The sequence below is a fragment of the Pseudomonas sp. NPDC087346 genome, from assembly GCF_044744235.1.
Lineage (GTDB): Bacteria > Pseudomonadota > Gammaproteobacteria > Pseudomonadales > Pseudomonadaceae > Aquipseudomonas.
Map to the genome: position 1 here is coordinate 1 of NZ_JBIUXX010000038.1, position 57,039 is coordinate 57,039.

Sequence of the window (57,039 nt, forward strand, 5' to 3'; positions counted from 1 at the left end):
GCTCCCAGGCTCGTGCAGACGAAGCTTACCGTAAAGCTGATGAAGCTCTGGCTGCTGCTCAAAAAGCACAACAGACTGCTGACGAAGCTAACGAGCGCGCTCTGCGTATGCTGGACAAAGCTAGCCGCAAGTAATAATCCCTCGGGATTGTTATCAAGCCGACCCATTTTTTGGGTCGGCTTTTTTATTGCCCGCACTTTTGTCCGGGCAATAAAAAACCCGTCGACGCATCACGCATCGACGGGTTCTGGATCTGACCTTACTGTTGCATATCGATCGGCGCGCTCGAAACAATCGGCGCCGACGTGTTCGGCGTAGCGATTTCGGTTGGCAGACCATCTTCGGCCGCCACCACATCACGCACCACATCCCAGTTCATCCGCAGATTATTGGTGATGTCTTCACGCTTGAGCATCGCGTTGATCACAGCGGTGTGCTTGTCGACCACCGAAGGGTTGCCCTTGTCGTCGATCGGCGTGTGCGCTTCCAGATAGATCTTGCCGCCACTGCGACCGAACTTGTACGCATCGTTGAGGATGCGTACCGAGGTACCGACCGGGACCATTCCGGCCATTTCCAGGACGTTGTTGTTGAACATACGGAAGCAGCCGTGGCTGGTACGCATGCCGATGCCGAACTTCTTGTTCGAACCGTGGATCAGGTAACCCGGCGTGCCCAAGGTGAACTTGAACGGCCCCAGCGGGTTATCCGGACCGGCCGGCACCACGTTCGGCAACGGATCGCCATCAGCGGCGTGCTCGGCCTTGATCGAAGCCGGCGGCGTCCAGGTTGGATTCGGCGTCTTCGCGGTGATCGAAGTGTGCGCGATTGGCGAGCCCCAACCCTCACGACCGATACCCAGCGGGAAGGTGTAAACCACGTTCCGGCCTTTCGGGTAATAGTAGAGACGGTATTCGGCGAGGTTGATCACGATGCCTTCGCGCGGGCCCGGCGGCAGAATGAAACGCGTCGGCAGGACGATTTCAGTACCGGCGCCCGGCAGCCAGGCATCGACGCCCGGGTTGGCCGCGACCATTTCCGAATAACCCAGATCGTAGGCAGTGCCCAGATCGGCGAAGGTATCTTCGTATTTGGCTTTGATCACCTGCACCTGACCGATGATGTCTTCACCGGGTGGTGGCAGGGGAAACTCCAATGCAGCAACGGGACCGGCCACACACAGGGCGGCAAGTGACAGGCAGCGGGTGACGGCAGGAAAGCGCGGCAACATCCGGAAAATCCTTCGCGTGATCAACAAGGGTATAAGAGCGCGATTGTACACCGCACCTTGAGCATTCGGGGAGACACGCCGATAGACCGTGCCTTTGGCAAAAGATCGCAGCGTGCCGCAGCTCCTACAGAGAAATGCATTCCAATTGTAGGAGCTGCCGAAGGCTGCGACCTTTTGATTTTAGAGCTCGAAGCGCAACTCAGGCCAGATCGGTGACGTGCCGCGTTTTTGCGACTCCAGAATCGCCCGGCACAACGAGCACAGGCGCTGATCCTGGAACACCCGCCGATCCACGCTCGACCAGCGTGGCTGCGCCGGCAGCAGACTGCCACACAGCGTGCGATCCGCCGAGCCGCCGAGTTCGAGCTGACGCGTCACCAGATGCACCCGCACTTCCTGGCAGGCGAACAGATCCAGCTGTTCGTCAGGCTCGATCAGTTGGTAGGCAAACAGGGACCAGGCAGAACGCGGCATTGGGGGCTCCAAATAAGGGGGCGCCACATTAGCCGAAAGCCTGCCTGTAGAAAAGCCTTACAACAGCGGTTTTAGCGTCGGCCAGACATTTTCCAGCAACTTGCCCTGAGCCCCGACTGCCGGGTGCAAGCCATCGGCCTGCATCAAGTCTGCGTGGCCGCCGATTCCATCGAGGAAAAACGGCACCAGCGGGATTTTTTTCTCGTCGGCGAGTTTGCCGTAGACCTCGGCGAAAGCGTCGGTGTAGCGCTTGCCGTAGTTAGGCGGCAATTGCATGCCGAGCAGCAGCACTTTTGCGCCAGTGGCTCGGGAGCTGTCGATCATCGCTGCAAGGTTTTGTTGCAATTGAGCGGGCGGCATTCCGCGCAGGCCATCGTTGCCCCCCAGTTCGAGGATCACCAGTTCGGGTTTGTGCTCTGCAAGCAGCGTCGGCAGGCGTGCCTGGCCTCCGGCACTGGTGTCGCCACTGATGGAGGCATTGACCACTTTGTCGTCGAAACCCTCCTGTTTGAGCCGTTGTTCGAGCAACGACACCCACCCCAAGCGGGTATCCAGTCCGAAACCGGCGCTGATACTATCGCCAACGATCAGGACTGTACCCGCCGCTGCGTTCTGGGCCATGCACATCAAGGCCAGGCCAGCACTCAAAAACCAAACACTCATCGGAATCTCCATGGGCGCAAGCATACTCACAGCGAAGAACCTCAGCAAAGTGGTTCCCAGCGCGGAAGGTGAACTGACTATCCTGCACGAACTCAGCCTGGAACTGAACAAGGGCGACAGCCTGGCCATCGTCGGCGCGTCCGGTTCCGGCAAATCCACCCTGCTCGGCTTGCTTGCCGGCCTCGACCTGCCGAGCAGCGGCGAAGTCATCCTCGCCGGGCAATCCTTGAGCAACCTCGATGAAGACCAGCGCGCGCGGATACGTGCCGAGCACGTCGGTTTCGTCTTTCAGTCCTTCCAGTTGCTCGACAGCCTCAATGCGCTGGAAAACGTCATGCTGCCGCTCGAACTCGATGGCCGCAAAGACGCCCGCGAGCGCGCCACCGAATTGTTACAGCGTGTTGGCCTCGGCCAGCGCCTGACTCATTCGCCGCGTCAGCTCTCCGGTGGTGAACAGCAACGCGTGGCGATTGCCCGGGCGTTTGCCGCCGAACCCGACGTGCTGTTTGCCGACGAACCGACCGGTAACCTCGACAGCCACACCGGCGAGCGCATCAGCGATTTGCTGTTCGAGTTGAACAAGGAGCGCGGCACCACGCTGGTGCTGGTGACCCACGACGAACGCCTGGCGCATCGCTGCCGGCGCCTGATCCGACTTGAAGCCGGGCTGATGGTCGCCCCTCTGGAGCCTTGATGGCACGTTTGCCGCTGTTGCGCCTGATCAGTCTTGCCCTGCGCCAACTCATGCGCGATGCCCGCGCAGGCGAGTTGCGGGTGCTGTTCTTCGCCTTGGTCGTCGCGGTGGCGGCGAGTACCGCCATTGGCTACTTCGGCGCCCGCCTGAACGGCGCGATGATGCTGCGCGCCACCGAGTTTCTCGGCGCTGATCTGGTACTCGAAGGCAGCTCGCCGGCCCGCGAAGAGCAAATCCGCAGCGGCACCGATTTACACCTGACTCACGCTCAAGTGGTGGAGTTCTCCAGCGTCATTGCCACCGACAACGGCATTCAGTTGTCGAGCATCAAAGCCGTCGACCGCGCCTACCCCTTGCGCGGCGAATTGAAAAGCGCACCCGCACCATTCGCTGAAGAAACCGCTGGCGGTGAACCACAACCCGGCGAAGCATGGGTCGAGTCACGCCTGCTGACGGCGCTGGATCTTAAGATCGGCGACAACATCGACGTCGGCATGAAAACCCTCAAGCTGACCCGGGTGCTGACTTACGAGCCGGATCGCGCCGGCAACTTCTACAGCCTGACGCCACGGGTGATGATCAACCTCGACGACCTCACGGCGACCGGCGTGGTCCAGCCCGGCAGTCGCGTCAGTTATCGCGAACTGTGGCGCGGCGAGCCGCAAGCGCTGGAAACCTATCGCCAACTGATCAAACCGGGACTCGCACCGAACCAGCGAATTCAGGATGCCCGCGACGGCAACCGGCAGATTGGCGGCGCGCTGGGCAAGGCCGAGCGCTATCTGAACATGGCCAGTCTGGTTGCGGTGCTGTTGGCCGGCGTGGCGGTGGCACTTTCCGCCAACCGTTTTGCCAGCCGACGTTTCGACGCCAGCGCCCTGCTCCGCTGTCTCGGCTTGTCACGTCGGGAAACCATGCTGTTGTTCAGTGTGCAACTGGCCGTGCTCGGCCTGCTTGCCGCCCTCAGCGGTGCGATTCTCGGCTGGCTGGCGCAATTGGGCCTGTTCGCGATGCTGCATGATTTATTGCCGAGCGACGTGCCTGCGGGCGGACTGTTTCCGGCCATCGCCGGGATCGGCACCGGCCTGGTGGCGTTGGCGGGTTTCGCTCTGCCACCGTTGGCTGCTTTGGGTCGGGTACCGCCATTGCGCGTATTGCGCCGGGACATGCTGCCGATTCCGTCGAGCACCTGGATGGTCTACGGCGCAGCACTCGGTGCGCTCGGCCTGATCATGTGGCGCCTGAGCCTCGACCTGTTGCTGACCTTCGCCCTGCTCGGCGGTGGTGTGGTGGCTGCGCTGATACTCGGCGGTTTGCTGCTGTTGCTGCTCAATAGTCTGCGGCGGATGCTCGCCCGCGCCTCCCTTCCTTGGCGGCTCGGTCTGGGCCAATTGCTGCGCCATCCACTGGCTGCGGCGGGTCAGTCGTTGGCCTTCGGCTTGATTCTGTTGTCGATGGCGCTGATCGCCCTGTTGCGCGGCGAACTGCTCGACACCTGGCAAAACCAGTTACCGAAAAACGCGCCCAATTATTTTGCCCTGAACATTCTGCCAGCAGACAAACAGGCGTTCACCGATCATCTGGTCAACGTCTCGGCCCAAGCCGCGCCGCTGTATCCGGTAGTCCCGGGGCGACTGGTGAGCATCAACGGCGAAGCAGTGCAGCAAATCGTCAGCAAGGATTCGGCCGGCGACCGGGCGATCCAGCGTGACCTGAGCCTGACCTGGGCCGCCGACCTGCCGGCCGGCAACAAACTCACCGCCGGTTCATGGTGGACCGAACAGCCGACGGACGATGTTCCCGGGGTATCGGTGGAAGGCAAAGTCGCCGAGAGTCTCAAGCTGAAACTTGGCGATCATCTGATCTTCAATGTCGGTGGGGTCAATCGCGAGGCCAAGGTCACCAGCCTGCGGGACATCAACTGGGACAACTTCCAGCCGAACTTCTTCATGATCTTCCAGCCCGGCACCTTGAAGGATCTGCCTGCGACCTACCTGACCAGTTTCTATCTGGCCCCCGGTCACGATCAGCAGATTGTCGAACTGTCGCGAGCCTTCCCGGCGGTGACCATTCTTCAGGTCGAAGCCCTGCTCGAACAGCTGCGCAGCATCCTCGCTCAGGTCACGCTGGCGGTGGAGTATGTGCTGTTGTTTGTGTTGGCGGCAGGCATGGCGGTGCTGTTTTCCGGGTTGCAGGCAACGCTGGATGAACGCATTCGCCAAGGTGCGCTGTTGCGCGCATTGGGGGCCGAGCGCAAGTTGCTGGTCAAGGCGCGGCGCATCGAGTTCGGCCTGCTGGGCGCGGTCAGCGGTTTGCTCGCAGCCATCGGTTCGGAAGTGGTGAGTCTGGTGCTGTATCGCTACGCGTTCGATCTGCCGTGGCATCCGCATCCGTGGCTGCTGGTGCTGCCATTGATTGGCGCAGTGCTGATCGGTGGCGCGGGGGTGTTTGGTACGCGGCGGGCGTTGAATGCGAGTCCACTGACAGTGTTGCGCGAGGGTTGATAGACTCCAGCCGACTTAACCACAAGAAGTTGCCATGAGCCGTTATCGTCCTCCCCGCCCTGCTGGCACCGCGCTGATCACCCCTGAAGGTGAAGCGCGGATGCGTGCTGAATTCCATGAGCTGTGGCATGTGCGTCGCCCGCAGGTGACGCAATCGGTCAGCGAGGCGGCGGCGCAAGGTGATCGCTCGGAAAATGCCGAGTACACCTACGGCAAGAAAATGCTGCGCGAGATCGACAGCCGTGTGCGTTTTCTCACCAAGCGTCTGGAAGCGCTGAAAGTCGTCAGCGAAAAACCCAGTGATCCGAACAAGGTCTACTTCGGCGCCTGGGTCACCATCGAAGACGAAGACGGCAAGCAATCGCGCTACCGCATCGTCGGTCCGGATGAACTGGATTTGAAGCTGGGCCTGATCAGCATCGACTCGCCGCTGGCCCGCGCCTTGATCGGCAAGGCGCTGGACGCCGAAGTTCGGGTACAGACGCCAACCGGTGAGCAGTTTGTCTATATCGTAGCGATCGATTACCCGTAACGCTTAGCGCCGTGCAATCAAACCCTGTCGCGCCACACGAGTCAGTTGCTTGATCATTTCCGGCGCGTCTTCAAGGCTCGGCGACTGAATTACCGCCAGATCGAAACTGTCATTGGCAAAACGCGCCAATGACTCGCCGTCTTCGACAAACTGGATCAGGAACGCGGCAGGACCGCCGCTGCGACGTGGCCAGCCATCGAGATAACGCAACAGCGTTGGCTGATGTCTGCCGCCAAGCAGGATTTTCGGGTTGCGCTGGGTGATATGTGCCGTGATCGGCGCGGGACGTGCTGGAGGGCGTAGTGCATTCATTGGGTCGTGTCTCTGCCTCAAAAGTCTGCATGGCAGGTGAGAGGCAACACCGAACCAGCGCTTTAGCGGTATTTCGAAGCCCTGTTCCGGCTTCTGACGGCAACTGATTGAGTCACCTGGCGCCCCGCAAGTAGCTGTTTAAATCGGCGCATGAGCAACATCCTAGAGAACGTGACCGATGAGTGTCAAGAATCAGCAACAACAAAAAAGGCCCGCGCAATGCGGGCCTTTTGCTTGAGCCAGAGCGGTCAACCAGCGATGGCGCGATCCGCCGAGAGCTTGCCGGCGCCTTCGATCATTACCGCGATGCTGCCACCGAGCAGGGCCAGGGCAAATTCATAACCGTTGTTGGCCATGAACAGACCGTTGCCGATGTGTACGGTGAAGATCGCGACCAGCGACAGGAAGGTCAGACCCAGTGCCGCCGGGCGTACCAGCAGGCCGATGATCAGTGCCAGACCGGCGAAGAACTCGGTGCCGCCAGCCAGCGTCGCCATCAGGTAACCCGGGGTCAGGCCGAGGCTTTCCATGTACTGCGCGGTGCCGGCCAGACCGTAGCCGCCGAACAGGCCGAAGAGTTTCTGCGAGCCGTGGGCGGCGAAGATCACGCCGACGGCAATGCGCAGAACAGTCAGGCCATAACCGGCGCGGGTGAACAGTACCTTGTTGATCAGAGAGCTCATGTTGGTCATTCCTTGTTATGCAAAGTGTGTGTTGGTTGGCCGCTATATTAATCAGTTATTTTCATGTTAAAAGCGTAAATATTCCGCCATAACAATCAAATTATTCGATCATTTGCGCGAGGCGACTTTCTGTCCCTTGGGCTCCAACGACTCCCGTTCCCGGTCGAATGCCAGGTAGTACTTGTTCACACTATTAACATAGCTGACCGGCCCCATTCCCACCTGCTCCATGGCGATCCGCTCGACCTGGAAGAACCACTGGTTGGGATTCAAGCCACGGCGCCGCGCTTCGGCGCGCATGCCTTGCACCCGCTCCGGGCCGATATTGTAGGCCGCCAGAGTGAAGGCCATGCGCTCGCGCTCGTTGAGCTTGGGGCTGTTGAAAAACTTGCGGCGAATCATCGCCAGGTACTTGGCCCCGGCCTGCACATTGGCATCGAGATTCTGGATATTGTTGACGCCGACCCGTTGCGCGGCGGACGGGGTGATCTGCATCAGCCCGGTCGGGCCGCTGCCACTGCGGGCATTGGGTTGCAGGGCCGATTCCTTGAACGCCAGCGCCGCCAGATTGAGCCAGTCCATGTTCTGCGCATCGGCATGCTTTTGCAGGACCGGGCGCAGGTTTTCCAGACGCTGACGGTCAGCCTTGGCCAGTGGATAGTGGACTTGGTAGAGACGGCGATAGATGCGCAGAAACGCCGCATCCTCGTTCGCCGGCTTCTTGTAGCCGCCGAGGAAACGATCGATGCTCGCCCGCAGCATCGATGCATCACGGCGCACGAACCAGTACTCCTCGCCCGGCTCGCTGATCATCATCTGACGATCAAAACGCAGCTTCGGCAGGATCTTGCCCCAGCGCTCGGCAATCGGTTGCTCGACGATGGTCAGGTGAAAAATCCCGCCCTGCACCATTTCCAGCACGTCTTCGACGGCCAGCGTCGGATCGACCCATTCGATCTTGATCGGTGCCAGTTTGCGCAGTACGAGTTTTTGATTGAGCTGGCTGACTGCCTCGCCCGCCGCACTACCGGCGGGCAAGGCCAGCGTCTTGCCGGAAAGCTGTTCGACCTTGGTGTAGCGCCGCTCGCCTTTGATGCCGACCAGCACCAACGGCACGTTGCTGGCGATCGGTTCGCTGCTGGCGACCGCATGGCCCGGTTGCAGATCCAACAATTCTCCCGGCGCCATCAGATCTCCCTCGCCGCGCTGCAATGCGCCGAGCAGTTGATCCTTGGCTTTGGGAATGATTTTGAGGGTGACTTCCTGACCATCGCGGGCATGGCCATTGAGGTATTGCTCGAAGGCGCGCAGGCGATGGTATTCAACGCCGATGGCCTGGCCTTGCACTTCACCGGAGCTGTTGCGGCTCTGGTTGACCAGCACCCGCAACACACGGCTGCTGCGAATCTCCGACAGGTCGCGCACCTTGGCGGCCGGCACGGCTTGCAGTGGCCCGGGCAGGCGCGCAACCGCCGTCATCGGCAGCAGCAACGAACCACACAACAGGAGCAAAACCGAGGGACGAACCATCCACTCTCCGGAAAGATTACGGGGCGATTTTTACCGCTGAACGGTCGAAATCACCGACGAAAACAGAGCGCCATGAGCGCTGGCAAAGTGCGAGAGACTGGCACAGTGATGGCATTCACGCCAACACCGACTGCGTCGCGGCATCAAGAGACAGCTATAACTCGTTGTAGTTCTTGGCTTTTCTTATGAATCTACAGCTCTGGTATGCTTTCCGGCCTTCGGCCCGAGGTAGCAACCATGCAACTCATCGATATCGGCGTCAACCTGACCAACCCAAGTTTCGCCGACAAACATCAGGCCGTACTCGACCGCGCCTACGCTGCCGGGGTCTGCCAACTGGTATTGACCGGCACCAGCGTCGAAGGCAGCGAACAGGCACTGGAACTGTGCCAACAGCTGGATCAAAGCGGCCAGCGACTGTTCGCCACCGCCGGTATTCATCCGCACTCGGCCAGTGACTGGAACGCCGACAGCGCTCGTCGTCTGCGCAGTCTGTTGCAGGAATCGAACGTGGTGGCGGTCGGTGAATGCGGGCTGGATTTCAACCGCGATTTCTCGCCGCGTCCGCAGCAGGAAAAAGTCCTCGAAGAACATTTGGCAATGGCGGTAGAGCTGCAATTGCCGGTGTTCCTGCATGAGCGTGACGCCAGTCAGCGCCTGCTGGAAATCCTCAAGGACTACCGCGATCAACTCCCCGCCGCCGTGGTGCATTGCTTCACCGGCGAGCAAAAGGCGTTGTTCAGTTATCTGGATATGGATCTGCACATCGGCATTACTGGCTGGATCTGCGATGAACGTCGTGGCACGCATCTGCATCCGCTGGTCAAGGAGATCAAGCGCGGACGGCTGATGCTGGAAAGCGATGCGCCGTATCTGCTGCCACGCACCTTGCGGCCGAAACCGAAGAACGGCCGTAATGAGCCGGCTTATCTGACTGAAGTGCTGCGTGAAGTCGCGCTGCATCGCGGTGAAACCGAGGACGATCTGGCTGCGCATACCACCGCGTGTGCCCGGGCATTTTTCGGCCTTCCCACCCTCCCCTGACACACCCTTTTTCTCCTGTGGGAGCTAGCCTGCTGGCGATTGCAATCATCCATTCAACACTGCACTGACTGACATGCCGCTATCGCGAGCAGGCTCACTCCTACAAGAACAGGACCGTATTGCCTGTTGATGTATATCAAGTTCTGAAGGCCTGCATAGCGGCACAATACTGGCACCTTGCCAATGCTGTTTCCGCTATCAGAGAAAACCTACATGGGTGCCTGGCTTAGCAATATCTCGCTGAAGTACAAATTCTGGGCGGTCAATGCCGTCGCCTTCGTCACCACCCTGCTGCTGGTGTTGTACGCCGTGCAACTTGAGCAACAGGCGCGCAGTCATGCGTCCATGGTGTCCGCGCAGGCTCAGGCGCAACTGCTCAAGGCGTGGCCGGCGGGACAGCCGCTGCCCCAAGCCGAGCAGATCCTCACCTTCAAACGCGGTGAAGCGCCGCGTCTCCACGATCAACCGCTGCTGGAAATCACCGACAGCACCGGCTGGATCGAGATCAATCACCTGCCGCTGTTCGGCACTGATCCGCTGATGGGCGCCGAAGTGTTCAGCCGCGCTGATGGCCGACAGGTCGCCGTGATGGCCTATGGCCCGAGCCTGAGTCAGGTGTTCAGCGAACGTTTCGCCAATTACGCCGTGGCGGTGTTCATCCTGATGTTCGCCATGCTCTGTGCCTCGCAACTGCTGATCCGTTTCCTGCTCGCGCAACTCAATACCTTGAAAGACGTGATGCTGCATGTGGAAAAAAGCGGCGATCTGTCGGCCCGTGTGCCGCTGGCCTGCAAGGATGAGGTCGGGCAGATGGCCAATGCGTTCAACGCAATGCAGGCCGGTTATCAGCGCGTGGTCGGCACCGTCGCCGATACCGCACGACAACTGGATGTCGGCGCGGCACGGCTGGCGGCGAGCATGAATGAAGTGCGTCACGGCATGCTCGGCCAGCAAAGCGAAACCGATCAGGCCGCCACCGCGATCAATGAAATGACCGCCACGGTTTACCACATCGCCCAGCATGCCGGCGCCACTCGCGATTTGTCGCAGACTGCCGACAGCCTCGCTGGCAGTGGCCAGCAAGTGGTCGCGCGGGTGCAGCATTCGATTGCCGGACTTTCCAGCGGCGTGCAGCAGACCGCCGAGATGATTCAGCGACTGGCCGAGGACAGTCAGAAGATCAACGGCGTGGTCAGCGTGATCCACAGCATCGCCGAGCAAACCAATCTGCTGGCGCTCAACGCCGCCATCGAAGCGGCCCGGGCCGGTGAAATGGGCCGGGGCTTTGCAGTGGTCGCCGACGAGGTACGCAACCTGGCCAAACGGGTGCAGGCGTCGACCGATGAAATCACCACCATGGTGTCGGCGTTGCAGGCCGGCACTCGCGATGCGGTGGATTTCATGCAAGAGAGTTCATACAAGGCTGACGACTGCGTGCAGCAGGCGCAGGAGGCCGGTGAAGCGCTGGCGGAAATCACTGGCGCGGTGGCGCAGATGCGCGAGAGCAACACGCAGATTGCGGTGGCCGCCGAGCAGCAGAGTCAGGTTGCCGAGGAGATGAATCGGGCGGTGGTGAGTATTCGTGATGTGACGGAAAACACCGTGCAGCAGACGGTGGATTCGGCGACGACCAGTAATGAGTTGGCGACGTTGGCCGGGGAATTGAGCAAGGCTATCGGTCAGTTGAAACTCTGAGAACTAATCGCTAGCAGGCTAGCTCCCACAGGGGATTTGAAGTTCACACAGACTCCTTGTGGGGGCTAGTCTGCTGGCGATGGCTGCAGCCAAAACGACATCGAATTTGACCATTGTCGCTATCACTTCAATAGCCAACCTTGATTCGCCGCCCTCCTCGCTCGCGCCTATTCTTCAACCATTGAGTCCAAATGGAATGAGGAGTAGCAACATGGGCAAACGTCACCCCAATCTTCCCGCGTGGCAATGGCACGCGTACCCGAACAATCATCAGCATCCGACCAATCTGGTGTTGCACCTGATTGCCGTGCCGTTGTTCATTGTCGCGTTTTTGCTGATCGTGTCCGGCGTGTTCAGCCTGAGTCTGGCCAGCGTCGCCATTGGCGTGATTGGTATCGTCGCGGCGCTCGGTTTGCAGCGCCACGGTCGGCATTGATTCAGGCAAAGATCGTTACCGTCTGACGGCTCATGGCGATCAATTCGCCTTGCGCGCTCCACAGCTTGGCGGCGGCATGCCCGTAACCGTCGGCGGCGTAGTCGGTTTGCACCAGATACTTGCACCAGTCCAGCGTGCTCACATCCTTTAGCGGCTGAACGAATTCGATGGTCCAGGTCAGCGTGCTGCCGGGCGCCACGTGCTTGAGGTGCGGCAACAGCGACGGCGGCCACGCATCCACCAGCGCGAGAATGTAGGACTCGTTGATCGGCTCCTCCTTCACATCGCCACGCAGGCGCACCCAACCGCCCATGTCCCGCGATTTGTTGCCGGTGAACGGCAAGCCGCCGACGCTCCAGCGCATCGCCAGATGGCGCATGAACTCCGGGGTCACGCCTTTGATGTAAGGCAACTCCTGACACTCGTCCCAGTGTTTCATCTCCGGGGCGGGATGCGCCGGCACCGCCACTTCCGAGACTCGCGACGCGCCAAAACTGCCCTGCACCAGCGTCACAACCTGACCGTTCTGCACTGCTCGACCGAGCACCTGACTGACGGCTTTGCCTTCACGCAGGACTTCGACATCGAAGCTCACTGGTACACCCGGTTCGACCGGCCCGACGAAGGTGATCGCCAACGAGCGCACCGGGCGATCTGCCGGAACCCTGGCACGCATGACTTCGTATTGCAGCGCGGCGATCAAGCCGCCGAAACTCGCGCGGCCCTGTGCCCACTCTGCCGGGATCGACAACTCCGGATGACGGCGAACAGCGTCCAGCAGATCGGAAAATTGCATGACAACCTCAGAAAACGCAAAGGGAATGCCCTGATCTTAACCAGCATGGCAGAGCGCCGCAGCGTCTATTCCGGTCAAATAGACTGACAGAAAGGCCGCGCACGAACCTGAGAACAATGATTTCCCTGTGGGAGCCAGCCTGCTGGCGATGATGGTTGAGCATCCAACATTCATGTCGGCTGACATACAGCTATCGCCAGCAGGCTGGCTCCCACTGGAGTTTCGGGGGATTACAGGATTATTTGAAGCAGCTTGAGCTGAGTTTTTCGAGGACCCGATCAGCCTTGATTTCAGCCTTGATCATGGTCGACTGCCAGGTCGCTACGCAGGGTTGCAGATCCGGCTCCAGTTCAGCCCGCGCCAGCCATTGCCAGCAATCGTGCCAGTCGCCCAAGGCGCCTTGTGCAGACTTCAAGCGCGGCAGCGCCGCTTCGGGCAGCCGATCCAGTTCGGGATAGGCCTCGATGCCATAGCGCACACGCTTGATCAGCAAACGCAGACGATGACGGTCATGTGCTGGATCGTGCAGCGCTTGATCGAGTTTCTGCCACTGCTTGTCGAGGCGTTTTTCGATGCGTTTACCCAGACCTTTGAGCAGGCCCTGACGCTGCGATGCGCGCAAGAACCGTGGAAAGGCATCAAGAATGATCAACAACGACGCCACTTCGGCACTCGCCGCCAGCGCCGGATAGGCCTCGGCCATTTGCATCATGCGTCGCTGCGCGGCTGCGGGCTGATCGTGCTTGAGCAGGTACGCCGCCAGCACCTCGCGATCCCGCCACGGCGTGGTCAGTTGCCCGACACTCGCCGCCGCGCTTTCCAGCTGTTCGACACCGGGCAACCCGCGCAACGGCCGCAGCAGACTGCGCAAGCGCCGTACGGTGGTGCGCAGATCATGCAACGCCTCGGGGTCGGTGCGCGCGGTCAAACGCGCCTGACACGCCAACACCCGCACTTCCAGACTCAGGATATGAGCCACCAAGCGGTCAACCAACGCAGACATCACTTGCTCCTTGGTTCAATGACTTTGCGGATGAGTGTGGCGTTTCGCGAACGCAGCATCCTTGCTTCACGTCAGCAGCTTAACGTCCGGCGCGGGATTCGCGAATGTAAAAACGCGCTTTTTCGGCCTTGCTGGAGCAACCTTGGAAGCCTTCGAATTGCTGTTGAGTCTTGGCTGCCGTCAGCAACGACAGGGCTTTGGAGTAACTCACGGTGCCGGCAAAGCCTTCGGCCTTGGCCAGATCCAGTTCGTGCCATGCCGCGTCGAGCTGGCTGCCGCAGCTGTCGCGGTAAGCGGTTTTACCGGCGCAACCGGCCAATGCCAGAGCAATCAACGGTACACAGATCCAGGCTTTCATCACTCACACCTCAAAGATAGGTCAACAGTCGTGCAGGTAAGACGATGCGGCGGCGAAAAAGTGCCTTGTCCGCCCTGCAAAGACTCGTGGCGACAAGGATAGCGTCGAGCCGTCAACCAGTATCGAAAAAACGACGCCATGGCGCTATCAATCGTTCCTGACGATTGAGCCGACCGTTCGATGGGTGCATTGTGCAACCTTGACCGGAGGAAGTCTGATGAAAAAACGAGTCGCACTGGTGCTGGGTTCCGGCGGCGCCCGGGGCTATGCCCACATCGGGGTCATTGAAGAAATCGAAAAACGCGGCTACGACATCGCCTGCATTGCCGGTTGTTCGATGGGCGCGGTGGTCGGCGGGATCTACGCCGCCGGCAAGCTGGACGAGTATCGCAACTGGATCGAAAGCCTCGACTATCTCGACGTTCTGCGCCTGGTGGACGTGAGTTTCCGGCTCGGCGCGATTCGTGGTGAAAAGGTTTTCGGGCAGATCCGCAAGATCGTCGGCGAAATGAACATCGAAGACCTGCGCATCCCCTATACCGCTGTCGCCACAGACCTCACCAACCAACAGGAAATCTGGTTTCAGGAAGGCTGCCTGCATCAGGCAATGCGCGCCTCAGCAGCGATTCCCAGCCTGTTCACCCCGGTGATGCAAGGCAACCGGATGCTGGTCGACGGCGGCATTCTCAATCCGCTGCCGATCGTGCCAGTGGTGTCCAGCCACTGTGATCTGATCATCGCGGTCAACCTCAACTCGACTAACCAACGCCATTACAAACTGCCGGTAATCGAGCGCCCCGCCGCATTTCGCTCGCGCTTCGACAGCCTGATCAGTTCGCTGGGTTCGAAGATGCCGTTCCGCCGCACACAGGCCGAACAACTGCTCAAGCTCGAACAGGAGGCGTTGCGCGCCGAGGCCGCGGAAATCAATCCATGGCTCGAAGGCGCCGAGCCGGAAAGTCAGCAACCGGCCGCCGCCCCCGAGCGCGCAGGTGCGCCGAAGTCCGCGACCGGTTCGTTCATCATCGATAATGTCGGGCCGGCGTCGTTGCTGGATTTGATCAACCAGAGTTTCGAGGTGATGCAGACCTCGCTGGCGCAGTACAAGATTGCCGGGTATCCGCCGGATATTCTGATCAACGTACCGAAGCGGGTTTGCAGGTTTTTCGAGTTCTACAAGGCACCGGAATTGATCGCACTGGGACGCGAAATTGCCCGGGATACGCTGGATCGATACGAAAGTGAACAACAGCAATAAAGATCAAAAGATCGCAGCGTGCCGCAGCTCCTACCCTGGAATGCGTCCTCTGTAGGAGCTGCGGCACGCTGCGATCTTTTAGCGGTAGACGTCTATCCCAAGGATTCCAGCAACCGATATCCAACCCCCGCCTCAGTCACGATAAACCGTGGCCGGGTCGGATCGTCCGCCAGTTTCTGACGCAAGTGCCCGACCACAATCCGCAGGTAATGGCTGTCCTCGGTATGGGTCGGCCCCCAGATATCCTTGAGTAACTGCTGCTGCGTGATGACCCGCCCCGGGTGCCGCGCCAGTTGCGCCAGCACGGCATATTCCTTGCGGGTCAGCGCCACTTCGACGCCATCGAGCAGCACCCGCCGATAAGCCAGATCCACCGTCAACGGGCCGAAACTCAGCGCCGCTGGCTGCGCTTCCCCGGCCGGTGCCTGACGCAGCAATGCGCGCACCCGAGCGAGGAACTCCTGAATGCCGAACGGCTTGGTCACGTAATCATTGGCGCCGCCATCCAGAGCCTGGACCTTCTGCCCTTCGCTGGCGCGCACCGACAGCACCAGCACCGGCGTCGTGGCCCATTCGCGAAACTCGCGCAGCACTTGTTGGCCGTCCATGTCCGGCAGGCCGAGGTCGAGCACCAGCAAGTCCGGCTTGTTCAACGCGGCTTGAGCGAGGCCCTCGGCACCGGTGCCGGCCTCGAGCACTTTGTAGCCCTGCGAGGCGAGGCTGATACGCAGAAACTTGCGAATTTGCGGTTCGTCATCAATGACCAAAATGGTCGCGGTCTGGCTCATGAATTCACATCGACACAAAAGATTGGCAAGAGAGTAGCGCAGCCGGGATCAGGCTTCATTGTCCATCCCCGGTTGCGTCTGCAACGGCAGGTGCAAGGTGATGCAGGTGCCGCGCCCGTCGATGCCGTCGGCGACACTGATACGCCCGCCATGCGCACCGACCATGCCCTGACAGATCGCCAGCCCGAGGCCTGTGCCCTGGCCTCCGCGATCACCGCGTGCGGCGGTGTAGAACATGTCGAAAATCTTCGCCCGTTCGTCCTCGGGAATCCCCGGCCCTTCATCGCTGACCGAGAAGAAAATCTCTTCTTTATTGGCCCCGGCACTCAGTTGCAAGCGGCCATGGGTGGGTGAGAATCGTGCAGCGTTTTCCATCACATTGACCAGCGCCTGCTCGATCAACGCCGCATGCACGAACAGCAGCGGCAGTTCGGCGGGCACATCAGTGCTGACCTGCAACGGCGCCAGCACCGCACGCAGACGATTGAGCGAACTGCCGAAGATGTCCGCCGGCGACACCCAATCCCGTGCCAGCTTCAATGCACCGTGACCGAGACGGGTCATGTCCAGCAGATTCTGGATGTAGCGGTCGAGGCGCTCGGCTTCATCGCGAGTGCCTTCCAGCAGTTCGCGACGATCTTCCAGCGGGATCGCTTCGCCGAGCGCCAACAGGCTGTCGATGCTGCCGCGCATGGCGGTCAGCGGCGTGCGCAGATCGTGGGACACCGACGCCAGCAACGCGCTGCGCAGTTGCTCGGTTTCGCCATGTAGCCGTGCAGCTTCCAGATCATCCGCCAGTTGCGCACGAGCCAATGCCTGCGCCAGTGGCTGACTCAACGCCGTGAGCAAACGCCGACGCTGACCGCTCAAGGTCTGGCCTTCTTTGGCGCAAACACCGAGCAATGCCAGCGGCCCGTCTTCCACCGACAGCGGCCACCACCACCAACGACCGAGCGGCAAGGTGCCGGTGCCCATGCCGGCCGGTTGATCGTGTTGCCAGGCCCAATCGGCGGCGGCGCGCTCGGATTCAGAGAACTGCAGCGGTCCGCCAGTCTCGACTTTCCAGCCGCCCTGCCCGTCACGATTGAGCAGGCACAGTTGCAGATCGCTCCAGCCATTGAGGTGCTGGGCGGCAGCACTGACCACCGCTTGACGGTCGGTGGCGGCAGTCAGTTTGCGCGACAGATCGAGCAGTTCGGTGGTCTCTTCCTGGGTGTCGCGCAGCGCCTGCAATTGTCGACGCTGACGTGCCGCGAGATTGCCGGTGAGCGCCGCCATCAGCAGGAAAAAACACAGGGTCAGAACGTCTTCTTCACGCTGAATGGCGAAGGAAAAATTCGGCGGAATAAACAAAAAATCGTAAGTCAAAAACGATAGCGCCGCACAGGCCAGTGCCGGCCCCAGACTGCTGCGCACCGCCACCAGCAACACCGCTGCGAGGAACACCAGCGAGATGTTCGGCAGCGGCAATACGCTGGAAACAGCCCACGCCAATGCGCTGGCCAGCACCGTCGCGACCAGCGCCAACGCGTAGTCAAACCAGACCAGCGTCGGTGTGGTGCGCAGGCGTGGCTGATGGTGTTCCTGATCGCTGTCGAGGACGTTGATTTCCAGCCCATGGGCCTGACGCAGCAACCGCGCCGCCAGACCACCGCCAAACAAACGGCGGCGCAAACCTGGTCGAGACTGGCCGACCAGCACCAGACTTGCCCGACGTTCGGCGGCATGCTGAATCAGGGTTTTCGCCACTTCGCCGGCACGCAGCAGCACCACTTCGCCGCCGAGTCGCTCGGCCAGTTGCTGGGCATTTTGCAAGCGCAGGCGCGATTGCTCGTCGCGCACAGTGCCGTTGTCGACATGCACCAGACTCCACGGCAAATGCCGACGCTGGGCAACGCGGCTGGCATGACGAACCAGACGTTCGGCATGCGCATCGCCATCAACACCGACCAGCAAACGACCACGCACTGCCGGCGCGGCCTGACCGAGTTGTCGATAGCCTTGGGCGAGATCGTTATCGACCTGCGCCGCCGCCGTTTGCATCGCCAGTTCGCGCAACGCGGTGAGGTTGGTCTGGGTAAAAAACGCATCGATGGCCGCCCGCGCCTGCTCTGGCACGTAGACCTTGCCTTCACGCAGACGCTCGAGCAATTCGCGCGGCGGCAGGTCGATCAGCAACAGCTCAAAGGCTTCTTGCAGGACCCAGTCCGGCAGGGTTTCGCGCACCTGCACGCCGGTGATGCCGCGCACCTGATCGTTGAGACTTTCCAGATGCTGGACGTTGACCGTGGTGTACACGTCGATGCCGGCGGCGAGCAGTTCCTGAATGTCTTGCCAGCGTTTCGCGTGGCGACTGCCGGGGGCATTGCTGTGAGCCAGTTCATCGACCAACACCAGTTTCGGCCTGGCCGCGAGCAGGCCGTCGAGGTCCATTTCTTCGAGCATCACGCCACGGTATTCCGAGCGCACCAGCGGCTGCTGGGGCAAGCCGCCGAGCAGTGCTTCGGTTTCGGCGCGGCCGTGAGTTTCGACGACCCCGGCGATGACCTTCACGCCCTGGCGCAATTGGGTGTGGGCAGCCTGAAGCATGGAATAGGTCTTGCCTACACCGGGCGCGGCACCGAGGAATACTTTCAGCCGGCCACGGCCATCGCGGGGCAGGTCTGCTAACAGCGCATCGGCGCGGCCGGAATCGCTCATGCTTGAAATTCTCTTCCTGAAGTTTGTGTATTGCATGGAATGCCGCCATCGCCAGCAGGCTGGCTCCCACAGGAGCTCACATTTCCTTGTGGGAGCCAGCCTGCTGGCGATTCGACGCCACGCCGAATCAGAGCTTTTCCAGCGCGATGTTCAGCTCAAGCACGTTGACCACTGGCGGCCCCACCAGCGGCTGTTCGATATGCGCATCGAGCAGTTGCTGAAGAGTCGACACCGGCAGATTCCGCGCCGCCGCAACTCGCGCCAGTTGATAGGCAATTGCTGCCGGTGGCAAGTGCGGATCAAGGCCACTGCCGGAGGTGGTCAACAGCGCCAATGGCACCGGGCCCTGGCCGGGAACCTGCAACTTGTTGGCGTCGTCGATCACGCGAGTGGCCAGTGCCGGGTTGCTCGGCGCCAGGTTGCTTGCGCTGCTCGAAACAGTAGCGAAAGCACCAGCCGATGGCCGTGGGTGGAACCACGCATCACCGACGAAATCCTGGGCGATCAGCGATGAGCCACGGACTTTGCCGTCGGCGTCATGCACCAGGCTGCCATTGGCCTGATCGGGGAACGCGACTTGCGCGACACCGGTGACGACCAGTGGATAGGCGACGCCGGTGATCAGGGTCATCAGCACCAGCAGGCTCAGGGCCGGACGTATCATTGTGGACATTTCAAAATCCTCGAATTCAGAGAACAAGTACTGCGTTGATTCAGGAGAACCAGCGGTGCATTCATCGCGAGCAGGCTCGCTCCCACAGGGGAATGCATTTCAAAGTGGGAGCGAGCCTGCTCGCGAATGGGTTAAACCAGATGCAACGCCGTCAACAGCATGTCGATCGCCTTGATCCCCACAAACGGCACCAGAATCCCGCCCAAGCCATAAATCAGCAGATTGCGTCGCAGCAATGCCGCCGCACTCGCCGCCTGCACCCGCACGCCACGCAGCGCCAGCGGAATCAGCGCAACGATGATCAGCGCGTTGAAGACGATGGCCGAGAGGATCGCGCTCTGCGGACTGGTCAGATGCATGATGTTCAGCACCCCCAGTTGCGGATAAATCGAGGCGAACAGCGCCGGCAGAATCGCGAAGTATTTGGCCACGTCGTTGGCGATGGAAAAGGTCGTCAGGGCGCCACGAGTCACCAGCAATTCCTTGCCGATCTGCACCACGTCCAGCAGCTTGGTCGGATCGCTGTCGAGATCGACCATGTTCGCCGCTTCGCGTGCGGCTTGCGTGCCGTCGTTCATTGCCATGCCGACGTCAGCCTGGGCCAGCGCCGGAGCATCGTTGGCGCCGTCGCCGCACATGGCGACCAGACGACCGTCGTTCTGCTCGAGACGAATGCGTGCGAGTTTCTTCTCCGGCGTCGCTTCGGCCAGCACGTCATCGACGCCAGCTTCGGCAGCGATTGCCGCAGCGGTCAGCGGGTTGTCGCCGGTGACCATGACGGTGCGGATGCCCAGTTTGCGCAGCTCGGCAAAACGCTCGCGAATACCCGGTTTGACCACGTCCTTGAGGTGAATTGCGCCAAGCAGTTTGCCGTCGGCACAAACCAGCAACGGCGTGCCGCCACTCTGGGCAATCTTGTCGATTTCACGGGACAGCGCCGGGGCCAGATCGCCACGTTGTTGACCGATGAACGCCAGCAGCGAATCCACCGCGCCTTTGCGATACACGCGGCCCTGATAGTCGACACCGGACAGGCGGGTTTCAGCGCTGAACGGTACGGCGGTCAAGCTATCCAGTGCCGGCTCAGGCAGCGAGTTGGTGCCACGCAGAAACTCGACGATGGATTTACCTTCAGCGGTTTCGTCCGCCAGCGAGGCAAACAACGCGCCTTCGGCCAGATCGCGGGCATTGACGCCCGGCGCGGCATACACCGCGCTGCAACGACGGTTACCGAAGGTGATGGTGCCGGTTTTGTCCAGCAACAACACATGCACGTCACCCGCCGCTTCCACCGCACGGCCGGATTTGGCGATCACGTTGAGACGTACCAGACGGTCCATCCCGGCAATACCGATGGCTGACAACAGTCCGCCAATGGTGGTCGGAATCAGCGTCACCAGCAGCGCCACCAGAAACACCAGCGGCAGGCTGCCGTTGGCGAAGCGGGCGAACGGTTGCAGGGTCACGACCACCACCAGGAAGATCAGCGTCAGGCCGATCAGCAGGATGTCCAGCGCGACTTCGTTCGGAGTCTTCTGGCGTTTGGCGCCTTCGACCAATGCGATCATGCGGTCGAGAGTCGATTCACCGGGGTTGACGGTAATCTTCACCAGCAGCCAGTCGGACACCAGTCGGGTGTTACCGGTGACGGCCGAACGGTCGCCCCCGGACTCACGGATGACTGGCGCCGATTCACCGGTGATCGCTGCCTCGTTGACCGCGGCGATACCTTCGATGACTTCGCCGTCACCGGGGATCATCTCCCCCGCTTCGACGCGTACCACATCACCTTTGCGCAGCGCGGTGGCAGGCACCACCTGGAAGCTGCCATTGGCCAGTTTGCGCCGGGCGCTGAGGCCTTCGCTGCCAGCCTTCAGACTGTCAGCGCGGGCCTTGCCGCGACCTTCGGCCAGTGCTTCGGCGAAGTTGGCGAACAGCACGGTGAACCACAGCCACAGCGCGATTTGCGCAGCGACGAAGGTCGGTACCTCGGCATCGGGAATGAAGCACAGGACGGTGGTGAAAATGGCGGTCAGTTCGACCACCAGCATCACTGGCGAGCGCTTCAGTTGCCGAGGGTCGAGCTTGACGAAAGCTTGCACCAGCGCCGGACGCCACAGGGCCGAAATCGAAGTTTTCGCTTGTTCCGGCGCTTTGACGGCGGCAGGTTTGATTGCGGGCATATTCATCATCAACTCCTTAGAAGCCCATGCTCAGGTGTTCAGCAATTGGGCCCAGTGCCAGGGTCGGCAAGAAGGTCAGGCCACCCACCAGCAAAATGGTCACGGTCAACAGGGTCACGAACAGCGGGCCATGGGTCGGGAAGCTGTTCTGGCCAATCGGTGCGGTTTTCTTCATCGCCAGGCTGCCGGCCAGAGCCAGTACAGGAAGGATGTAACCGAAGCGCCCGATTAACATGCCAAGACCCAGCATCAAGTTATGGAACGGAGTGTTCGCACTCAGACCACCGAACGCCGAACCGTTGTTGGCGCTCGCCGAGGTGTAGGCGTACAGCAACTGGCTAAAGCCGTGCGGCCCGGGGTTACTGATGGTCGCCGCCGCCGATGGCACGCTCGCGGCGATTGCGCCCAGCACCAGCACGCCGACCGGCATCACCAGCAGGGTCACCACCAGCAATTGCACTTCTTTGGCTTGCAGTTTTTTGCCGAGGTATTCCGGCGTGCGACCAATCATCAGACCGGCGAGGAACACCGCGATCAGCACGTTGAGCAACATCCCGTAGAGCCCGGCACCGACGCCGCCGAAGATCACTTCGCCGACCATCATGTTCACCAGCGCAACCATGCCGCTGAGCGGGTTGAGGCTGTCATGCATGCCGTTGACCGAGCCGTTCGACGCGGCAGTGGTAGTCACCGACCACAGCACCGTGGCGGTGGTGCCGAAGCGTGCTTCCTTGCCTTCCAGCGGTGCCGTCTGTTCGACGGCAGCGTTGTTCAGCGTCGGGTTCGGTTGGTACTCGGCCCACAGCGAGGTCGCGCCGCCGATCAGGAACAGCGCCAACATGCAGGCGATGATTGCGCGGCTCTGACGCAGGTCTTTCACGTAGTGGCCGAAAGTGAACACCAGCGCCACCGGGATCAGAATGATCGAGCCGACTTCGAACAGGTTGCTCCACGCAGTCGGGTTCTCGAACGGATGCGCCGAGTTAACCCCGAAGAAGCCACCGCCGTTGGTACCCAGTTGCTTGATCGCAATCTGGCTGGCGGCCGGGCCGAGCGGGATCACTTGATCAACCCCCTGCATGGTCACCGCATTCACGTAATGCGCGAAGGTCTGCGGCACACCCTGCCACACCAGAAACAGCGCCAGCAGCAAACACAGTGGCAGCAAGCCGTAGAGGGTGGCACGAGTCATGTCGACCCAGAAGTTGCCGAGGGTCTTGGTCGATTTGCGACCGATACCGCGACACAGCGCAACCAGCACGGCAAGACCGGTGGCGGCGCTGACGAAGTTCTGCACGGTGAGGCCGACCATCTGGCTCAGATAGCTGAGGGTCGCTTCGCCGCTGTAGGACTGCCAGTTGGTGTTGGTCATGAAACTGACCGCGGTGTTGAACGCCTGCGTCCACTCCTGGCCCGGCAGATTCTGCGGGTTGAGCGGCAGATGATCCTGGAACAACAGGATCGCGAACAGCAGCAGGAAACCGGCGAGGTTGAACGCCAGCAGAGCCAGCGTGTATTTCTGCCAGCTCTGTTCGGCCTGCGGATCGACACCGGCAACGCGATAACAGCCGCGCTCGACCGGGCCGAGAATCGGCGTCAGCCAGGTGCGCTGACCTTCCATCACTTTGTAGTAGAAGCGCCCGAGAAACGGCGCCGGCAGCAGAACCACCGCGAAAAACGCGAGGATCAGCCAATAGTCATAACTGTGCATAGCCGCTCCTAGTTCCGATCCGCGCGCAACAGCGCAACCAACAGATAAATGAACAGCCCCGCTGCCAGCAGCAGGGACACCCCGTCCAGAACGCTCATGGAAGATCTCCGTTTTACGGCGTATTGCCGCGTGTGGAGTGATTGTCGGAAAAGAGGCTGTAAAGGAGCGAGGCCGAGGGGGTTGGCTGGGCATAAAGAAAGCGTAAAGAGTGGGTTTATGCGGGCTTTACAGCAGCGTTCAAACCATCGCCAACAGGCTGACGCTCCAAATGTGGGAGCCAGCCTGCTGGCGATAGAGGCATCGCTAACGATATCGCACCCGACTGGCGCACAAAATGCAGCCATCCAGCAGCAAACATCCTCGATACGACCCCTTTCAGCTCATAACGACTTGTTTTTCCGCACTGGCACGCCCACTGCACACGCCCTCCCCCGAGCTTTCCAAACCGTTCAGGGAGCAAACGCATGAACACACAACTCAAACCCACGCTGGGCACGCTGCACTTGTGGGGCATCGCCGTGGGGCTGGTGATTTCCGGGGAGTATTTCGGCTGGAGTTACGGCTGGGGCGTGGCCGGTACATTAGGTTTTCTGGTGACCTCATTCATGGTCGCGACCATGTACACCTGCTTCATCTTCAGCTTCACAGAACTGACCACCGCGATCCCGCACGCAGGTGGGCCGTTTGCCTACAGCCGTCGTGCGTTCGGTGAAAAAGGAGGATTGATCGCCGGGCTGGCAACGCTGATCGAATTCGTCTTCGCCCCACCAGCGATTGCCTTGGCGATTGGCGCCTACCTGAATGTGCAGTTTCCGGCACTCGACCCGAAACACGCAGCGGTCGGCGCCTACATCGTGTTCATGGGGCTAAACATTCTTGGTGTAAAACTGGCGGCGACCTTCGAACTGATCGTCTGCGTGCTGGCCGTCGCCGAATTGTTGGTGTTCATGGGCGTGGTCGCCCCGGCCTTCAGCTTCAGCAGCTTTGCCCTCAATGGCTGGGCCGGTTCGGATACGTTCGGCGCACCTGCAATCGCCGGGATGTTCGCGGCGATTCCATTTGCGATCTGGTTCTTCCTTGCCATCGAAGGCGCAGCCATGGCCGCCGAAGAAGCCAAGGACCCGAAACGCACGATTCCCAAGGCGTATATCAGCGGCATTCTGACTCTGGTTTTGCTGGCGATGGGCGTGATGTTCTTCGCCGGTGGCGTTGGCGACTGGCGTGCATTGGCCAACATCAACGACCCACTGCCACAGGCAATGAAAGCTGTGGTTGGCGACAGCTCAGGCTGGCTGCATATGCTGGTGTGGATCGGTCTGTTTGGTCTGGTCGCGAGTTTCCACGGGATCATCCTCGGCTATTCGCGCCAGTTCTTCGCCCTCGCCCGCGCCGGGTATCTGCCGGCTTCGCTGGCCAAACTTTCGCGGTTTCAGACCCCGCATCGGGCGATCATTGTCGGCGGCATCATCGGTATCGCGGCGATTTACAGCGATGGCTTGATCAATCTCGGCGGCATGACGCTGACCGCAGCGATGATCACCATGGCAGTATTCGGCGCCATCGTGATGTACATCATGAGCATGCTCAGCCTGTTCAAACTGCGTAAATCGGAACCGAATCTGGAACGTACTTTCCGCGCGCCGTGTTATCCGCTGGTGCCGATCATCGCGCTGGTGCTGGCGGTGGTTTGTCTGGTGGCCATGGCCTGGTTCAATGCATTGATCGGGCTGATCTTCCTCGGCTTCATGGCGGTGGGATTTGGTTACTTCCTGCTGACTGGGCATCTGCGTGCCAACGCCCCCGCTGACGCAATGCTGACCGGGTTGTAAGCACTGATAAGGACGCCGAACATATTTGTAGGAGCTCACGAGTGAAACGAGGCAGCGATCTTTTGATCTTCTCCTGAGCCCAAAGCGGTGCTCAGGGCATAACACGCCTAGAATGGAACCACTGCGGATTCATTTCGCTCAAAAGTGGTATGCAGCGTCGCACGGCGAAATCCTCGCCCGTCGATCTGCCCTTAAGGAGAGCCGTTATGCCCTGGTATGCCTGGTTGATTCTGGTCGTTGCAATCGGCTCGATCGTTGGCGGTCTGATGATGTTGCGCGACACCGCCACCAAGGTCGAACTGACCGATGAAGAACGCAAGCGCGTAGCCGCACGCAATGCCGAAGCGGACGCCAAGGAAGCACAAGACCGCTAACAAAAACCCCGCCAGATTGGCGGGGTTTGTTTTTTATGTAACCAAGAGACTTATCCGCGAGCTTTTTGGAGTAGAAGTACAGTCACCATTTAATTTTCCGTGGTTAAGATGGCGACATTGTTGCGGAGAGTTCCAAATGCGTTACTCGCAGGACCATAAAGCCCAGACCCATCAGCGCATCATCAAGGAAGCTTCGGCACGCTTTCGCAAGGACGGAATTGGTGCGACCGGACTGCAGCCGCTGATGAAAGCCTTGGGGCTGACCCACGGCGGTTTTTACTCGCACTTCAAATCCAAGGACGATTTGGTCGAGAAGGCTTTGCAAGAGGCCAGCGATCAGGTCGACGAGTTGTGTGAGGAGTTATTCTCCCAGGAACATCCACTCGAGGCGTTCATCGAGACCTACTTGTCCGAATGGCATCAGACTTCGCCCCACGAAGGCTGCCCACTGCTGACCATTTCTTCTGAACTCGGCTTGCGAGGGCAACCCAGCCCGACCACCGACAAAATACTCAATGCGCGACTGGATCAGATCGAACAGACCCTCGAAGGTGAAAAGACTGCCGACCGGGCCATTGTCATCATGTCGACATTGATCGGTTCGTTGCTGCTTTCGCGCAGTATCGCGGATGCCGATTTCGCACAAAAAATCCTCGACGTCACCCGCGATCACCTCCTGCAATCAGACGATTAAGCCTGCCAGCGCTTGAACAGCACGCTGGCGTTTACTCCACCAAACCCGAAGCCGTTGGACAACGCGTACTCGATCGGCATTGAACGTGCCTGACCGTGAACAATGTCCACACCCGCGCTCGCCGGGTCGGGGTTTTCCAGATTGAGCGTCGGCGGTACCACCTGGTCGCGGATTGCCAATAAGGTAAAGATCGCCTCAAGCCCGCCAGCAGCACCAAGCAAATGCCCGGTAGCGGATTTGGTCGACGTCACGGCAATTTTGTTTTCCGTGCCAAACACACTTTTGATCGCTGCCAGCTCACCCAGATCTCCGACCGGCGTAGACGTAGCGTGAGCATTGAGGTGCTGCACCTGACCCGGTGCAATCCCGGCCTGGGCCAAAGCCAGTTCCATCGCCCGTCGCGCACCGCTGCCATCCTCGGGCCCAGCGGTCAGGTGGTAGGCATCGGCACTGGTGCCGTAACCGACCAACTCGGCCAATGGTTGAGCACCACGAGCCAATGCGTGTTCCAGCGATTCAATCACCAGCAACCCGGCGCCCTCGCCCATCACAAAGCCGTCGCGACCGCTGTCGAACGGCCGTGAAGCGCGCTCGGGGGTGTCGTTGTAGCCGCTGGACAACGCCCGCGCCGCCGCGAAACCGGCAAGGCTGACTCGATCAATCGCCGCCTCTGCCCCACCACACACCGCAATATCGGCCTCACCAGCGCGGATCATTCGCGCAGCATCGCCAATCGCTTGAACCCCGGCGGCGCAAGCGGTTACCGGTGCACCCAACGGGCCTTTCAAATTGTGCCGGATCGATACGTGGCCGGCTGCAAGGTTGACCAGAAACGAAGGAATGGTGAACGGCGACAAACGTCGCGGACCACGGCTGTCAGTGGTGCGCACAGCATCGGCAATCGCGCCGAAACCACCGACACCCGAACCGATAATCGTGGCTGTGCGTTCCTGAGCGTGAGCCTCGGATGGCTGCCATCCGGCCTGCTCCAAAGCCTGACGAGCCGCCTCCATGGCGAACATGATGAAGCGATCCATCTTCTTCTGTTCTTTCGGCGGCGTGGCGCGATCCGGATCAAAACCGGCTTCTGCATCCTCTTCCATCGTCGGCACCGCGCCGCCAACCCTGGTTGGCAAATCCGCGATCACCGCCTCCGGCAATTGACGGATTCCCGAGCGTCCGGCGAGCAAGCGCTGCCAGACAACTTCGACACCGCTGCCCAAGGGTGAAACCAGGCCAAGGCCCGTGACGACTATTCGACGCTGATCCATACCGCGTTTACCTCAATGTTTTCGAAAGTCTTACTTGTAACGTTTGGCCGCAGAACTGTGCGAAAGGTTCGGCGCGAGTACATGACGGGCGGCAACATAGGCGTGCCAGTCAGCCGCATCGGGCAGCGACGGAATGGTGATCAACTCGCCCTGATCCAGACCTGCCAGCGAAGCATCAACCATCTCGCCCGCCTCCATCACCATTTCGGCGGGAATACCGCTGGCGTCGATACCCGAGCGCTCCCAGATTTCAGTACGAGTTACGCCTGGCAACACCGCTTGCACCTTGACGCCGGTGCCATCGAGTTCGGCATTGAGCGATTGGGTCAGGCTCAACACGTAGGCTTTACTGGCGCTGTAGGTGGCATTGAAACGTTCAGGGAACAATGCCACCACCGAGGCGATATTGATGATCGTGCCACGACCAGCCTTGGAAAAACTCGCCGCAGCAGCTGAGGCCAGGAGCGTCACGGCAGTAATGTTCAACTGAATGAGACTTTCCAGTTGTTCGGAATCTGAATTGGCCAGCAGACCATCGGCAGCCACGCCTGCGTTGTTCACCAACAGGCTGATGCTTGAATCGCTGCGTAACCGTTGCTGAAGTTTGAGTACATCGTCCTTTTGCGTCAGATCGGCCTTTAGCACTTCGACCTTTACACCGTGCGTCTCACGCAAGGTGCTCGCAGCAGTTTCCAGACGCTGTTGATCGCGAGCCACCAGCAACAGATCAAACCCTCGCGCCGCCAGACGCTCGGCGTAGATGGCGCCGATTCCGGAAGAAGCACCGGTGATGAGGGCTGTACCTTGGGACTTGGCAGAATTCATGACGGGACTCCAGATGAGCTTTAGAGAAGGACAGCGGAGGCGCACCTGAGCGCCGAGGGAATTATTATAGGCATAATCTCAACGCCATATGATAGCCGTAATTTTATGTGATCCGACGAAACTCTCCCGTACCGCGTTCACGTCTCATGACTCATCAGAACGAAAAAAGGCCGGTCAATGACCGGCCCCTCGGCGTTGAATAATCAGCTTAGTTCACTTCCAGCTTCTCGCGGTTGCGATCCAGGATCGCCTTGCCAATGCCCTTCACTTCCAGTAATTCATCTACCGAGGCGAATGGCCCATTATCATCACGATACGCAACAATCGCCTTCGCCTTGGCCTCACCCACGCCGGCCAGTTCCTTCTGCAAGGTCGCGGCATCAGCACCATTCAGGTCGACCTTGTCGCTTACTGAAACGGTGACCGCCTCGGTCATCATGATCGATTTTTCAGGCTTTGGTGCAATCCCAGGAGCCGCAATTGCGACGATCGAGGCGCTGGTGAGCAGGGCAAAAACCAGAGAGTTGAAAAAACCGGTACGCATTAGTGACGCTCCATCATCAATTGAGAAAGCAGCTTTTCCGAAGCTGCTCCCCAAACTTAGGCGATGAATGGAGCCTGTCAAAAATGTGTCTGTTGCAGGATGTGAAACAATCAGGGTTCTAGGCGGCGCTGCTGGTAGATCCAGTCGACAATTTCGCCGTCCGGGGTGTAACCGCTGACGGTTTCGCGCAACAACTGGCGAACTCGGGAATAGTCATCCGCTGCGACAGCGGCGAGCAGTTCAGTCAGCCGGGACTTCAAGACATCCCAAGGCAAGTGATCCTCGTTGGCCGTCATAATCATCGGATGCGGTGTCGCAGCAACGTTGTCACCGATCAACAGCTCTTCGTAGAGCTTTTCACCTGGACGCAACCCCGTGAACTCGATGGAGATATCGCCCTGCGGGTTGCGATCGGAACGAATACTCAGACCGGACAAGTGAATCATCTTCTCTGCCAGCTCGACGATTTTCACCGGCTCGCCCATGTCCAGCACAAACACATCGCCACCCTGTCCCATCGAACCGGCCTGTATAACCAGTTGCGCGGCTTCGGGAATGGTCATGAAATAACGGGTGATCTTCGGATGGGTGACGGTCAGCGGGCCACCGGACTTGATCTGGCTATGGAACAGCGGGATAACCGAACCCGAAGAGCCCAGCACATTGCCGAAGCGAACCATCGTGAACCGGGTTTTATTCACCCGGGAAACTTTTGCACTGTCACCGAACAGCACTGGGGCGACTTCTCGGCTGAGTGCCTGAAGCGTCAATTCCGCCAGGCGCTTGGTACTGCCCATAACATTGGTGGGACGCACCGCTTTATCAGTCGAGATCAGGACAAAATTCGATACACCGCACTGCAGGGCAGCCTGAGCGGTGTTGAGTGTACCAATAACATTGTTCAACACGCCTTCGGCTATGTTGTGCTCGACCATGGGCACGTGCTTGTAGGCGGCCGCGTGGTAAACCGTGTCGACCTTCCAGGTTTTCATCACATCGAGCAATTTGTCCTGGTGGCGTATGGACCCGAGTATGGGAAGCAATCGAACTGGAGCCGACTCTCGGGAGCTGCGTTGCTCCAGCTCTGAAAGAATGCTGTAGAGATTGAACTCACTGTGTTCGAACAACAGAAGCGTCGTCGGACCAAGCAAGAAAATCTGCCGACACAGCTCCGAACCGATCGAGCCACCGGCACCTGTCACCATTACAGTCTTGCCTTTGATACAGCGCTCGAGAAGATCAGGCTGAGCTGGAACGGCATCGCGCCCCAGCAAGTCTGCAATATCGACTTCCTGAATATCTTCGACTTTGACTCGGCCACTCGCCAGATCGGAGAAATTCGGCACGCTGCGAATATGCAACGGAAAGCCTTCCAGCAAGTTGAGAATTTCCCGCCGACGAGCGCGAGTCGACGATGGCAGTGCGAGAAGGATTTCCTGCGCTCCAGTGACATCGATCATCTGCTGAATATGCTTGGGCTTGTAGACCTGCAGACCCGAGATCGAGCGATCGGAAATACCCGGGTCGTCATCGATAAAGGCCACGGGACGCATGACTCGCCCCATTCGCAATGCAGCGACCAGTTGATTGCCTGCGACGCCCGCGCCGTAAACCGCGACCTTGGTCAACCCGTCATCACGGTTGGCAAAAGGGACATGCTGAGCAGCTGAAAACCAGTCACCCATGAAGTATTGGCGCATGCATAGCCGCAACCCGCCAATGATGACCAAGCTCAGCCACCAGTAGTTGAAAATGATCGAGCGAGGCACAACTGCTTCGTGGTTGCTGTACCAGTAAACAACCACGGCCAGAATCAGCGACGACAAACTGACAGCCTTGATAATTGCAATCAGGGCGTCATTGCCGAAATAACGCATGACGGCACGGTACATGCCGAAGCGAATGAACAAAGGAATAGCGACAACCGGGGCGCAGACGAATAACCAGAAGTGGACCCTGAACGGGTTGTACATATCATCGATACCCAATCGCACGATGAACGCCAACCACAGAGCACTCCACACCAGAAAAATGTCTGTACCGACCTGAATCAGTCGTTTGCGGCGCCGTGGAAGTCCAACGAGACGCTCTCTGACCTTATCCATTAACTCTTCAAGCACCTCAGTTTCCCTCCTTCAAATGCCAATCGCCGTAATGAATCACCCGCCAGCAGCATGACTCTAAACCTAGATAACAGACTGGTTATCTTTTGCGCCATCGGCGTTCTTTTCAAGTTCTCCCGCGTGAAACCTGATCGCCAGAAAAACCAGAGGGATGTAGGCTAAAAGTACACCCCATACGCCGCCCAGCCCAAACCGTGTAACACCTACCGCAATTGGCAACAACCAGCATAGATTGATCAGACCCGTTGTGAGTGTAACGGGCAAATGCCGACCATATTCCCTGGAAGCAAACTGATAGGCATGGCTTCTGTGCGCCTCATAAACCTTGTCACCTCTGAGCAGGCGCCGGAACAGTGTAAAAGTGGCATCAACGATAAATACACCAAGCAGGATCAGCCACCCCCAGAACAGCGAAGGGTTTTGCCACGCCGCCTGGAGAGAAAGCCCTCCCAGAACAACGCCAAGAAAACCGCTACCTGCATCACCCATGAAAATCTTTGCCGGTGGAAAATTCCAGCAAAGAAAGCCCATGACCGCCGCCGCCAACAACAACGGTGCCCAGATCAACGCTGTTGCATCGACGAGCCAATACAACAGGCATGCGCCGAGGCAAGCGCATATCGCCTCAACACCCGCGATGCCGTCGATGCCATCCATGAAGTTGTAAAGATTAAGTAGCCACACGAGGTAGAACAGCGCCAGCAGATGACCAGCAACACCCAGGTCAACCTGCGCCCCGAATACCTCGACAGCAGGCATGCCACCGAGCCAGAACAACAGCCAACCAGAGGCGAAAAAATGCCCCAGCAGACGCCAGCGCGCCGCAATATGGCCGTGATCATCCATGAAGCCAATTACCGCGATCAGACCTCCAGCGCCGGCAACAGCAAAAAAAGCGCTGGATGAAGTCATGCCAACGCCCCATAACACCACTAGCGCCAAAACAAATGCCACCACTATCGCTACACCACCTCCGCGTGGAGTAGGCACTGAGTGCGAACTGCGCGCATTCGGAATATCCAACAGACTGCGCGCCAACGCGTAACGGCGTAAGGCCCACGTGAGAATAAAGGATAAACAGAAGACGACTGGGAGAAACCATCCATAAGTCATGATTTTTGCGTTTCCAGAAAATGCTTTGCGGTCAGGTCCAGGCCCTTATCGAGACTGATGGGCGGCGTCCAACCGAGCAACTGCCGATTTTTACTGATATCAACCTGCAAAGAGCCAAAAAGCCGCTGCGATATCGAACGCCGCCCAATCAATGCGGATACCCGCTCCATCATCCATACCGGCACGGGTAAAAGATGACTGGTCTTCCCCAGCGCCAGGCCCACTTTGCGCAAAAGTTCAGAGGTGGAAACATCTTCGCCATCACTGGCCATGAACACTTGATTTGCCGCCCCCGGATGCTCGGCACAGGTCAGGATAAGATCCACAAGGTTGCCAACTGATACCAGACTGCGACGATTACGCACTGAACCAAAGGGCAACGGCACCCCGCGGGCCAGCCATTGCATCATGGAAAGAAAATTGGCTTTCACCCCTGGCCCGTAGACCAGAACCGGGCGAATAATCACCACTTCCATACCTGTGACCTGCGCCAATTGGCGCAGCCCCTGCTCAGCCTCAAACTTGGAAACGCCATAGGCGTCAGCCGGTGCAGGCACATCGTCGGCACGGAAAGCAGTACCAGGACCGGTTGCCTCTCCGTTAACTTTCACCGAACTGATAAAGATGAAGCGTTTAACCCCCGACACTGCGGCTTGACGAGCGAGGTTCAACGTCGCGTGGACATTGATCTCACGAAAAGCAGCGATTGGATCGGTCTCCACTTCATCCATGACGTGAACACGTGCCGCTGCATGAACGACGATATCAACATCGGCAAGGGCGTGGCTCCAGTCATTAGCACCATTTAAACCCTCGAATGGTAGAACCCGCACACCCGTAGCATATTCACCGGCCCTCGACCGCATCGGCGCGACGACAGAACAATCCGGCTCCATCATCAGCCGATCAATGAGTGCACTCCCCAAAAAACCATTACCACCGGTAATCAGGAATGTCTTGGATCGCATGGAAGCACCTTGAGTTAAAAAATCAATGCCGACGGTACACATCAGCAGATGTTGACCCGGCAAGTGGACGCGTCAATTCAGCAATCACGGAAATCGCGTCGCCGAAGCAATAAATGAGGGGCAGTTTATTGAATTACGCCTTTCTTAGCCACGTCAAAGCCTCCTGAAGCGGATATTTACCGGGTGTCGGGCAAACATCCGTCATCCTGTGTGCCGGCGAACTCGTTTACAACGATACCAACTATTGCCCCCATGCGGCTGACATGCAGTTCGTAATGAATATTCACAGTAAAGTTCGCGAAAATTTATCCAGCTAAAAAATAAATCACCTGGGCTGCCAATTTCAACAATGCGTATTGCTTTTAAGAGACTAAACTGCAACAGCATTAGAACTATAGATGGTGAAGTCAATTATTTCTGAACAAACAGTTATTAGTTCTATTTTTATTCGTCCATCCTAACTGCGATAGACGCCATCCAGAGCTCTGCTACACGATGCGTTTTAACCTACCCCTATTCGGGTTACATATCCTTAATACTCTATCTTATCGACGCTGGCCTGCTTTTTGATCGAGAAGAACTCCATCAGACTTAAAAGTCGTTTGAATCGCGCACTGGATACCTGCCTCGCTGAAAAAACCACTCAGCAAAAATCTAATCCGTCCTCGATTGGAAGCTAGCGTAAAAATCATCGCCCATGCAGGGCCACCTGGAAGAATCAAGTAACCCTTAACATAAGGTGCAAAGAGATTTCAAAGCAACGAGCGATAAATATCAGCATAGGATTGCGCCATCAAATCCGAAGAAAATACGTCCTCAAATCGATGCTTGGCGGCTTCGCCCATTCTGGCCGCAGTGGCAGGATCGTTCCACAGCGTTGTCATAGCCTGAGCCAGTGCAACAGAATCCTTGGGAGGAACGACCAATCCGGTCTCTCCAGCAATATTAATATAAGTTGTACCCGAGCCAATCTCGCAAGAAATCATCGGTTTACCGTACATGGCCCCCTCAAGCAGTGAGATACCAAAGGATTCAGACCTCAAGTGCGAGGGAAAAACGAAGGCATAGCAAAGCATCAGAAGTGCAGCCTTGTCTTCGTCGGGTAAGAGTCCCAAAAAAATCACATTGCACTGATCGGATTCAGCAGCCTGCGCCTTGAGTTCCGCCTCAAGATGCCCCCCCCCGAGGATAACCACCGGCAATCCGCTGGTCCTGGCGGCCTCGAGCAAGTAATCCAGCCCCTTGTAGTAACGCAAGGCACCTACAAACAGAAAAAATCGCTCACCCAGTTGATCTCGCCAAAATGCCAATTTTTGCGCCGAAGGAACAGGATAGGTCGCACGATCCAGACCGTATGGAACAACACGCACCTTATCTTTGAAGCGGGCCAGCACTGGACTGCTCTCCGCGTAATTTGGCGATGAGGCGACAATACAATCAACGCTCGACAGGAAACGATTCATCAAGGGTTGATACAGCTTAAGCAGAGTTTTCTGTTTGACGATATCGGAGTGATAGCTGACTACCGTCGGCTTGCGAACTCGACTCAAAAAATGAACGAGGTCCATGTACGGCCATGGAAAATGGTAATGAACGATATCCGCTTCTCGGGCCAGCTCAGCAAAATCCTTGAGCGCCGAAAACGAGAATCCCGTGGATGCGACGTGAAGATCCAGTTTCGAGCGATGAGTCAGATGATTCGCAATCGGTTCATTCCGTGCAGCCCCTCGCTCACTGAGATAGAGCACCTGGGATTCGTACCCCTGCGTCAAACCACCTTCGGCAATCTGAAAAATGACCTGCTCTATTCCACCCATTGTCTCTGGGTAATAGGTTTTGAAGAAATGCAGAACCTTGATCATTAACCGTTGACCACCTTCTGATAAACCTGAAAAGTTTCCCTGGCGCAGCGCTCCCAGGAAAACTTTGCCGCGTGCAACAATCCCTGCTCAATAGCGCTCGCACGCCAGGTTTCATCTTCCAGACCCTGTTGCAAGAGTTCGGTCAACGCCACCGTATCCGTCGCCTCACACATGAGCGCCGCGTTTCCGGCAACCTCTGGTAGTGATGAACTGTTCGAGCAAACAACGGGCACTCCCGAGCTCATGGCCTCTAGCACCGGCAAACCAAATCCCTCGTACAACGAAGGGAAAGTAAACAGCCGCGCACCGGCGAACAGCAGAGGCAAGTCTTCACTGGGAACAAATCCCAGATAGAAGGCCCACCCTTCGCGACGAGCGCTTTCAAGACGATGGTGGATATCCTCGTTCCGCCAGCCATAGTAGCCAGTCAGAACCAATGGCCAGCGCTTGCGCAGTTCCAGTGGTAGACGTGAATAAGCGTCCAACAACGTTTCAATGTTCTTGCGCGGCTCAATAGTGCCTACAAACAGGCTATAACCGCCCACTTTAAGACCGTGGCGCGAAAGCGTCGTTCTGAGGGCATCTGCCGATCGGGGATGAAATTCGGCTGAACTGGCCAGCGCTACGGTGTGTATACGCTCAATGGGCCAAGAGAAATAGTCGGATAACTCTTTACGCGTGTATTCAGAGTCCGTTATCAACGCATCAGCTCTGACCAATGTGGTCTTGAGCTCTTTCTGCAGATAACGCACAAGTTGCGGAGAATGACAGTGGGACCACGTAAAGGGAGACAGATCGTGAAAGGTAGCAACACTGCGCCCGGCAAACGGGGGCAGGTAATAATTCGGACTATGGTAAAGAAAATCACCATGACCTTTAAGTGCTTGCTTCCTGAGTAATGGCATCAGCAAACGATAGGCTTCAACCGCCAGGAAGTTCTTTTGAACTGCTCGTTTGAGACCATAACCATTGCCCGATGTATCGGAGGCAGCGGGCAGCGAAGGTAGAAATCGCCGACCTGCAAAGAACTGCAGATCGGTAATTTCGGGATTCTGCTGCAGTCGCAGCGCCAACTCATAGGTGTAGCGACCAATGCCGGTCAGCGGAAAACGAACCGGCTCAACAGAAAGGATTAACTTCATTTATTCAGCCGTCAGCATCCAGCTCAGAGTTTCGCTTAGAGCGGGCGTTGCCCACCCGGGAACCAGTTCCCGCAGCCTGGAGTTATCCCCGCACAAGGTCTTCACTTCGTTGGCACGAACAAATGCTGGATTCACTTCGACTTCAATGTCATGCCCGGTCAACCCCTTGCACAACTCGATGACCTCTCGTAGCGAGTGTGTATTACCTGAACTGACATTCACAGTCTGGCCCAACGGTTTCGCTTCGATCAACCCACGATAGGCTTTGACCAAAGCCCGAACATCGCTGAAGTCGCGCCAAACGTCGAGATTACCCAATTCGATCCGTGGAGCCTTACGAAGGAAATGGGAGACGATTTTCGGCAACAGGAAGTTCTCAGCCTGCCCGACCCCCGTGTAGTTGAATGGCCGGGCGATCACGATAGGCAGACGATCCAGCCAAAGCTTGGCCATATACTCCATCGCCAGCTTGCTGACAGCGTAATCATTGGCCGGCGCCGGAACCGTTGCTTCGGACAGCAAGCCGCCCGAAGCATTGCCATACACGTTCGCGCTACTGGCTATCAATACGCAATCCAGCGTCTTCCCGCAGGCAGCAATCGCCTCGAGAAGATTGCGCGTTCCGATCAAATTAACCTGATAGAACGCGTCCGCTGCACCGTGTCCGACGAATGCCAGCGCGGCGAGGTGCACAACAACATCTGGCTGAATCTTTGCCAGCAACGTACGCAGACCAACCGCATCAGCCAGATCTACTTGGTGATAGTTGCGATCGTCAGAAGGTTGACTACCCATCCCGACGACCTCGTAGCCATGAGCTTCCAGCTCAGCCGCCATATAGCGACCGGTAAAACCGTGAATACCCGTAATCAGCGCACGTTTGCCAGCATTGATCATCAGAAAGAGAACCCTTGCTTGTTACGGCGCAGATCAGCCTCGACCATCATGCGGCACAGCTCTTCGAGTGAAGTCTTCGGCTCCCAGCCCAGGATTTCCTTGGCTTTGGCCGGGTTGCCGATCAGCAACTCAACTTCAGTCGGACGGTAGAACTTGGGATTGATAACAACCAGGACTTTACCAGTCTCGGCATCAGTGCCCTGCTCGGCCTCTGCAGTGCCCGACCAAGAAATAGTGATACCGGCAGCCTTGAACGCCATGGATACGAAATCACGGACGGTTTCGGTGCGATTGGTCGCCAGAACAAACGTATCCGGGACATCGGCCTGCAGCATGCGCCACATGCCTTCTACGTATTCCTTGGCGAAACCCCAGTCACGCTTGGCATCAAGGTTACCCAGTTCCATCTTGTCCAACAGACCCAATTTGATCTTGGCAACGGAGTCAGTGATTTTACGAGTTACAAATTCACGACCTCGCAGTGGCGATTCGTGGTTGAACAAGATACCGCTGGTGGCAAAAATACCGTACGACTCACGATAGTTGATTGTCATCCAGTGAGCGTACAGCTTGGCGACACCGTAAGGGCTACGTGGGTAGAACGGAGTGCTTTCAACCTGCGGAATGGCCTGTACCTGACCGAACATTTCGGACGTCGACGCTTGGTAAAAACGAACCTTCGGATTAACGATACGAATCGCTTCAAGAAGGTTCACCGCGCCAAGGCCGGTGATTTCAGCCGTGGTAATTGGCTGTTCGAACGAAACCCCGACAAAACTCTGCGCGGCGAGATTATACACCTCGGTGGCTTCAGTTGTTTGCAGCAAACGGATGCTGGCCGACAGGTCGGTCAGGTCATATTCGACCAAATGCAGGTTAGGGTTGGACTGAATGCCCAACTCCTCGATACGCCAGAAATTGACAGAACTGGTACGACGGTAGGTACCGTAAACGGTGTACCCCTTCTCCAGCAGCAGTTCCGCCAGGTAGGCGCCGTCTTGACCAGTGATGCCAGTTACGATTGCTTTCATGCGAATCCTCTAAACTCCATTTGAACGCCAATACGAATAGACAGGCGCTATCAAAATTAGCGCCACGATAGCATTTTATCAGTCTAACATAATACAGCCCCGACCATCTTACATCGAGACTAGCGCAAGAATCACTTAGGACTTCGACGGGACGTTGTTACGGCACGGTATCCCTACCGGAATACAATCAGTACCAGCCCAATGATGGCATCAAGAATACGCCTTAAAGGCATACAGGCCCTCCTCCTGTGAACTCACCATCCAATGACGTCTTTTGGTGAGAATCAGCAGCCTACAGCGAATAGATGTCACGCTCAGGCGGTGAAAAGCACAAAAAAGCTGAATTTCCACTGAAGGAAAGGTGCGGCTTTCCGCTCGAGGTTGAACCAGGCACCCCGAAGACATCAATTGAACCCATCATGGAGCCCAGCCCGCACTGAGCCTAGGCCCATAGCCGTACTTCTTTAGTTGACACGTGGTACGGAGAAGCGAAAATGGGCGGATTGAAAAGTGGAGGCGGCAGACCCGCAAAATCACATTTCTGGCTTTTTCACAATAAACCGGATTCTCTAATGCTAAATAGGTCAATAACCGCCGCTTTTTCGGACATATTCGCCGCCTCGCGCCGTTATTCTTTGGTCGGAATGTTAGGGTGGCAAGATGTTCGCCAACGGTACAGGAGATCCGCGCTAGGGCCATTTTGGCTCACTATCAGCATGGGAGTGATGATTGGCACAATTGGCATTGTTTTTGGCCAAATTTTCAACGCCCCGATCAAAGAGTTTTTACCATTTCTTGCAGCGGGAATGATCCTGTGGAGCTTCATATCCACAGCCATCAACGAAGGATGCACAACTTTTATTGCAGCGGAAGGAATAATTAAACAACTACCAATTCCACTTTTTGTACATATATTGCGCATGATCTGGCGCAACATATTAATTCTCGCACACAACATTGTAATCTTCCCAATTGTTCTGATAAGCGTGGGAAAGCCTATCGGCCTGGTCGCGTTCTTGAGCATTCCCGGATTTATACTTGTTACCATGAATCTCGCCTGGGTCGCCCTGCTCCTGAGCGTATTATGTGCAAGGTATAGGGACCTCCCACAAATAATTGGGAGCCTGTTGCAAATTGCCTTCTATCTGACTCCGATCATGTGGATGCCAAATCTGATACCTCAGAGAGCGGGTTTATACTTACTCGACCTGAACCCTATATACCACCTGATTGAAGTAATCCGTACACCATTACTTGGTGGAGTACCCACAACGACAAACTGGCTGGTTTCAGGGGCTTTAGCGCTAACTGGATGGTTCCTTACCCTCGCCATCTATGGTCGGTACAAACGCCGAATTGCATACTGGCTCTGAGAAAAAAACAACCATGGCTTTTATCGAGTTTAACAATGCTTGCGTCGATTTCCCTATTTACAATGCAAATGGGCGATCATTAAAAAAACGGTTGATACAAGTTGCAACCGGAGGACAGCTGGGTGCTGACAACCAAGGGCGAGTCGTTGTTCGAGCACTTGAAGATCTCAACTTCAGGCTTAACGATGGTGATCGAGTAGGATTACTTGGTCATAACGGTGCTGGGAAAAGTACACTACTGAGACTTCTTAGCGGTGTATATACACCGTCCTCCGGAACCGCGAGAATATCCGGAGAGATTGGCTCACTGATTGACATCTCCCTGGGAATCGATCCTGAAGCCACCGGTAGGGAAAATATATTCCTTCGCGGAGGCTTGCTCGGGATGACACGAAGTGAAATAAGCCAGAAAATAGATGAAATCATCGACTTTTCGGAGCTTGGTGACTTTGTCGATATGCCGCTTCGGACATACTCGACCGGTATGCACTTACGCTTGGCATTTGCGGTATCAACGGTTGTTCGACCTGAAATACTCTTAATGGATGAATGGCTTTCAGTGGGAGACGAAAGCTTCAAGCACAAAGCCGAAGTCCGAATGACTGAGCTAGTACAATCGACAAATATTCTTGTCATTGCAACACATTCCCGAGAATTGATAATGCACACGTGCAATCGCGTCATTTGGCTTGAGCACGGAAAAATCCGCATGGACTCTGATCCGCACACTGTCGCGACCGCATATTTTGGTAGTTAAGCTTCAGTTTCAGTTTCATTACAAATGAAAAATTGATACAAAGCCAAAAGAAGAGACTTTCACTCTAATGATGATAGGCAATTAAAATGTTGAACATAGTTATCCCAATGGCTGGAAAAGGAAGCCGATTTGCTAACGCTGGTTTTACGGACCCAAAACCGTTAATCCAGATTCACGGTATGCCTATGATCCAACTTGTGATTGCCAATCTACGCCCAAACCGCGAGCACCGCTTTATATTCATCTGCCAGCGCGAGCACTACTCACTTTACAAACTTGAAGAATTGCTTCCAACATGGGCACCAAATCATGAAGTCATATTACTAGACGGTGTCACTGAAGGGGCCGCCTGCACAGTTTTAACTGCTAAAAATCTAATCGACAACGATGACGCATTAATGATTGCTAATAGTGATCAATTTATCGACACCTCCATTGACGAATATCTAAACGACATAGATGTACGTTCCTTGGATGGCTTGATCATGACGATGAAAGCGAATGATCCAAAATGGTCTTTCGCCGCAACTGATGCCAATCAACATGTAACTAACGTGGTAGAAAAAGAACCAATATCCGATGACGCGACCGTAGGGATCTACAACTTTTCTCGTGGCTGTGATTTTGTAAATGCCGCAGAAAAAATGATCGCCGCTGACGAACGTGTAAACGGTGAGTTCTATGTCGCGCCTGCTTACAATAGAATGATAGAAGAAGAAAAGGTTGTCGGTATTTATAGCGTTGGCTCTGAGGGCAACGGCATGTACGGACTGGGAACGCCTGCAGACCTCGCACTATTTATCGCTAATTCCATATCAAGACCAGCGGTTGAGAACGTCAAATGGAAATAATCAGCCACAGAGGTTATTGGTTACAGGCAGAGGAGAAAAATACTCCGCTAGCATTTGAGCGCTCCTTTTCTCTTGGATTTGGTACGGAAACGGATGTTCGAGATCTGGCTGGAAAGCTCGTCATCTCGCATGACCCTCCAACCGGAAATGAGATGACTCTGGATGAACTGCTCGAGATTGCTGGTCAAAACAAGCCGACTCTAGCGTTGAATGTGAAGGCGGACGGGCTTGCCGATGCAATTAGTTCGACAATGAAGCGGCATTCTTATGCTAACTGGTTTGTTTTCGACATGTCGATCCCTGATACCAGGGCACAGCTCGCAGCAGGAAATCCTACGTTTGTAAGGATGAGCGAGGAGGAGCCGATACTGGCATTTAAGAAAAATGCGCCCGGTATATGGTTCGATGCTTTTGAAAGCGATGAATGGCGACTAGAAGCGCTCGAAAAGCTTTTAAAACAAAATATTAGAGTCTGCATTGTTTCCCCTGAACTCCATCGTCGCGACCACATTAAATTTTGGCAAAATTTGAAAAATAGCGGCCTCCATAGCAACAACAACATTTTGCTATGCACTGATCTCCCTGAACACGCAGTAAACTTTTTTGAGACCACGTTATGATTAAAGCTATAGTTTTCGACATGGACGGTGTCTTGATCGACGCGAAAGAATGGCACTATGAAGCGCTCAACAAAGCTTTAGCTTTATTTGGCTTCGAAATCTCTAGATATGATCACCTTACGTCCTTTGACGGACTCCCAACAAGCACAAAACTGAATATGCTCAGCAAAATGAGCAACCTGCCAATTGAGCTACATTCGTTTATTAATGAACTGAAGCAGTCTTACACCATGGATATGGTGCATGAGAAGTGTCGCCCGCGATTTATTCATGAATACGCACTTTCATCCCTGAGGGCTAACGGTTACAAACTTGGAGTGGCCTCTAACTCTATCCGAGCAACCGTCCAGACAATGATGCAAAAGGCTGATCTCGACGACTATCTGGATATTATGCTATCCAATGAAGATGTGGAAAAACCAAAGCCCTCTCCCGACATTTATATTAAAGCAATACAGCAGCTTGGCTTCAGTCCTGCCGAGTGCCTAATCGTAGAAGACAACGAGAACGGTATATTAGCCGCCAGAGCTTCCGGGGCTCATGTCTTGGTCGTCAGCGATGTTGACGAAGTAAACTATGAAAACATCATGAATGCGGTTCGACGCGCAGAAGGTAATTAAAATGACCAACGTATTAGTTCTTGCTGCGAATGAGCCTCATGATGACAAAGATAGCGGATATCCCCTCTGCCTCACAGAAGTTGATGGCAAGCCGCTCATCCAACACCTAAGCGAACAATGCAACGCCATTAAAGACTCAAAGATAATTCTTGCAGTGAGAGAAGATGACTGCAAACGCTGGCATCTCGATAACGTTGTACGCCTGCTCTCTCCTGAAGCTCAAGTATTACAGATACGGCGCAAGACGGGCGGTGCAGCCTGTACTGCACTGCTCGCAGTCGCGGAAGTTGATAACGAAGAGCCACTTTTGATCCTCAATGGCAATGAGTTGATTGACCTGGACTTCAGCGCGATTATTTCTAGCTTTTATTCATCGCAGTTTGACGCCGGGGTAATCGTATTTCCATCTGTCCATCCTCGCTACTCATACGTTCGGATAAATTCCGACAATCTCGTAGTTGAGTGCGCAGAAAAAAATCCTATTAGTAACAATGCAACAGTAGGGTTCTATTGGTTCCGTCACGGAAAGGATTTTGTTAGTTGCGCAAAACAGGCAATTCTAAAAAATGCTCACGTGGACGGACAGTACTATATTTGTCCAACGTTGAATGAATTGATACTCCGTCAAGGACGCATTGGTGTTTATAGAATTGATGCACAGAAATTTCACCCTTTGAAATCTGCGCGCCAAATTGAAAAACTAGACCATTTCAAAGAAACGGGAGCATAGAATGAAGTCAGATCGCCTGGAAAGCATGGTCAAGGGCTGGTTCGTGGGCGCATTCAGTCCGTCGGTATTAAATACTGATGCCTGTGAAGTTGCTGTAAAGCACTACACACAAGGTGACTCCGAGGGTGCTCATTATCATAAAATCGCCACTGAAATCACTGTAGTTGTTGAGGGCACAGTAAGGATGTGCGGCCGTGAATGGAGCGCCGGAGACATCGTTACGATTGCACCAGGAGAGGCGACTGACTTTCTATCCATCACTGACTCTGTAACGGTAGTTGTCAAACACCCGGGAGCACTGGATGATAAATTTGTTCTCAGTGAAGAGTAATATCAATGACTAAAACTTGTATCCTCGACATTGGGGCAAACAACGGTGATTTTTTGCTTCCGGTTGCAACTCGGTCTCCGGGCATACCCGTAATTGGTATCGAACCAATACCCGAGCTTTATCGCGCTCTGGAAGAAAAAAAGGACAGCATGTGTCTGTCTAACATCAAATTATTAAAAGCAGCTATTGATGTTACTCCGTGCCGGACTACATTTAATGTCGCCCGTCATGCCGACTGGGGCGTATCAAGTCTTCTCCCCTTTAATGCAAGCTCAATTACTAATGATGAGTACTGGAAAGAACGATCTGACTTATACTTCGACGAAGTAATCGATGTAGATGTTATTCGTTTGGACTCTCTTCTGGAACGGGAGGGCTACGATCACATCAGCTTCATAAAAATTGACGCTCAGGGCGTGGATCTAAGAGTACTGGAGTCGCTTGGGGAATATCTTCCTTCAGTAGATGCTGGAATGCTAGAAACACCTACCACATCAGCGACATCACTCTATAACGGAGAACCAGCACTATTTGAGGTTCTTTCTTTTTTAGATAAAAATGGCTTTGAACCATTCGCCATCAAATCAAACGATCCCGCCTGCGCAGAGGTTAACGTTTTCTTCAATCGAAAAGGCGTAAGCTGGCGTGAAGTAGAAGATAATCTGAAGCTTCGGGGTGTCGCGCTGTACGATGGCAAGCACTACTGGCACGTAGCTTCTGACTCTCCAACTCTCCCCCCTGGTGATCCGGTCTCACTCTCCATACAGCAGGAACTTGCGCGTGCTCGTCATTATGTGGCTGAGAACTCAGCAGCATGGGCACGCGTGCTGTACTGGAAAGCAGAAGCGACAAAAATCAAAAACCAACTCGATTCTGAACTGCGAGGCGTTGCCGGCTCACACTGCGCCGAAGTTTCATCTACTGATGAAAACAACAGATTGAGATACGAAAATAATTTTCTCAAATCACACATTGAAGCCATCCACCGCTCCACAAGCTGGAAGTTAAGCGCGCCTCTACGCGCACTAAAAAAGTTTATACGATAAAGGCGGTTGACTGAGAATGCTCGACTCAAAATTAATGAGTGAAATTTGCGGCGTCGAAACCGTATTCTGGGCTGGATTATACCCACCAGCTAACAACTTCGTATCATCACCTCGGATATTTGATCCTAGCAGCGATTTCCGAGAGTTACCGTCTTTACATGGGACTTTTAGTGCCGTTTACCTGACTGAAAACGATCTCGGTAAATTTAAGCAGTGGCCATTAATCATAGACGAGGCGCTTAGGCTTTTACGATATAACACGAAGAGCTTGCTCTTCGTCAGATTTTCTCAATCCAATCTTCTCACGCTTTTTTCTTTCGGTGCATTTTTAAGAAGACACAAAGAGTACACTTTTGATCTAATCCACCAAGATACTGATGAAGATGGGACTATTGTCTACAGCATGTATTGCACTAGAAATAGTGTGCCACCTACCCTATCAACATTTGAGTTTGCGCTTATTACAGATGGTCGGCGACCAGAGAAAGTAATACGCTTTATCGATAGTGTTCAGCTAGTCCGCGGCATAGATAATATAGCTTGGAGCATTGCTATTTGTGGACCTGCCTCTTTGAGAGAATCATTAGAACAGTACAACAAAAAGGTTCGGTATATCGTCGCTCCTGATGATCACGCTGCAAAAGGATGGATTACTAAAAAGAAAAACATCATCGTCGAGACCTCAAACTCCGAGAATTTGTTGATCGCACACGACCGCTATGAAATACCAAGAGGCTTCCTAGATCAAATGTTTGAATTTGGAGCAGACTTTTCAGTTATTGTTCCAGCTCAAATAGATCTGGAAGGCAATCGTTTTCCGGACTGGGTTACCCTCGGTAGCGCCTGGAGTTGGAGCCCGAGCAGCATGCTTCAATACGGCGATTACAATCCTAACGTCTACGTGAATGGAGGTGTAATCATAAGCAAGAGGGCAACGCTTCTGGAAACTCCGTGGAACGAGCTTCTGTTCTGGAACCAAGGTGAAGATGTTGAACTTTCTCGCTGTATGAGCGAGAAAGGTGTAACTCCACGCCTGGCAAGAACTGTTGAGCTTATGGTTACAGACTCGCGACCTGGCTATATCTACGAATTCGCTCGGCTCCCTGACTTACAATATAACTACTCCTTGCCCTATGGATGCACTGATCCATCTTTTGCCTTAGCCAGCGCCATAAAACTTGACAATAAGATCAGCTTATACGGTAAGAGTTCGCAACAACTTGCAGCCGACGGGATTGTGCTAGATCAATCCGCGTGGACTATGACCGATGAAGGGTTAGCATCACTTCAACGAAACAAAAACTTTTCGATATGCCTTGAGCCTAATAGCAAAGATCTTCGCCTTCGAATTTTCTTTCATAAAAACACCAAGAAGTCAGACATAGAAATTGCGACGAATGGTGTTAACCAGATCTTGAACTGGGACGTAAATGAGGAACAGGTCTCATGCACTACCCTCATTAACACAACTGTTTTAGCGCCAAACGCCACACAAATAGTAATCGGCATAAATTCTAAAATTTCTTTGGTATTAACAGCCATCCTGGTAGAAAAACAACCAATAGTCGCCGAATACCCAATTATATTTGAAAATAACAAACACCTCTCGAGCTCAATTTTGGGTATCGGCTGGGCAACTCGCGAAGCATGGGGTGTTTGGTCGCTCGGCCACCACTCAATCTTGAATCTTCCAGTGCCTGAAGTTGCTAGTAACGATGACTTGACTATTGAGTTGACTGCCAAAGGATTCGTACCCAAAAATACAAAAAATCAGCTGGTCTGGGTAACTTGCAACGGTACCCCCATAACACTTTTGACATTAACGAAGAGAAAATCCGCGAAAAAGTATTCTTTCCGACTACCAAGAACAATTTTTCAAGGCGCTAAAACTTTACAACTAGCCTTCGCTCCTCTTTCCCCATCCTCTCCTTGTGATGATGGCAAGTCAAAAGATGTCAGAAAATTGGCTATAGCGTTGATTAAAATTGATGCTCGAGCTGTGAAAGCATTCTAGATATCAAATTAATCCGCGCAACTTATATAGAAAACACAGATGAAACAAAAAACAATATTGATGATAGTAGAGCGTAACTTTTATAGTACGCATATCGGAGTTCGACGTGTCATCCGATATCATTGGCATCAATTAACCTCGCAAGGGCATAGCGTCACATTAGCGACGCCCCAGCATGGTCGCTTTGCTGCATGCTCGAAAAATGACGCCACGGCCATGATGAGCGACATTGAACACTCATCTCCTCTAATGCACCCAGCTCCAGATTGGGTTAAAGGTGATCCGGTCCCAAACGAAGCCCCAACCCAATCGTCGACAGAGACTGGTAAGAGCTATGATTGCGCTTGGGACGATCCAAAAGATATCCGCCTGGAGGATTTTGACGAGTCAATATTGACCGCACCTTGGATGTGCTCTCCTTCAGGCTCAATGCCTGAGGGCCCATATACTATGGGCTTCGTCTACGATATGGTGCCAAACCTACTAGCGATTGGCGCTCTTCGTATGCCTCGCTTCTTGAATGCCTACCATTTTGCTCATGAACACAGCATAGGCTATGACTTTTACATCAAGAACGCTCGGAGAATCATCTGCATCAGTGAAAGCACCAAGAGCGACTTTATTAGTTTCTATGGTAAAGACTTGGAACCAAAATTAGAAATCTGCATTCCATTTAAAGACTTCGGAAATACGAATTCAATCGAAAGTAACAATCGCGAATATATTTTATTATTGAACGTACTTGACCACAGAAAGAACTTTATTGCCGTCTCTGAATCGTTGAAAAGAGCTGCGTCGCAAACTGATTTGAAGATTGTCGTTGTCGGCCGTGAACGCATGCCTTTTACAGAGGTTACCCGCTTTCTGAAGGAAATCTCATCGATCAGCTCGAGTATTGAGTGGTATCGCTCGCCTTCAGATCAGCTTCTTGAATCGCTTATGAAAAAAGCTAAGGTTCTTTTCTTTCCTTCTATCTACGAAGGTCTGGGTCTTCCGATTTTAGAGGCCCAAGCTCAGGGTATTCCAGTAATATCATCTAATAACTCATCGTGTGGTGAAATCAATCAGAATCCGACGCTTACGGCGGATCCATACGACCACGATGGATTTGCATCGAAAATTGTTGGTATCTTCAACAACACTCAACCTATACTCGAAGGTAGCACCTTAACAAAAAAACAAAATAATTTCCTTGAACATAGAAATAAACTGTTCCTCGATTAATCCATTGCTTTTTGAGGCCTCACTCTTCCCGGGATCAGAATCGGCATAAAATCTAGCAGATTTTGACAAGACCTCTCGGGCTTACACCCTTGGATCAAAACCTCCAAACTGCCAGCTAGAATATAAACAGCGCCGTAGATAGCATGGAGTTACAGAACATTAATTTACATACGAGGGAAGACTGACTTGAATAGAATTAAGTCACTGGACGGCGCGAGAGGCATTGCGGCGCTTTTGGTCGTACTGGATCATTATGTCACCGCACTGATAGAAGCACCGACTGATAGCGTCGCGTATTACTTTGCAAGTTTTATAGGCAGTTACGCCGTAGGACTTTTTTTCATAACGAGTGGATTTGTTGTAGCCGCCAGCGCGACCACCAGCTCGGGTAGTGATTTTTTTGTAAAACGAATTTTCAGACTCTACCCTATCGCCATAGCTGCAGTCGCATTGAGAATACTATCCGAGTACATAATTGAAAGCCCAAGAAACCTAGATTTTGAAAATTTTTTACTTAGTGTAAGCTTATTTGGATCAGACTTTCTACCAAATGAGTTTCTCGTAGAGCCCATTTTTTGGACACTCGCAATCGAGGTAAAATTTTATCTGTTAATTGGGTTTGCCTATTTCCTGGCGCGGGCATTTAAAGCCGATTTATATTCAATCGCGTTGGTTTCTTTGATTTTTTTGGCTGTAGGCCGCTTCCATATCATTCCATACCACCCAATGCATCAATGGGCAACAAACTTCGGCGTACTAGCTTCAACGCTCCCAATGCTTATCTTAGGCTGGATTTTCTGGCTATTTCATTCAAATCAAATTTCTCTGCAAAAACTGTTGGCCGGACTGGTTGGTATACTGTTGGTATTAAGCATAGCGCCATTTCCAATATACGTATCACTCGAAAAAGGTGCCCCCAGTTGGTTGTTAGCATTTGCGACATTCTGCTATTTAATATACTTTCAAGATCAGTGTACCTTCCTATTTAATAGAGTTTTCCAGTTATTGGGTAAGATTTCTTACTCCCTTTACGCTTGCCATATGGCAGTGGCTGTTTTAATAAAACGTTTTTCCCCAGACAACAGTTTAAGTACTTTTATAATTTTCCTTTCCGCCAGCTTAATCATTTCATATGTCGTCCACATATTAATAGAAACACCAATGGTTCGTTTTTCAAGAAACCTCATGAGATCAAAAAAAACACTACTAACACCATTGAAGGACACTCAAAAGATCTCATAACAAAAAGGACACCGCTCCCCTGCATAAAGTAGTACCTGAAGATTCCAGCGTAACGAGAACTCATGTAATCATGACTATTTTCACAGATCGACGTAGCAAAGCGCACTGCAGCGACTGTGGGGTTAAGACGCAACTGAGATAGAGTTATCCCGCTAAATAAAAACGCCCGATGTTCTACATCGGGCGTCTGACAACTCAAAGTTTTAGATAAAACCACATATCCCGTGCAACCGGGTTAATTAAGCTCCGCAGCTTGTATGTTACATAAGCAACCACTTTGTCAGCTTGTAAATGATTTTACTGCGTTAGAAAAAACACTTTCCGCAGTTTCATACCAAGGGACAACACGGTAGCCATTTTTTATATATTTTTCTTTAAGACGAAGTGCCTCGGAGTCAGTAATATACTTTTCCAATTCAGACTCCCACGACAAAATATCCCATGGATCAATATAGTCTAGTAACGTACCTCCCACCTCAGGTATGGAGGCTGCATTAGAAGCCAAACAGTATTTTCCCGCGGCCAGACTTTCAGCAACTGGCAACCCCCAACCTTCATAAAGAGAAGGAAAAAGCGTGAACATACAGTTTCTATATAAAGCAACCAAGTCAGAATCTGAGACATTGCTAAGCACCTTTATATAGTCCTTAACCCTTGGATCCAACTCCAGATCTTTCAAGAAATCATTAACCCCCCACCCTGGCATTCCAACAAACACGAGCAGTGGTAAATTTTCAACCCCCTTGTTAATCAGTCTTGTATATGCTCTGTATAATATTTCGTGATTTTTTCTACGTTCGATTGTTGAAACAAAAAGAACAAATTTTTTCTCTAGTAGCGGAAATACCTCAACACTAGTTTCGGGGCTTTTTTGCTGAAGTATATCACCACCCAATTTTATAACCGGCATATCAGGGACTGGAGCGCCCAATTCTTCAAGTAAAAGCTTCAAATCTGTACGTGTATATTCCGAGATGCATAGGATCTGATCTGCACACCATGCTACATCAGAAAAATAGTTTGCAAATTTCGCTGCCACATCTCCCACGCAAAGATGTGGGAGCCTTACAGGAATAATATCGTAACAACACAGCACGACTTTCATACCTACATGTTTTTTCAGACTATAAAGATAAGGTAGATCTTTATTGTCCCAGTCTAAACCAACGGATATGTAACAATCATCTTTCTTAAAAGGACTTTCTTCCAGAATTAGACTGGTATTTGTCTTGTTGGATATAAACTTATTACTTGCTGGCTTTAAGAATAGTGATAAAGCCAAGCGAAAATGCCTAAACGATACAAGCGCCTCAACTATTGCTGATCTACGACGCTGAAAAGCTTGGTACAGTACCCCACGCACACGGGAAGGTAACCGACTGGTTATAATGAGGGCGATTTCTTTCAGCTGTGTTTCGAGCGCTTTCTTATGCGGTTGACGACTAAGAATACCTACAGTCGCTTGAGCATGGTCGCCTGAAATTCTTTTTAGTGTTCCTGCCACTTCAGCGGCAGAAACTTTAGTGAATCCAGAAGCGTTATCAAATGAACAAAATTTTATATCCGCACCATTTGAAATTTCCGATAACGCATAGCCCGCGCATTCTGTTTCGGTTCTGATAATCCCAACAGCCGGGCGCTGCCAGGCTAGTATGGTAGTAACATCAAACCAGGTAGTCATTAACTTAAACCTTTTGAGTAATTTTAGTCTTCGCAGCTTTTGGAATGGCAGAAAGACACCGCGTCCATGTCAGAGACTCTCTGCTAGTCCTATTGGCGCCCTCCAAACTAAGTTGCTTCGGACCGCATAAACGCGCTCTTATTGCCGTATGAAACTCACTTGAAGTTTTTGCAATTGTTAATTCTGGAAGACTGAGATATTGCTCAAATCCTCTAAAAGCGGATTCAGTGCCGATTACATACTTTCCGGAGTAGATCGCTTCTGCTGTTTTTATATTGGAACCACCGCCGTGAGGAATAGGAAGAAGGAACGCATGGGCAAGCGTCTTAACAGCATCCAGATCTTCGTCAGACAACATATAAAGCAATTGCAATCGAGACAGATTCAACGCACCCCAGCGGCTATTGCGCAGCGTCGCCTCCAGATGTTCACAAACACTTCCGACAACTACTAGCTTACTATCTGGCGGGATGCATGCAAGTGAACTGCCCAAGCACTCATTAAATCCCATAAAATTTGGAGGATGAGCACTTGCAACATATAAAATCCAAGGACTTTTGGGAAGCCGCTCTTTCCATATTTCCAAATTTTTCTGTTGTGCTTCCCAAGGAAATATTCCATTTGGCGCTAACAATGGAAACTTTGCTCCCCAGCTTGAAATAATTTCTAAATCAGATTGCGTTACAGCGATAGCAATGTCAGCTTCAATAGCTGCGACTTGTTCCAAACGGTCGATATCTGCAACAACTTCGTCGACGCCCTTGACTTGATAACTGTCTAAAATTTCTTTTTTTAATGGCGCCTCTATATTTTGAGACCCATAAATAAGACATGCATCTTTATATTTTTCGATCGTTTTTATTTTTTGAACTAACGGCCACAACCACGGCTGCTCTACATGAATAGCATCGATCACTGGAGGTAACTTCTTCAATATGGAATTAAATGCACCCTTTTCTGAACTTGCATACTCACCGGAGAGTAAGTCGTTGATTAAAGGCACGAATTTGCCTTTATACCTCCTAAAACTGGATCCTGGCGGGAACTCAATATCATTCTTTCCCAACACCGCTGGCGGGTATCCCTCTGGCTCGTAAATCGCCATGTGAAAGACATTCCAACCATTGACGCTAAACGTTTTGGCGATATTTGCGACCCTAACCTGCCCTCCATGCCGTGGGCTGGCAATGGGATATGTGCTTAGTAATAAGACCGTTTTCAAAATATAAACCTATAAAATCAATAGTCAGAGCGCCACCACGGCAGCAAACCGATCACACCTAAACCTGCTTGTTAAAGCACCACCAAGAACCAACAGCCGAACTAAACAACGTTAATCAACAACTCAAGTTCTTTCAAGCGTTCCCAAATCATGTCTTTGTCTGCTTTCGCCTCGATATTCAAACGCAACAAGGGTTCAGTATTTGATCCGCGTAAATTGAACCGCCAGTCTGCGAAAGAAACACTAACCCCATCCGTTCTATCAATTACCGGGTTTTCTGGTAAATAATAATCCAAGACTTTCTGCAGGGTGGCCGAGACGTCGTTTACTCGATAATTAATCTCGCCTGTGCACGGATAAGCTTCAATTCGCTCATCAACTAATTGCGCAAGACTCTTACCAGTCGTGGACATAAGTGCAGTCACGAGCAGCCAAGGAATCATCCCACTATCACAGTATGCAAAATCACGGAAATAATGGTGCGCACTCATTTCACCGCCATAAACGGCGTCTTCAAGACGCATACGTTCTTTGATAAACGCATGTCCTGTCTTGCATAGCACAGGCACACCGCCCGACCGTTCTACTTGGTCTACGGTGTTCCATGTTAATCGCGGGTCATGAATGATTTTGCTGCCTGGATAACTTTTTAGTAGCATCTCAGCCAATAAGCCTACAAGGTAGTAGCCTTCAATAAAGCGCCCTTTGGCGTCGAAAAAAAAGCAGCGATCAAAATCGCCGTCCCAAGCCAAGCCAAGGTCGCAAGAGTTAGATAGCAGCGCTTGCTGGGTGAGTTCTCGATTCTCCGGCAACAGCGGGTTAGGTACACCGTTAGGAAAGGTGCCGTCTGGATTTTCATTGATGAATACCCACTGCAATGGCAGTCGTGCCGCCAGTGCCTGCAACACAGGCCCCGCCGCACCGTTGCCTGGATCGGCGAGAATTTTCAATGGTTTTAAAGCACCGACGTCGACGTAAGTCAGCAAATGGTCGATATAAGGGGACTTGTCGAATACCTGTCGAACCGTGCCCTTTTCTATCGCAGCGCCCCCTAGATCACCCTGCTCGACCCGGCGGCGGATAGCATCAAGGCCCGTGTCACCACTGATAGGACGAGACTCGGCCTTGACGAGTTTCATCCCGTTATAGCCCTTGGGGTTATGGCTGGCTGTGATCATCACGCCGCCATCGACCTTGTGGTGACTTGTCGCGAAGTAAACTTCCTCGGTGCCGCATAGCCCGATGTCTATCACATCGCCTCCGGCCTCGGTAATCCCTCGCATCAGCGCTGCAGCCAGGGACGGGCTTTCGAGCCTCATGTCCTGGCCGACCACGAAGGTTTTAGCCTGTAACTCGGACACGAGTGCGCGACCAATGCGATAGGAAATGTCTTCGTTCAGTTGAGTGGGAACCTGACCACGAATGTCATAGGCTTTGAAGCATTGCGTCACAATAGGAGGATACATTGGACTCACATAACTGAAATGTCCGATGCCGCCCTGAGGCGGCAACGGCAAGAATGGACCACCAGACACGATGGCACTGGCGCATGAGCCCCGCAAAGTGCAAGATTCGGTTCGGGTTCAGTGCTGTTACTTATCGACGCGACCGTAGTTGTCTTCGAAGCGTACGATGTCGTCTTCACCCAGATAGTCACCGCTCTGCACTTCGATCAGTACCAGATCGATTACTCCCGGGTTCATCAAACGATGCTGATGGCCAGCTCGAATAAAGGTTGACTCATTGGTATTCAGCATCAGTTCTTGCTGGTCGTTCACCACTACTGCCATGCCGCTGACAACGATCCAGTGCTCACTCCTGTGGTGGTGCATTTGCAGCGATAGAGACGCCTTGGGCTTGACCACGATACGCTTGATCTTGAAACGCTCGCCATTTTCAAGCGTTGTGTAAGTACCCCAAGGACGATGCACGGTACGGTGGAGTAAATGCACCGTATGGCTGCAGGCTTTCAGTTGATTGACGATATGTTTTACGTCCTGAGCGTGATCCTTGTGAGCAATCATCACCGCGTCTGGAGTGTCGATGACTAGCAAATCCTCGACACCGACCAGCGCCGTCAGCCTGCCTTCGCTGTTCACGTAGTTATTGCGCGAGCCGTGAGACAATACTTCGCCTTCGAAGCGGTTACCGTTCTCGTCAGCCTCGGTCAGCTCACTCACAGCATTCCAGGAGCCGATGTCACTCCATCCGATATCGCACGGAACGGTCGCAACTTTGGAGGAGCGCTCCATCAACGCGTAATCGATAGAAATATCCGGAACCTCTGCAAATGCTTCGGCATCAAGTGCCAGACAACGGTATTTGGCAGATGAGGTAAGACGGGAGCTCTCAATGGTTTTACTGACGGCTTCGACCACGTCCGGAGCATGCCGACGGAGCTCTTCGAGAACCGTACCTACTCGGAAGCAGAACATCCCCGAGTTCCAATAGTAGTTCCCTGCGCTGACGTAATCTTGCGCCGTTGCGAGGTCAGGTTTTTCGACAAATCGCGCGACTTTAAGGCCACCCTTCAGCGGGGCATTTTTCTGCGCTTCGATGTAGCCGAACCCTGTCTCCGGGTAAGTTGGCTGAATGCCAAACGTCACCAACCAGCCATCGGCGGCCAGCGCCATGGCACTGGATACGGCCGCGGCGAAGGCCTTTTCATCTTTGATGAGATGATCAGCGGCCAGCACCAACATTTGGGCATCGAGACCGTGGGTAGATTCGAGCTGGAGCGCAGCGGCAGCGACTGCAGCTGCGGTATTGCGACCGAATGGTTCGAGAATGAAACCCTGAGCATGCTTGGCAGAATTGACTGCCCCGTACTCATCTTCAGTCTTGAACAGGAGCTCACGGTTTGTCACCGTAAGTACCTCCACTACACCCTCCAGACGGGAAGCGCGCAGGAAGGTCTTCTGGATCAGATTCTGACCATCCGGCAAATCCATGAATGGCTTTGGATGGGCTTCACGAGAAACCGGCCATAAACGGCTGCCCACTCCACCAGACAAAATTACGGGAATCAGTTCCATGCTCTCAATCCTTAGTCCCCTCTGTGTTAGATACTGCCAGAAAGGGGCTCAGTTATATTTCCGGTCATTAATGCGTCGTAATTGATGCAAAAATACTTACTCCAAGCTGCCGCAAGATCGGCAACTCGGCTTTCATCCAAATCCATTGGCTTAAGCCAGATCACGCCAGTCTCGAACGCTACCGACGCTCCACTTGTTTATGAGACACACCTGAGAAGGCGAAGCTGATCGGATGACAACGAGCCATGAGATCCGGTAATTTTGCCGATCATTCTACAGCTTGTGCCTGGACATTAATAACTCCCTCCCGGCAGAAGGCACAAAAACCTCCTAAAAAACCGCGGCTTCTCTGAAAGACTGATGTCAAAACATTATTAATCTGATCCCGCATAATCAAAGCCTGAATCCCTTGGAGCAAAAATGATCGCTTCAAGTCTTAGCAAGAAATATCAGACTTGGCGCGCAGGAAAATCAAGGAGTTTTTCCAGGTATTGCCCGTATCCGGTCTTTCTCAATCGTTCAGCTTGTGACCGGAGTTCGACCGCGTCAATCCATCCGTGGCTGTATGCAATTTCTTCGAGGCAGGCGACCTTCAGCCCCTGACGCTTCTCGATGGTATGCACGAAGTGACTGGCCTCTAGCAGCGAATCATGCGTACCGGTATCAAGCCATGCGAAGCCGCGCCCGAGCATTTCTACCTTAAGAGACTTTTGCTCCAGATAAGCCAGATTCACATCAGTGATTTCCAGCTCGCCACGCGCGGATGGTTTGATGTTTCGGGCAATATCAACAACCTGATTATCGTAAAAATACAGCCCAGTCACAGCGTAGTTGGACTTAGGCGCCAGAGGCTTCTCCTCAATACTCAATGCACGTCCGGCGGCGTCAAACTCGACCACACCGAAGCGTTCGGGATCAGATACGTGGTAGCCGAAGATGGTAGCGCCCTGCTCTTGCAGATTGGCCGCACGCAGATTGTCCGAGAAGTGCTGACCATAGAAGATATTGTCCCCTAGGATCAGACAGCAAGGGTCGCTGCCGATGAACTCCTCACCGATAATGAAAGCTTGCGCCAAACCATCTGGACTTGGTTGCTCCGCGTAAGTCAGATTGATGCCATAGCGACTGCCATCACCCAGCAATTTTTGGAAGCATGGCAAATCTTCAGGCGTGGAAATAATCAGAATTTCACGCATCCCTGCCAGCATCAGCACGGATAGAGGATAGAAGATCATCGGCTTGTCGTAGATCGGCAGCATCTGCTTGGAGACGCCGAGGGTCAGTGGGTGCAAACGCGTACCCGAACCACCAGCGAGGATGATGCCTTTACGATTTGTCGTGGTCATTTGTTCAGAACTTCCCTAAGCATTCGGGTTACACCACTTTGCCAATCCGGCAAGTGTAGAGAAAAATTGTCGCGTAGTTTCTGAGTATTCAAACGTGAATTCAGAGGACGACGTGCAGGTGTTGGATATGCGCTGGTTTCAATTGGATTGACTGCCTTGACTGCAAGCTCCTCGCCATTAGCCTGGGCAAAATCGATCACATGACTCGCGTAGCCGTGCCAGGAAACCTCTCCGCTAGCGGCCAAGTGATACAGGCCCGCGAGTTCGGGCCGCTGCATGACTTGTTGAATAGCCAATGCGGTCACGTCGGCAATCAGGTCTGCTCCCGTCGGCGCTCCGATCTGGTCGGCGATAACACTAAGAGCTTCTCGATCTTTGGCCAGACGCAGCATGGTCTTGGCAAAATTATTGCCGCGAGCGCCATAAACCCAACTGGTGCGGAAGATCAGATACTTGCAACCTGACGCGACAATCGCCTGCTCACCTTCCAGTTTACTGGCGCCGTAGTGATTTACCGGGGCGACTGGATCTGCCTCTTGCCATGCTCTTGAACCTTGCCCACTGAACACATAATCGGTCGAGTAGTGAATCAGCCAAGCACCACATGACACGGCTTCTTCAGCCATGACCTGACTTGCCAGACCATTAACACGATCGGCCAGTTCGGTTTCTGACTCAGCCTTATCAACAGCAGTGTAGGCCGCAGCGTTGACGATAACGTCAGGCTTGATCTGCCGAATCGTCGCGCGCAAGGCGTCAAGATCGGACAAGTCAGCCCCTGTGTTGCGATCAAGGGCAATCAACTCACCCAGTGGCGCAAGGGAGCGTTGCAACTCCCAGCCCACTTGGCCGTTTTTTCCTAGAAGTAGGATTCTCATGCCTTGCTCGAACGATCCGCATAGTTCTGATCAATCCACTGCTGGTAGCTACCGCTCTTCACGTGCTCTACCCATTCAGTATTGGTCAGATACCATTCAACGGTTTTACGAATACCAGTCTCAAAAGT

The 57,039-nt window shown here is 54.4% G+C and carries 53 protein-coding genes and 1 pseudogene (1 of these 54 only partly in view); 22 read left to right on the forward strand and 32 right to left on the reverse strand.

Annotation, left to right across the window (positions count from 1 at the left end; translation table 11 throughout):
* Window positions 1–134, forward strand: a 134-nt coding sequence (locus ACIOZM_RS20750; RefSeq protein WP_400497551.1) for an alanine-zipper protein, incomplete at its 5' end; no start/stop codon positions are given.
* Window positions 135–259: 125 nt separating this feature from the next.
* Here the strand turns inward: ACIOZM_RS20750 and ACIOZM_RS20755 are convergent.
* From ACIOZM_RS20755 to ACIOZM_RS20765, 3 genes are all read right to left on the reverse strand, one after another.
* Window positions 260–1,231: a L,D-transpeptidase family protein gene (locus ACIOZM_RS20755; protein WP_401216705.1), complete on the reverse strand. Its 972-nt coding sequence runs from the start codon at window positions 1,229–1,231 to the stop codon at window positions 260–262.
* Window positions 1,232–1,411: 180 nt separating this feature from the next.
* Window positions 1,412–1,705, reverse strand: a complete 294-nt coding sequence (locus ACIOZM_RS20760; RefSeq protein ID WP_007955656.1) for a hypothetical protein — start codon at window positions 1,703–1,705, stop codon at window positions 1,412–1,414.
* Between the two features lie 57 nt (window positions 1,706–1,762).
* Window positions 1,763–2,368 carry an arylesterase gene (locus ACIOZM_RS20765; RefSeq protein ID WP_401216707.1) on the reverse strand — a complete coding sequence of 202 codons (606 nt, stop codon included), beginning with the start codon at window positions 2,366–2,368 and terminating at the stop codon, window positions 1,763–1,765.
* 10 nt (window positions 2,369–2,378) lie between these two features.
* Between ACIOZM_RS20765 and ACIOZM_RS20770 the strand changes: the two genes are divergently transcribed.
* Genes ACIOZM_RS20770 through greB form a run of 3 tightly spaced genes read left to right on the forward strand, consistent with a single transcriptional unit; the run spans window position 2,379 to window position 6,098 of the window.
* On the forward strand, window positions 2,379–3,062 hold the full coding sequence (locus ACIOZM_RS20770) for an ABC transporter ATP-binding protein (protein WP_401216708.1): 684 nt from the start codon (window positions 2,379–2,381) through the stop codon (window positions 3,060–3,062).
* The gene (locus ACIOZM_RS20775; RefSeq protein ID WP_401216709.1) at window positions 3,062–5,566 is read left to right on the forward strand and encodes an ABC transporter permease; all 2,505 of its coding nucleotides are present in this window, start codon (window positions 3,062–3,064) and stop codon (window positions 5,564–5,566) included. The genes ACIOZM_RS20770 and ACIOZM_RS20775 overlap by 1 nt, the downstream gene beginning before the upstream one ends.
* A gap of 34 nt (window positions 5,567–5,600) precedes the next feature.
* Window positions 5,601–6,098, forward strand: a complete 498-nt coding sequence (greB, locus tag ACIOZM_RS20780) for a transcription elongation factor GreB (protein ID WP_016985509.1) — start codon at window positions 5,601–5,603, stop codon at window positions 6,096–6,098.
* A gap of 3 nt (window positions 6,099–6,101) precedes the next feature.
* Here greB and ACIOZM_RS20785 read toward each other — a convergent pair whose 3' ends face one another.
* The 3 genes from ACIOZM_RS20785 to ACIOZM_RS20795 form a co-directional block, all read right to left on the reverse strand.
* Window positions 6,102–6,410 carry a class I SAM-dependent methyltransferase gene (locus tag ACIOZM_RS20785; protein WP_401216710.1) on the reverse strand — a complete coding sequence of 103 codons (309 nt, stop codon included), beginning with the start codon at window positions 6,408–6,410 and terminating at the stop codon, window positions 6,102–6,104.
* 248 nt (window positions 6,411–6,658) lie between these two features.
* Window positions 6,659–7,093, reverse strand: coding sequence for a DoxX family protein (locus ACIOZM_RS20790; RefSeq protein ID WP_401216711.1), 435 nt, complete (start codon window positions 7,091–7,093; stop codon window positions 6,659–6,661).
* A 108-nt stretch (window positions 7,094–7,201) separates the two neighbouring features.
* Window positions 7,202–8,623 carry a transglycosylase SLT domain-containing protein gene (locus ACIOZM_RS20795; RefSeq protein WP_401216713.1) on the reverse strand — a complete coding sequence of 474 codons (1,422 nt, stop codon included), beginning with the start codon at window positions 8,621–8,623 and terminating at the stop codon, window positions 7,202–7,204.
* Between the two features lie 237 nt (window positions 8,624–8,860).
* On the opposite strand from ACIOZM_RS20795, the gene ACIOZM_RS20800 reads away from it, so the two are divergent.
* The 3 genes and pseudogenes from ACIOZM_RS20800 to ACIOZM_RS20810 form a co-directional block, all read left to right on the forward strand.
* Window positions 8,861–9,667, forward strand: a complete 807-nt coding sequence (locus ACIOZM_RS20800; protein ID WP_401216715.1) for a TatD family hydrolase — start codon at window positions 8,861–8,863, stop codon at window positions 9,665–9,667.
* Between the two features lie 213 nt (window positions 9,668–9,880).
* Window positions 9,881–11,362, forward strand: coding sequence for a methyl-accepting chemotaxis protein (locus ACIOZM_RS20805; RefSeq protein ID WP_401216716.1), 1,482 nt, complete (start codon window positions 9,881–9,883; stop codon window positions 11,360–11,362).
* A gap of 211 nt (window positions 11,363–11,573) precedes the next feature.
* Window positions 11,574–11,789: pseudogene (locus ACIOZM_RS20810) on the forward strand (Mpo1-like protein); the annotation flags it as partial.
* A 10-nt stretch (window positions 11,790–11,799) separates the two neighbouring features.
* Here ACIOZM_RS20810 and ACIOZM_RS20815 read toward each other — a convergent pair.
* From ACIOZM_RS20815 to ACIOZM_RS20825, 3 genes are all read right to left on the reverse strand, one after another.
* Window positions 11,800–12,594: an acyl-CoA thioesterase gene (locus tag ACIOZM_RS20815; RefSeq protein ID WP_401216717.1), complete on the reverse strand. Its 795-nt coding sequence runs from the start codon at window positions 12,592–12,594 to the stop codon at window positions 11,800–11,802.
* Window positions 12,595–12,832: 238 nt separating this feature from the next.
* Window positions 12,833–13,597, reverse strand: coding sequence for a CHAD domain-containing protein (locus ACIOZM_RS20820; RefSeq protein ID WP_401216719.1), 765 nt, complete (start codon window positions 13,595–13,597; stop codon window positions 12,833–12,835).
* Between the two features lie 79 nt (window positions 13,598–13,676).
* The gene (locus ACIOZM_RS20825; RefSeq protein ID WP_401216720.1) at window positions 13,677–13,955 is read right to left on the reverse strand and encodes a hypothetical protein; all 279 of its coding nucleotides are present in this window, start codon (window positions 13,953–13,955) and stop codon (window positions 13,677–13,679) included.
* 217 nt (window positions 13,956–14,172) lie between these two features.
* On the opposite strand from ACIOZM_RS20825, the gene ACIOZM_RS20830 reads away from it, so the two are divergent.
* Window positions 14,173–15,213, forward strand: a complete 1,041-nt coding sequence (locus ACIOZM_RS20830) for a patatin-like phospholipase family protein (RefSeq protein ID WP_401216722.1) — start codon at window positions 14,173–14,175, stop codon at window positions 15,211–15,213.
* Window positions 15,214–15,305: 92 nt separating this feature from the next.
* On the opposite strand, the gene ACIOZM_RS20835 is transcribed toward ACIOZM_RS20830, so the two are convergent.
* The 6 genes from ACIOZM_RS20835 to kdpF all read right to left on the reverse strand — a co-directional run bounded on the left by ACIOZM_RS20835 (window position 15,306) and on the right by kdpF (window position 23,366).
* Window positions 15,306–16,001: a response regulator gene (locus tag ACIOZM_RS20835; RefSeq protein WP_401216724.1), complete on the reverse strand. Its 696-nt coding sequence runs from the start codon at window positions 15,999–16,001 to the stop codon at window positions 15,306–15,308.
* A gap of 48 nt (window positions 16,002–16,049) precedes the next feature.
* The gene (locus ACIOZM_RS20840; protein WP_401216726.1) at window positions 16,050–18,701 is read right to left on the reverse strand and encodes a DUF4118 domain-containing protein; all 2,652 of its coding nucleotides are present in this window, start codon (window positions 18,699–18,701) and stop codon (window positions 16,050–16,052) included.
* A gap of 127 nt (window positions 18,702–18,828) precedes the next feature.
* On the reverse strand, window positions 18,829–19,374 hold the full coding sequence (kdpC, locus tag ACIOZM_RS20845; RefSeq protein WP_401216728.1) for a potassium-transporting ATPase subunit KdpC: 546 nt from the start codon (window positions 19,372–19,374) through the stop codon (window positions 18,829–18,831).
* A gap of 131 nt (window positions 19,375–19,505) precedes the next feature.
* Window positions 19,506–21,563 carry a potassium-transporting ATPase subunit KdpB gene (kdpB, locus tag ACIOZM_RS20850; protein ID WP_401216730.1) on the reverse strand — a complete coding sequence of 686 codons (2,058 nt, stop codon included), beginning with the start codon at window positions 21,561–21,563 and terminating at the stop codon, window positions 19,506–19,508.
* A gap of 10 nt (window positions 21,564–21,573) precedes the next feature.
* The gene (kdpA, locus tag ACIOZM_RS20855) at window positions 21,574–23,268 is read right to left on the reverse strand and encodes a potassium-transporting ATPase subunit KdpA (RefSeq protein WP_401216731.1); all 1,695 of its coding nucleotides are present in this window, start codon (window positions 23,266–23,268) and stop codon (window positions 21,574–21,576) included.
* Window positions 23,269–23,276: 8 nt separating this feature from the next.
* Window positions 23,277–23,366, reverse strand: coding sequence for a K(+)-transporting ATPase subunit F (gene kdpF / locus ACIOZM_RS20860; protein WP_007963673.1), 90 nt, complete (start codon window positions 23,364–23,366; stop codon window positions 23,277–23,279).
* A gap of 366 nt (window positions 23,367–23,732) precedes the next feature.
* Between kdpF and eat the strand changes: the two genes are divergently transcribed.
* The 3 genes from eat to ACIOZM_RS20875 all read left to right on the forward strand — a co-directional run bounded on the left by eat (window position 23,733) and on the right by ACIOZM_RS20875 (window position 26,165).
* Window positions 23,733–25,097, forward strand: coding sequence for an ethanolamine permease (eat, locus tag ACIOZM_RS20865; RefSeq protein WP_401216733.1), 1,365 nt, complete (start codon window positions 23,733–23,735; stop codon window positions 25,095–25,097).
* A gap of 206 nt (window positions 25,098–25,303) precedes the next feature.
* Entirely contained in the window at window positions 25,304–25,471 is a 168-nt protein-coding gene (locus ACIOZM_RS20870; protein ID WP_401216735.1) for a DUF2897 family protein, read from the forward strand.
* A gap of 136 nt (window positions 25,472–25,607) precedes the next feature.
* A complete protein-coding gene (locus ACIOZM_RS20875; RefSeq protein WP_401216736.1) occupies window positions 25,608–26,165 on the forward strand; it encodes a TetR/AcrR family transcriptional regulator in 558 nt (185 codons plus the stop codon).
* On the opposite strand, the gene fabF is transcribed toward ACIOZM_RS20875, so the two are convergent.
* The 10 genes from fabF to gmd form a co-directional block, all read right to left on the reverse strand.
* The gene (fabF, locus tag ACIOZM_RS20880; protein WP_401216738.1) at window positions 26,162–27,436 is read right to left on the reverse strand and encodes a beta-ketoacyl-ACP synthase II; all 1,275 of its coding nucleotides are present in this window, start codon (window positions 27,434–27,436) and stop codon (window positions 26,162–26,164) included. The two genes, ACIOZM_RS20875 and fabF, sit on opposite strands and share 4 nt — an antisense overlap.
* Window positions 27,437–27,466: 30 nt before the next feature.
* The gene (locus ACIOZM_RS20885; protein ID WP_401216740.1) at window positions 27,467–28,261 is read right to left on the reverse strand and encodes an SDR family NAD(P)-dependent oxidoreductase; all 795 of its coding nucleotides are present in this window, start codon (window positions 28,259–28,261) and stop codon (window positions 27,467–27,469) included.
* Window positions 28,262–28,469: 208 nt separating this feature from the next.
* Window positions 28,470–28,805 (reverse strand): ComEA family DNA-binding protein, encoded by a 336-nt coding sequence (locus ACIOZM_RS20890; RefSeq protein ID WP_401216741.1) that lies wholly within the window; start codon window positions 28,803–28,805, stop codon window positions 28,470–28,472.
* A gap of 110 nt (window positions 28,806–28,915) precedes the next feature.
* The gene (locus tag ACIOZM_RS20895) at window positions 28,916–30,910 is read right to left on the reverse strand and encodes a polysaccharide biosynthesis protein (protein ID WP_401216743.1); all 1,995 of its coding nucleotides are present in this window, start codon (window positions 30,908–30,910) and stop codon (window positions 28,916–28,918) included.
* Window positions 30,911–30,991: 81 nt separating this feature from the next.
* Window positions 30,992–32,041 carry a glycosyltransferase family 4 protein gene (locus ACIOZM_RS20900; protein WP_401216745.1) on the reverse strand — a complete coding sequence of 350 codons (1,050 nt, stop codon included), beginning with the start codon at window positions 32,039–32,041 and terminating at the stop codon, window positions 30,992–30,994.
* On the reverse strand, window positions 32,038–33,009 hold the full coding sequence (locus ACIOZM_RS20905) for a UDP-glucose 4-epimerase family protein (RefSeq protein WP_401216787.1): 972 nt from the start codon (window positions 33,007–33,009) through the stop codon (window positions 32,038–32,040). The genes ACIOZM_RS20900 and ACIOZM_RS20905 overlap by 4 nt, the downstream gene beginning before the upstream one ends.
* Before the next feature lie 752 nt (window positions 33,010–33,761).
* On the reverse strand, window positions 33,762–34,871 hold the full coding sequence (locus tag ACIOZM_RS20910; RefSeq protein ID WP_401216747.1) for a glycosyltransferase family 4 protein: 1,110 nt from the start codon (window positions 34,869–34,871) through the stop codon (window positions 33,762–33,764).
* Window positions 34,871–36,013, reverse strand: a complete 1,143-nt coding sequence (locus ACIOZM_RS20915) for a glycosyltransferase family 4 protein (protein WP_401216749.1) — start codon at window positions 36,011–36,013, stop codon at window positions 34,871–34,873. The genes ACIOZM_RS20910 and ACIOZM_RS20915 overlap by 1 nt, the downstream gene beginning before the upstream one ends.
* The gene (locus ACIOZM_RS20920) at window positions 36,014–36,910 is read right to left on the reverse strand and encodes a GDP-mannose 4,6-dehydratase (protein ID WP_401216750.1); all 897 of its coding nucleotides are present in this window, start codon (window positions 36,908–36,910) and stop codon (window positions 36,014–36,016) included.
* Window positions 36,910–37,941, reverse strand: a complete 1,032-nt coding sequence (gmd, locus tag ACIOZM_RS20925; protein WP_401216752.1) for a GDP-mannose 4,6-dehydratase — start codon at window positions 37,939–37,941, stop codon at window positions 36,910–36,912. Before gmd ends, ACIOZM_RS20920 begins: the two co-directional genes overlap by 1 nt.
* Window positions 37,942–38,435: 494 nt before the next feature.
* On the opposite strand from gmd, the gene ACIOZM_RS20930 reads away from it, so the two are divergent.
* The 11 genes from ACIOZM_RS20930 (at window position 38,436) to ACIOZM_RS20980 (ending at window position 48,749) form a co-directional block, all read left to right on the forward strand.
* A complete protein-coding gene (locus tag ACIOZM_RS20930) occupies window positions 38,436–39,314 on the forward strand; it encodes an ABC transporter permease (protein ID WP_401216754.1) in 879 nt (292 codons plus the stop codon).
* 13 nt (window positions 39,315–39,327) lie between these two features.
* Window positions 39,328–40,071 carry an ABC transporter ATP-binding protein gene (locus ACIOZM_RS20935; protein ID WP_401216755.1) on the forward strand — a complete coding sequence of 248 codons (744 nt, stop codon included), beginning with the start codon at window positions 39,328–39,330 and terminating at the stop codon, window positions 40,069–40,071.
* 86 nt (window positions 40,072–40,157) lie between these two features.
* Window positions 40,158–40,922: a glycosyltransferase family 2 protein gene (locus ACIOZM_RS20940; protein ID WP_401216757.1), complete on the forward strand. Its 765-nt coding sequence runs from the start codon at window positions 40,158–40,160 to the stop codon at window positions 40,920–40,922.
* Entirely contained in the window at window positions 40,913–41,542 is a 630-nt protein-coding gene (locus tag ACIOZM_RS20945) for a phosphodiesterase (RefSeq protein WP_401216759.1), read from the forward strand. Before ACIOZM_RS20940 ends, ACIOZM_RS20945 begins: the two co-directional genes overlap by 10 nt.
* Complete coding sequence (locus ACIOZM_RS20950; RefSeq protein WP_401216760.1) at window positions 41,539–42,162, forward strand: HAD family hydrolase; 624 nt, start codon at window positions 41,539–41,541, stop codon at window positions 42,160–42,162. The genes ACIOZM_RS20945 and ACIOZM_RS20950 overlap by 4 nt, the downstream gene beginning before the upstream one ends.
* A gap of 1 nt (window position 42,163) precedes the next feature.
* A complete protein-coding gene (locus tag ACIOZM_RS20955) occupies window positions 42,164–42,892 on the forward strand; it encodes a glycosyltransferase family 2 protein (RefSeq protein ID WP_401216762.1) in 729 nt (242 codons plus the stop codon).
* A gap of 1 nt (window position 42,893) precedes the next feature.
* Window positions 42,894–43,223, forward strand: coding sequence for a hypothetical protein (locus tag ACIOZM_RS20960; RefSeq protein WP_401216764.1), 330 nt, complete (start codon window positions 42,894–42,896; stop codon window positions 43,221–43,223).
* Window positions 43,224–43,228: 5 nt separating this feature from the next.
* Complete coding sequence (locus ACIOZM_RS20965; protein ID WP_401216766.1) at window positions 43,229–44,269, forward strand: FkbM family methyltransferase; 1,041 nt, start codon at window positions 43,229–43,231, stop codon at window positions 44,267–44,269.
* 16 nt (window positions 44,270–44,285) lie between these two features.
* Window positions 44,286–46,283 (forward strand): hypothetical protein, encoded by a 1,998-nt coding sequence (locus ACIOZM_RS20970; RefSeq protein WP_401216768.1) that lies wholly within the window; start codon window positions 44,286–44,288, stop codon window positions 46,281–46,283.
* Between the two features lie 39 nt (window positions 46,284–46,322).
* Window positions 46,323–47,507 (forward strand): glycosyltransferase, encoded by a 1,185-nt coding sequence (locus tag ACIOZM_RS20975; protein ID WP_401216770.1) that lies wholly within the window; start codon window positions 46,323–46,325, stop codon window positions 47,505–47,507.
* A 186-nt stretch (window positions 47,508–47,693) separates the two neighbouring features.
* Window positions 47,694–48,749 (forward strand): acyltransferase family protein, encoded by a 1,056-nt coding sequence (locus tag ACIOZM_RS20980; protein WP_401216772.1) that lies wholly within the window; start codon window positions 47,694–47,696, stop codon window positions 48,747–48,749.
* 280 nt (window positions 48,750–49,029) lie between these two features.
* Here the strand turns inward: ACIOZM_RS20980 and ACIOZM_RS20985 are convergent, their stop codons facing one another.
* From ACIOZM_RS20985 to rfbB, 7 genes are all read right to left on the reverse strand, one after another.
* Window positions 49,030–50,430 carry a glycosyltransferase family 4 protein gene (locus ACIOZM_RS20985; protein ID WP_401216774.1) on the reverse strand — a complete coding sequence of 467 codons (1,401 nt, stop codon included), beginning with the start codon at window positions 50,428–50,430 and terminating at the stop codon, window positions 49,030–49,032.
* A gap of 4 nt (window positions 50,431–50,434) precedes the next feature.
* Window positions 50,435–51,535, reverse strand: a complete 1,101-nt coding sequence (locus ACIOZM_RS20990) for a hypothetical protein (protein WP_401216776.1) — start codon at window positions 51,533–51,535, stop codon at window positions 50,435–50,437.
* 218 nt (window positions 51,536–51,753) lie between these two features.
* Window positions 51,754–53,118, reverse strand: coding sequence for a phosphomannomutase (locus tag ACIOZM_RS20995; protein ID WP_401216789.1), 1,365 nt, complete (start codon window positions 53,116–53,118; stop codon window positions 51,754–51,756).
* Window positions 53,119–53,244: 126 nt separating this feature from the next.
* Complete coding sequence (locus ACIOZM_RS21000; protein WP_401216777.1) at window positions 53,245–54,687, reverse strand: mannose-1-phosphate guanylyltransferase/mannose-6-phosphate isomerase; 1,443 nt, start codon at window positions 54,685–54,687, stop codon at window positions 53,245–53,247.
* A gap of 449 nt (window positions 54,688–55,136) precedes the next feature.
* Complete coding sequence (gene rfbA / locus ACIOZM_RS21005; protein ID WP_401216779.1) at window positions 55,137–56,033, reverse strand: glucose-1-phosphate thymidylyltransferase RfbA; 897 nt, start codon at window positions 56,031–56,033, stop codon at window positions 55,137–55,139.
* Window positions 56,030–56,911: a dTDP-4-dehydrorhamnose reductase gene (rfbD, locus tag ACIOZM_RS21010; RefSeq protein ID WP_401216781.1), complete on the reverse strand. Its 882-nt coding sequence runs from the start codon at window positions 56,909–56,911 to the stop codon at window positions 56,030–56,032. Before rfbD ends, rfbA begins: the two co-directional genes overlap by 4 nt.
* Window positions 56,908–57,039, reverse strand: partial view of a dTDP-glucose 4,6-dehydratase gene (rfbB, locus tag ACIOZM_RS21015; RefSeq protein WP_401216783.1) — the 3' end only. Its footprint extends 945 nt past the window's final position; 132 of the gene's 1,077 nt are visible here — the last part of the coding sequence; the start codon falls outside the window, past its right edge — the gene reads right to left on this strand; it ends in the stop codon at window positions 56,908–56,910. Before rfbB ends, rfbD begins: the two co-directional genes overlap by 4 nt.

Excerpts from the sequence above, each read along its gene's own strand:
- ACIOZM_RS20755 (WP_401216705.1), bottom strand. The coding sequence starts at position 1,231 with ATGTTGCCGCGCTTTCCTGCCGTCACCCGCTGCCTGTCACTTGCCGCC.
- ACIOZM_RS20760 (WP_007955656.1), bottom strand. The coding sequence starts at position 1,705 with ATGCCGCGTTCTGCCTGGTCCCTGTTTGCCTACCAACTGATCGAGCCT.
- ACIOZM_RS20765 (WP_401216707.1), bottom strand. The coding sequence starts at position 2,368 with ATGAGTGTTTGGTTTTTGAGTGCTGGCCTGGCCTTGATGTGCATGGCC.
- ACIOZM_RS20770 (WP_401216708.1), top strand. The coding sequence starts at position 2,379 with ATGGGCGCAAGCATACTCACAGCGAAGAACCTCAGCAAAGTGGTTCCC.
- ACIOZM_RS20775 (WP_401216709.1), top strand. The coding sequence starts at position 3,062 with ATGGCACGTTTGCCGCTGTTGCGCCTGATCAGTCTTGCCCTGCGCCAA.
- greB (WP_016985509.1), top strand. The coding sequence starts at position 5,601 with ATGAGCCGTTATCGTCCTCCCCGCCCTGCTGGCACCGCGCTGATCACC.
- ACIOZM_RS20785 (WP_401216710.1), bottom strand. The coding sequence starts at position 6,410 with ATGAATGCACTACGCCCTCCAGCACGTCCCGCGCCGATCACGGCACAT.
- ACIOZM_RS20790 (WP_401216711.1), bottom strand. The coding sequence starts at position 7,093 with ATGAGCTCTCTGATCAACAAGGTACTGTTCACCCGCGCCGGTTATGGC.
- ACIOZM_RS20795 (WP_401216713.1), bottom strand. The coding sequence starts at position 8,623 with ATGGTTCGTCCCTCGGTTTTGCTCCTGTTGTGTGGTTCGTTGCTGCTG.
- ACIOZM_RS20800 (WP_401216715.1), top strand. The coding sequence starts at position 8,861 with ATGCAACTCATCGATATCGGCGTCAACCTGACCAACCCAAGTTTCGCC.
- ACIOZM_RS20805 (WP_401216716.1), top strand. The coding sequence starts at position 9,881 with ATGGGTGCCTGGCTTAGCAATATCTCGCTGAAGTACAAATTCTGGGCG.
- ACIOZM_RS20815 (WP_401216717.1), bottom strand. The coding sequence starts at position 12,594 with ATGCAATTTTCCGATCTGCTGGACGCTGTTCGCCGTCATCCGGAGTTG.
- ACIOZM_RS20820 (WP_401216719.1), bottom strand. The coding sequence starts at position 13,597 with ATGTCTGCGTTGGTTGACCGCTTGGTGGCTCATATCCTGAGTCTGGAA.
- ACIOZM_RS20825 (WP_401216720.1), bottom strand. The coding sequence starts at position 13,955 with ATGAAAGCCTGGATCTGTGTACCGTTGATTGCTCTGGCATTGGCCGGT.
- ACIOZM_RS20830 (WP_401216722.1), top strand. The coding sequence starts at position 14,173 with ATGAAAAAACGAGTCGCACTGGTGCTGGGTTCCGGCGGCGCCCGGGGC.
- ACIOZM_RS20835 (WP_401216724.1), bottom strand. The coding sequence starts at position 16,001 with ATGAGCCAGACCGCGACCATTTTGGTCATTGATGACGAACCGCAAATT.
- ACIOZM_RS20840 (WP_401216726.1), bottom strand. The coding sequence starts at position 18,701 with ATGAGCGATTCCGGCCGCGCCGATGCGCTGTTAGCAGACCTGCCCCGC.
- kdpC (WP_401216728.1), bottom strand. The coding sequence starts at position 19,374 with ATGTCCACAATGATACGTCCGGCCCTGAGCCTGCTGGTGCTGATGACC.
- kdpB (WP_401216730.1), bottom strand. The coding sequence starts at position 21,563 with ATGAATATGCCCGCAATCAAACCTGCCGCCGTCAAAGCGCCGGAACAA.
- kdpA (WP_401216731.1), bottom strand. The coding sequence starts at position 23,268 with ATGCACAGTTATGACTATTGGCTGATCCTCGCGTTTTTCGCGGTGGTT.
- kdpF (WP_007963673.1), bottom strand. The coding sequence starts at position 23,366 with ATGAGCGTTCTGGACGGGGTGTCCCTGCTGCTGGCAGCGGGGCTGTTC.
- eat (WP_401216733.1), top strand. The coding sequence starts at position 23,733 with ATGAACACACAACTCAAACCCACGCTGGGCACGCTGCACTTGTGGGGC.
- ACIOZM_RS20870 (WP_401216735.1), top strand. The coding sequence starts at position 25,304 with ATGCCCTGGTATGCCTGGTTGATTCTGGTCGTTGCAATCGGCTCGATC.
- ACIOZM_RS20875 (WP_401216736.1), top strand. The coding sequence starts at position 25,608 with ATGCGTTACTCGCAGGACCATAAAGCCCAGACCCATCAGCGCATCATC.
- fabF (WP_401216738.1), bottom strand. The coding sequence starts at position 27,436 with ATGGATCAGCGTCGAATAGTCGTCACGGGCCTTGGCCTGGTTTCACCC.
- ACIOZM_RS20885 (WP_401216740.1), bottom strand. The coding sequence starts at position 28,261 with ATGAATTCTGCCAAGTCCCAAGGTACAGCCCTCATCACCGGTGCTTCT.
- ACIOZM_RS20890 (WP_401216741.1), bottom strand. The coding sequence starts at position 28,805 with ATGCGTACCGGTTTTTTCAACTCTCTGGTTTTTGCCCTGCTCACCAGC.
- ACIOZM_RS20895 (WP_401216743.1), bottom strand. The coding sequence starts at position 30,910 with ATGGATAAGGTCAGAGAGCGTCTCGTTGGACTTCCACGGCGCCGCAAA.
- ACIOZM_RS20900 (WP_401216745.1), bottom strand. The coding sequence starts at position 32,041 with ATGACTTATGGATGGTTTCTCCCAGTCGTCTTCTGTTTATCCTTTATT.
- ACIOZM_RS20905 (WP_401216787.1), bottom strand. The coding sequence starts at position 33,009 with ATGCGATCCAAGACATTCCTGATTACCGGTGGTAATGGTTTTTTGGGG.
- ACIOZM_RS20910 (WP_401216747.1), bottom strand. The coding sequence starts at position 34,871 with ATGATCAAGGTTCTGCATTTCTTCAAAACCTATTACCCAGAGACAATG.
- ACIOZM_RS20915 (WP_401216749.1), bottom strand. The coding sequence starts at position 36,013 with ATGAAGTTAATCCTTTCTGTTGAGCCGGTTCGTTTTCCGCTGACCGGC.
- ACIOZM_RS20920 (WP_401216750.1), bottom strand. The coding sequence starts at position 36,910 with ATGATCAATGCTGGCAAACGTGCGCTGATTACGGGTATTCACGGTTTT.
- gmd (WP_401216752.1), bottom strand. The coding sequence starts at position 37,941 with ATGAAAGCAATCGTAACTGGCATCACTGGTCAAGACGGCGCCTACCTG.
- ACIOZM_RS20930 (WP_401216754.1), top strand. The coding sequence starts at position 38,436 with ATGGGCGGATTGAAAAGTGGAGGCGGCAGACCCGCAAAATCACATTTC.
- ACIOZM_RS20935 (WP_401216755.1), top strand. The coding sequence starts at position 39,328 with ATGGCTTTTATCGAGTTTAACAATGCTTGCGTCGATTTCCCTATTTAC.
- ACIOZM_RS20940 (WP_401216757.1), top strand. The coding sequence starts at position 40,158 with ATGTTGAACATAGTTATCCCAATGGCTGGAAAAGGAAGCCGATTTGCT.
- ACIOZM_RS20945 (WP_401216759.1), top strand. The coding sequence starts at position 40,913 with ATGGAAATAATCAGCCACAGAGGTTATTGGTTACAGGCAGAGGAGAAA.
- ACIOZM_RS20950 (WP_401216760.1), top strand. The coding sequence starts at position 41,539 with ATGATTAAAGCTATAGTTTTCGACATGGACGGTGTCTTGATCGACGCG.
- ACIOZM_RS20955 (WP_401216762.1), top strand. The coding sequence starts at position 42,164 with ATGACCAACGTATTAGTTCTTGCTGCGAATGAGCCTCATGATGACAAA.
- ACIOZM_RS20960 (WP_401216764.1), top strand. The coding sequence starts at position 42,894 with ATGAAGTCAGATCGCCTGGAAAGCATGGTCAAGGGCTGGTTCGTGGGC.
- ACIOZM_RS20965 (WP_401216766.1), top strand. The coding sequence starts at position 43,229 with ATGACTAAAACTTGTATCCTCGACATTGGGGCAAACAACGGTGATTTT.
- ACIOZM_RS20970 (WP_401216768.1), top strand. The coding sequence starts at position 44,286 with ATGCTCGACTCAAAATTAATGAGTGAAATTTGCGGCGTCGAAACCGTA.
- ACIOZM_RS20975 (WP_401216770.1), top strand. The coding sequence starts at position 46,323 with ATGAAACAAAAAACAATATTGATGATAGTAGAGCGTAACTTTTATAGT.
- ACIOZM_RS20985 (WP_401216774.1), bottom strand. The coding sequence starts at position 50,430 with ATGACTACCTGGTTTGATGTTACTACCATACTAGCCTGGCAGCGCCCG.
- ACIOZM_RS20990 (WP_401216776.1), bottom strand. The coding sequence starts at position 51,535 with ATGGCGATTTACGAGCCAGAGGGATACCCGCCAGCGGTGTTGGGAAAG.
- ACIOZM_RS20995 (WP_401216789.1), bottom strand. The coding sequence starts at position 53,118 with ATGTATCCTCCTATTGTGACGCAATGCTTCAAAGCCTATGACATTCGT.
- ACIOZM_RS21000 (WP_401216777.1), bottom strand. The coding sequence starts at position 54,687 with ATGGAACTGATTCCCGTAATTTTGTCTGGTGGAGTGGGCAGCCGTTTA.
- rfbA (WP_401216779.1), bottom strand. The coding sequence starts at position 56,033 with ATGACCACGACAAATCGTAAAGGCATCATCCTCGCTGGTGGTTCGGGT.
- rfbD (WP_401216781.1), bottom strand. The coding sequence starts at position 56,911 with ATGAGAATCCTACTTCTAGGAAAAAACGGCCAAGTGGGCTGGGAGTTG.